Origin of the sequence: Flavobacterium sp., assembly GCF_044377315.1 — a bacterium.
Taxonomy (GTDB): domain Bacteria; phylum Bacteroidota; class Bacteroidia; order Flavobacteriales; family Flavobacteriaceae; genus Flavobacterium.
This window is the reverse complement of the sequence record NZ_JBILJG010000001.1, coordinates 57,672-115,342: the sequence shown is the minus strand read 5'-3', so window position 1 is coordinate 115,342 and position 57,671 is coordinate 57,672. Positions and strand designations below refer to the sequence as shown.

At 32.6% G+C, this 57,671-nt stretch carries 51 protein-coding genes, 1 tRNA gene and 1 pseudogene (2 of these 53 cut by a window edge); 28 read left to right on the top strand and 25 right to left on the bottom strand.

What is annotated here, in order from left to right:
• Window positions 1-443, bottom strand: partial view of a pantoate--beta-alanine ligase gene (gene panC / locus ACIQ66_RS00545; RefSeq protein ID WP_396210866.1) — the 5' portion only. The gene continues 406 nt to the left of window position 1, outside the view; 443 of the gene's 849 nt are visible here — the first part of the coding sequence; the start codon lies at window positions 441-443; its stop codon lies beyond the left edge, outside the window.
• Window positions 444-552: 109 nt separating this feature from the next.
• On the opposite strand from panC, the gene ACIQ66_RS00540 reads away from it, so the two are divergent.
• The 5 genes from ACIQ66_RS00540 to ACIQ66_RS00520 all read left to right on the top strand — a co-directional run bounded on the left by ACIQ66_RS00540 (window position 553) and on the right by ACIQ66_RS00520 (window position 9,282).
• Entirely contained in the window at window positions 553-1,359 is an 807-nt protein-coding gene (locus tag ACIQ66_RS00540) for a glycogen/starch synthase (protein ID WP_396210865.1), read from the top strand.
• A 21-nt stretch (window positions 1,360-1,380) separates the two neighbouring features.
• Window positions 1,381-2,973: a DUF4270 domain-containing protein gene (locus ACIQ66_RS00535; protein ID WP_396210864.1), complete on the top strand. Its 1,593-nt coding sequence runs from the start codon at window positions 1,381-1,383 to the stop codon at window positions 2,971-2,973.
• 12 nt (window positions 2,974-2,985) lie between these two features.
• Window positions 2,986-4,830: a glutamine--fructose-6-phosphate transaminase (isomerizing) gene (gene glmS, locus ACIQ66_RS00530; RefSeq protein WP_396210863.1), complete on the top strand. Its 1,845-nt coding sequence runs from the start codon at window positions 2,986-2,988 to the stop codon at window positions 4,828-4,830.
• A 301-nt stretch (window positions 4,831-5,131) separates the two neighbouring features.
• Window positions 5,132-7,801, top strand: coding sequence for a TonB-dependent receptor domain-containing protein (locus tag ACIQ66_RS00525; RefSeq protein WP_396210862.1), 2,670 nt, complete (start codon window positions 5,132-5,134; stop codon window positions 7,799-7,801).
• Between the two features lie 32 nt (window positions 7,802-7,833).
• Window positions 7,834-9,282, top strand: a complete 1,449-nt coding sequence (locus ACIQ66_RS00520) for a G-D-S-L family lipolytic protein (protein WP_396210861.1) — start codon at window positions 7,834-7,836, stop codon at window positions 9,280-9,282.
• 76 nt (window positions 9,283-9,358) lie between these two features.
• Here the strand turns inward: ACIQ66_RS00520 and ACIQ66_RS00515 are convergent, their stop codons facing one another.
• Both ACIQ66_RS00515 and ACIQ66_RS00510 read right to left on the bottom strand, forming a co-directional pair.
• Entirely contained in the window at window positions 9,359-10,123 is a 765-nt protein-coding gene (locus ACIQ66_RS00515; RefSeq protein ID WP_396210860.1) for an SIMPL domain-containing protein, read from the bottom strand.
• A gap of 53 nt (window positions 10,124-10,176) precedes the next feature.
• Window positions 10,177-10,626: a nucleoside deaminase gene (locus ACIQ66_RS00510; RefSeq protein ID WP_396210859.1), complete on the bottom strand. Its 450-nt coding sequence runs from the start codon at window positions 10,624-10,626 to the stop codon at window positions 10,177-10,179.
• A gap of 37 nt (window positions 10,627-10,663) precedes the next feature.
• Here ACIQ66_RS00510 and ACIQ66_RS00505 point away from each other — a divergent pair, with 37 nt between their 5' ends.
• From ACIQ66_RS00505 to ACIQ66_RS00490, 4 genes are all read left to right on the top strand, one after another.
• Window positions 10,664-12,448, top strand: a complete 1,785-nt coding sequence (locus ACIQ66_RS00505; protein ID WP_396210858.1) for a 1-deoxy-D-xylulose-5-phosphate synthase — start codon at window positions 10,664-10,666, stop codon at window positions 12,446-12,448.
• A complete protein-coding gene (locus ACIQ66_RS00500; RefSeq protein WP_396210857.1) occupies window positions 12,445-13,254 on the top strand; it encodes an SDR family NAD(P)-dependent oxidoreductase in 810 nt (269 codons plus the stop codon). The genes ACIQ66_RS00505 and ACIQ66_RS00500 overlap by 4 nt, the downstream gene beginning before the upstream one ends.
• On the top strand, window positions 13,251-13,493 hold the full coding sequence (locus ACIQ66_RS00495) for a hypothetical protein (protein WP_396210856.1): 243 nt from the start codon (window positions 13,251-13,253) through the stop codon (window positions 13,491-13,493). The genes ACIQ66_RS00500 and ACIQ66_RS00495 overlap by 4 nt, the downstream gene beginning before the upstream one ends.
• 221 nt (window positions 13,494-13,714) lie before the next feature.
• Window positions 13,715-15,088, top strand: a complete 1,374-nt coding sequence (locus tag ACIQ66_RS00490; RefSeq protein ID WP_396210855.1) for a PQQ-dependent sugar dehydrogenase — start codon at window positions 13,715-13,717, stop codon at window positions 15,086-15,088.
• Between the two features lie 71 nt (window positions 15,089-15,159).
• Here the strand turns inward: ACIQ66_RS00490 and ACIQ66_RS00485 are convergent, their stop codons facing one another.
• From ACIQ66_RS00485 to ACIQ66_RS00475, 3 genes are all read right to left on the bottom strand, one after another.
• A complete protein-coding gene (locus ACIQ66_RS00485) occupies window positions 15,160-16,197 on the bottom strand; it encodes an aldo/keto reductase (RefSeq protein ID WP_396210854.1) in 1,038 nt (345 codons plus the stop codon).
• Between the two features lie 104 nt (window positions 16,198-16,301).
• Window positions 16,302-17,051 (bottom strand): uroporphyrinogen-III synthase, encoded by a 750-nt coding sequence (locus ACIQ66_RS00480; RefSeq protein WP_396210853.1) that lies wholly within the window; start codon window positions 17,049-17,051, stop codon window positions 16,302-16,304.
• 16 nt (window positions 17,052-17,067) lie between these two features.
• The gene (locus ACIQ66_RS00475) at window positions 17,068-17,733 is read right to left on the bottom strand and encodes a DUF4271 domain-containing protein (RefSeq protein ID WP_396210852.1); all 666 of its coding nucleotides are present in this window, start codon (window positions 17,731-17,733) and stop codon (window positions 17,068-17,070) included.
• Window positions 17,734-17,883: 150 nt separating this feature from the next.
• Between ACIQ66_RS00475 and ACIQ66_RS00470 the strand changes: the two genes are divergently transcribed.
• Genes ACIQ66_RS00470 through ACIQ66_RS00460 form a run of 3 tightly spaced genes read left to right on the top strand, consistent with a single transcriptional unit; the run spans window position 17,884 to window position 20,343 of the window.
• Complete coding sequence (locus ACIQ66_RS00470; RefSeq protein ID WP_396210851.1) at window positions 17,884-18,609, top strand: polyprenol monophosphomannose synthase; 726 nt, start codon at window positions 17,884-17,886, stop codon at window positions 18,607-18,609.
• Between the two features lie 11 nt (window positions 18,610-18,620).
• The gene (locus ACIQ66_RS00465; RefSeq protein ID WP_396210850.1) at window positions 18,621-19,958 is read left to right on the top strand and encodes a dihydroorotase; all 1,338 of its coding nucleotides are present in this window, start codon (window positions 18,621-18,623) and stop codon (window positions 19,956-19,958) included.
• Window positions 19,959-19,968: 10 nt separating this feature from the next.
• Window positions 19,969-20,343, top strand: coding sequence for a DUF4296 domain-containing protein (locus ACIQ66_RS00460; RefSeq protein ID WP_396210849.1), 375 nt, complete (start codon window positions 19,969-19,971; stop codon window positions 20,341-20,343).
• Here the strand turns inward: ACIQ66_RS00460 and ACIQ66_RS00455 are convergent.
• From ACIQ66_RS00455 to ACIQ66_RS00425, 7 genes are all read right to left on the bottom strand, one after another.
• On the bottom strand, window positions 20,335-20,970 hold the full coding sequence (locus ACIQ66_RS00455) for an ATP-binding protein (protein WP_396210848.1): 636 nt from the start codon (window positions 20,968-20,970) through the stop codon (window positions 20,335-20,337). The genes ACIQ66_RS00460 and ACIQ66_RS00455 overlap by 9 nt on opposite strands.
• Window positions 20,930-21,454, bottom strand: coding sequence for an AAA family ATPase (locus ACIQ66_RS00450; RefSeq protein ID WP_396210847.1), 525 nt, complete (start codon window positions 21,452-21,454; stop codon window positions 20,930-20,932). Before ACIQ66_RS00450 ends, ACIQ66_RS00455 begins: the two co-directional genes overlap by 41 nt.
• Window positions 21,455-21,560: 106 nt before the next feature.
• A complete protein-coding gene (locus ACIQ66_RS00445; protein ID WP_396210846.1) occupies window positions 21,561-22,343 on the bottom strand; it encodes an enoyl-CoA hydratase/isomerase family protein in 783 nt (260 codons plus the stop codon).
• Between the two features lie 140 nt (window positions 22,344-22,483).
• Window positions 22,484-23,899 (bottom strand): sensor histidine kinase, encoded by a 1,416-nt coding sequence (locus tag ACIQ66_RS00440; protein WP_396210901.1) that lies wholly within the window; start codon window positions 23,897-23,899, stop codon window positions 22,484-22,486.
• Window positions 23,900-24,031: 132 nt separating this feature from the next.
• A complete protein-coding gene (locus tag ACIQ66_RS00435) occupies window positions 24,032-24,571 on the bottom strand; it encodes a CopD family protein (RefSeq protein ID WP_396210845.1) in 540 nt (179 codons plus the stop codon).
• 28 nt (window positions 24,572-24,599) lie between these two features.
• On the bottom strand, window positions 24,600-25,619 hold the full coding sequence (hemH, locus tag ACIQ66_RS00430) for a ferrochelatase (RefSeq protein ID WP_396210844.1): 1,020 nt from the start codon (window positions 25,617-25,619) through the stop codon (window positions 24,600-24,602).
• 97 nt (window positions 25,620-25,716) lie between these two features.
• Entirely contained in the window at window positions 25,717-26,589 is an 873-nt protein-coding gene (locus tag ACIQ66_RS00425; protein ID WP_396210843.1) for a helix-turn-helix transcriptional regulator, read from the bottom strand.
• A gap of 228 nt (window positions 26,590-26,817) precedes the next feature.
• Here ACIQ66_RS00425 and hemA point away from each other — a divergent pair, with 228 nt between their 5' ends.
• From hemA to ACIQ66_RS00380, 9 genes are all read left to right on the top strand, one after another.
• On the top strand, window positions 26,818-28,077 hold the full coding sequence (gene hemA / locus ACIQ66_RS00420; protein WP_396210842.1) for a glutamyl-tRNA reductase: 1,260 nt from the start codon (window positions 26,818-26,820) through the stop codon (window positions 28,075-28,077).
• Window positions 28,078-28,124: 47 nt separating this feature from the next.
• Window positions 28,125-29,051, top strand: coding sequence for a hydroxymethylbilane synthase (gene hemC, locus ACIQ66_RS00415; RefSeq protein ID WP_396210841.1), 927 nt, complete (start codon window positions 28,125-28,127; stop codon window positions 29,049-29,051).
• Window positions 29,052-29,100: 49 nt separating this feature from the next.
• Window positions 29,101-29,727, top strand: coding sequence for a hypothetical protein (locus tag ACIQ66_RS00410; protein ID WP_396210840.1), 627 nt, complete (start codon window positions 29,101-29,103; stop codon window positions 29,725-29,727).
• A complete protein-coding gene (locus ACIQ66_RS00405; protein WP_396210839.1) occupies window positions 29,727-30,398 on the top strand; it encodes a uroporphyrinogen-III synthase in 672 nt (223 codons plus the stop codon). The genes ACIQ66_RS00410 and ACIQ66_RS00405 overlap by 1 nt, the downstream gene beginning before the upstream one ends.
• Before the next feature lie 56 nt (window positions 30,399-30,454).
• Entirely contained in the window at window positions 30,455-31,480 is a 1,026-nt protein-coding gene (gene hemE / locus ACIQ66_RS00400; RefSeq protein WP_396210838.1) for a uroporphyrinogen decarboxylase, read from the top strand.
• 73 nt (window positions 31,481-31,553) lie between these two features.
• The gene (locus tag ACIQ66_RS00395; RefSeq protein ID WP_396210837.1) at window positions 31,554-32,396 is read left to right on the top strand and encodes a Bro-N domain-containing protein; all 843 of its coding nucleotides are present in this window, start codon (window positions 31,554-31,556) and stop codon (window positions 32,394-32,396) included.
• The gene (gene hemF, locus ACIQ66_RS00390; protein WP_396210836.1) at window positions 32,396-33,304 is read left to right on the top strand and encodes an oxygen-dependent coproporphyrinogen oxidase; all 909 of its coding nucleotides are present in this window, start codon (window positions 32,396-32,398) and stop codon (window positions 33,302-33,304) included. Before ACIQ66_RS00395 ends, hemF begins: the two co-directional genes overlap by 1 nt.
• A 118-nt stretch (window positions 33,305-33,422) precedes the next feature.
• Entirely contained in the window at window positions 33,423-34,418 is a 996-nt protein-coding gene (gene hemB / locus ACIQ66_RS00385; RefSeq protein ID WP_396210835.1) for a porphobilinogen synthase, read from the top strand.
• Between the two features lie 246 nt (window positions 34,419-34,664).
• Window positions 34,665-35,075: a c-type cytochrome gene (locus ACIQ66_RS00380; protein WP_396210834.1), complete on the top strand. Its 411-nt coding sequence runs from the start codon at window positions 34,665-34,667 to the stop codon at window positions 35,073-35,075.
• 67 nt (window positions 35,076-35,142) lie between these two features.
• Here the strand turns inward: ACIQ66_RS00380 and ACIQ66_RS00375 are convergent, their stop codons facing one another.
• The 3 genes from ACIQ66_RS00375 to serS all read right to left on the bottom strand — a co-directional run bounded on the left by ACIQ66_RS00375 (window position 35,143) and on the right by serS (window position 38,628).
• A complete protein-coding gene (locus ACIQ66_RS00375) occupies window positions 35,143-35,454 on the bottom strand; it encodes a DUF4286 family protein (protein ID WP_396210833.1) in 312 nt (103 codons plus the stop codon).
• 47 nt (window positions 35,455-35,501) lie between these two features.
• A complete protein-coding gene (locus ACIQ66_RS00370; RefSeq protein ID WP_396210832.1) occupies window positions 35,502-37,277 on the bottom strand; it encodes a tetratricopeptide repeat protein in 1,776 nt (591 codons plus the stop codon).
• 79 nt (window positions 37,278-37,356) lie between these two features.
• Window positions 37,357-38,628: a serine--tRNA ligase gene (gene serS, locus ACIQ66_RS00365; protein WP_396210831.1), complete on the bottom strand. Its 1,272-nt coding sequence runs from the start codon at window positions 38,626-38,628 to the stop codon at window positions 37,357-37,359.
• 177 nt (window positions 38,629-38,805) lie between these two features.
• Between serS and ACIQ66_RS00360 the strand changes: the two genes are divergently transcribed.
• From ACIQ66_RS00360 to ACIQ66_RS00350, 3 genes are all read left to right on the top strand, one after another.
• Window positions 38,806-40,740, top strand: coding sequence for a M1 family aminopeptidase (locus ACIQ66_RS00360; protein ID WP_396210830.1), 1,935 nt, complete (start codon window positions 38,806-38,808; stop codon window positions 40,738-40,740).
• A 79-nt stretch (window positions 40,741-40,819) separates the two neighbouring features.
• Entirely contained in the window at window positions 40,820-42,154 is a 1,335-nt protein-coding gene (gene rseP, locus ACIQ66_RS00355) for an RIP metalloprotease RseP (RefSeq protein WP_396210829.1), read from the top strand.
• A gap of 77 nt (window positions 42,155-42,231) precedes the next feature.
• Window positions 42,232-42,305 (top strand) — tRNA-Asn (locus tag ACIQ66_RS00350).
• A 53-nt stretch (window positions 42,306-42,358) separates the two neighbouring features.
• Here the strand turns inward: ACIQ66_RS00350 and ACIQ66_RS00345 are convergent.
• Together ACIQ66_RS00345 and ACIQ66_RS00340 are read right to left on the bottom strand one after the other, a co-directional pair.
• Complete coding sequence (locus ACIQ66_RS00345) at window positions 42,359-44,356, bottom strand: BspA family leucine-rich repeat surface protein (protein WP_396210828.1); 1,998 nt, start codon at window positions 44,354-44,356, stop codon at window positions 42,359-42,361.
• 176 nt (window positions 44,357-44,532) lie between these two features.
• On the bottom strand, window positions 44,533-44,895 hold the full coding sequence (locus tag ACIQ66_RS00340; RefSeq protein ID WP_396210827.1) for a MerR family transcriptional regulator: 363 nt from the start codon (window positions 44,893-44,895) through the stop codon (window positions 44,533-44,535).
• Window positions 44,896-45,002: 107 nt separating this feature from the next.
• Between ACIQ66_RS00340 and ACIQ66_RS00335 the strand changes: the two genes are divergently transcribed.
• The 3 genes and pseudogenes from ACIQ66_RS00335 to ACIQ66_RS00325 all read left to right on the top strand — a co-directional run bounded on the left by ACIQ66_RS00335 (window position 45,003) and on the right by ACIQ66_RS00325 (window position 47,064).
• Window positions 45,003-45,818, top strand: a complete 816-nt coding sequence (locus tag ACIQ66_RS00335; protein WP_396210826.1) for an SDR family oxidoreductase — start codon at window positions 45,003-45,005, stop codon at window positions 45,816-45,818.
• Between the two features lie 196 nt (window positions 45,819-46,014).
• Window positions 46,015-46,299 (top strand): annotated as a pseudogene (locus ACIQ66_RS00330) (methylated-DNA--[protein]-cysteine S-methyltransferase); the annotation flags it as partial.
• A 51-nt stretch (window positions 46,300-46,350) separates the two neighbouring features.
• Window positions 46,351-47,064 carry a 3'-5' exonuclease gene (locus ACIQ66_RS00325; RefSeq protein ID WP_396210825.1) on the top strand — a complete coding sequence of 238 codons (714 nt, stop codon included), beginning with the start codon at window positions 46,351-46,353 and terminating at the stop codon, window positions 47,062-47,064.
• Here ACIQ66_RS00325 and ACIQ66_RS00320 read toward each other — a convergent pair.
• From ACIQ66_RS00320 to ACIQ66_RS00295, 6 genes are all read right to left on the bottom strand, one after another.
• Entirely contained in the window at window positions 47,051-48,199 is a 1,149-nt protein-coding gene (locus tag ACIQ66_RS00320) for an aminotransferase class I/II-fold pyridoxal phosphate-dependent enzyme (protein WP_396210824.1), read from the bottom strand. The two genes, ACIQ66_RS00325 and ACIQ66_RS00320, sit on opposite strands and share 14 nt — an antisense overlap.
• 13 nt (window positions 48,200-48,212) lie before the next feature.
• Window positions 48,213-48,581 carry a DUF5615 family PIN-like protein gene (locus tag ACIQ66_RS00315; RefSeq protein ID WP_396210823.1) on the bottom strand — a complete coding sequence of 123 codons (369 nt, stop codon included), beginning with the start codon at window positions 48,579-48,581 and terminating at the stop codon, window positions 48,213-48,215.
• Window positions 48,581-48,808 (bottom strand): DUF433 domain-containing protein, encoded by a 228-nt coding sequence (locus ACIQ66_RS00310; protein WP_396210822.1) that lies wholly within the window; start codon window positions 48,806-48,808, stop codon window positions 48,581-48,583. Before ACIQ66_RS00310 ends, ACIQ66_RS00315 begins: the two co-directional genes overlap by 1 nt.
• A 56-nt stretch (window positions 48,809-48,864) precedes the next feature.
• A complete protein-coding gene (gene rpoN, locus ACIQ66_RS00305) occupies window positions 48,865-50,331 on the bottom strand; it encodes an RNA polymerase factor sigma-54 (RefSeq protein ID WP_396210821.1) in 1,467 nt (488 codons plus the stop codon).
• 90 nt (window positions 50,332-50,421) lie between these two features.
• A complete protein-coding gene (asnS, locus tag ACIQ66_RS00300) occupies window positions 50,422-51,855 on the bottom strand; it encodes an asparagine--tRNA ligase (protein WP_396210820.1) in 1,434 nt (477 codons plus the stop codon).
• Window positions 51,856-52,016: 161 nt separating this feature from the next.
• Window positions 52,017-54,437 carry an RND family transporter gene (locus ACIQ66_RS00295; protein ID WP_396210819.1) on the bottom strand — a complete coding sequence of 807 codons (2,421 nt, stop codon included), beginning with the start codon at window positions 54,435-54,437 and terminating at the stop codon, window positions 52,017-52,019.
• 177 nt (window positions 54,438-54,614) lie between these two features.
• On the opposite strand from ACIQ66_RS00295, the gene ACIQ66_RS00290 reads away from it, so the two are divergent.
• Window positions 54,615-56,885 carry a cation:proton antiporter gene (locus tag ACIQ66_RS00290; RefSeq protein WP_396210818.1) on the top strand — a complete coding sequence of 757 codons (2,271 nt, stop codon included), beginning with the start codon at window positions 54,615-54,617 and terminating at the stop codon, window positions 56,883-56,885.
• Here ACIQ66_RS00290 and ACIQ66_RS00285 read toward each other — a convergent pair.
• On the bottom strand, window positions 56,882-57,671 hold the final stretch of the coding sequence (locus tag ACIQ66_RS00285; RefSeq protein WP_396210817.1) for a DUF5686 family protein. It continues 1,688 nt past the right edge of the window; the window shows 790 of its 2,478 coding nt (coding positions 1,689-2,478); its start codon lies off the right edge, out of view; the stop codon is at window positions 56,882-56,884. The genes ACIQ66_RS00290 and ACIQ66_RS00285 overlap by 4 nt on opposite strands.

Below are 57,671 nucleotides of genomic sequence, written 5' to 3'. Positions count from 1 at the left end.
AAATAAGCTTTTTGAGGTTTTACAATTTCAAAAAGGCGTTTTACAATCGTTCCAACACCGTCAAAATGTCCTGGTCTAAACTTTCCTTCCATTTGATTTTCTAATCCGTCAAAATCAAAATTTTGTGAAACTGTATTTCCATTATATACATCTTCAACAGTTGGAGCATAAATAATTATTTCTTTAGAAAGTGCTTTTATTTTTTCAACATCTGAATTGAGTGTTCTTGGGTATTTTGCTAAATCTTCGGGGTTGTTAAACTGCGTAGGATTTACAAAAATACTAATAACTGTAATGCCATTATTATTCATAGATTCCTCTAACAATGAAAGATGACCTTTATGCAATGCTCCCATGGTTGGAACAAATCCAACAGAAGAATTTTCACTTGCAATTTCCTTTAAATGGCTAGATAAAGCCACTTGATTATTGAAAATAAACATCTATAATTTATTAAAATAAGATGCAAACTTAAGATTTTTAGTTACTATCTGCATAAATTTTTGTAATTTTGCATCACTTTATTGTCAATAATAAACGTAAAATTTAAATATGGAAGATAAGAGGATATTGTACGTGTCATCTGAAGTGGTTCCTTACCTTTCTGAAAATGAGGTTTCTACGATGTCTTATGATGTGCCAAAAATGATTAATGATCAAGGAGGACAAATAAGAATTTTCATGCCTAGATATGGAAATATTAATGAAAGAAGACATCAGTTACATGAAGTTATTCGCTTGTCGGGTATGAATTTGGTGGTAAATGACTTAGATATGCCTTTAATCATCAAGGTTGCTTCAATTCCGAGAGAGCGAATTCAAGTATATTTCATTGATAACGACGAATATTTTAAGAGAAAAGCTACTTTTACTGATGAAGAGGGTGTTTTATTTCCCGATAACGATGAGCGCGCTATATTTTTTGCAAAAGGTGTTGTAGAAACTGTAAAAAAACTAAATTGGGTTCCAGATATTATTCATGTACATGGATGGATGGCAGCTTTGCTTCCAGTTTACATGAAATATTTTTACAAAGACGAAGCTCTATTTGCAAATACAAAAATTGTTACTTCGGTTTACAAACAATCTTTTGATGGAAATTTAGATATAGAGTTGATGAATAAAGTTTCTTTTGACGGTATTCCGGCAGAAGCAATAAAAGACTTAGAAACGCCTAATTATGAAAACATTATAAAAGCTTCGATAGTACATTCGGATGCTGTTATTGTTGCATCAGAAGCTCTTTCGCCAAGTTTAACAAAATTTATAGAATCTTCAAAAAAACCTTTTTTACCTTTCGCTTCGAAAGATAAATTCGCTGAAGCATATACTGATTTTTACAAAAAAATGCTTCTTTAAAACTATTTTTTAAAATTATATATGAATAAGTTTCCTGTTTTTAAATCCCTATTAGTAGCTTTTGGTTTTATACTTGTTCTGTCTTGCGACAAAGATTTTAACGAGATAGGAGCAAACCTTGTTGGTGATGATAGTTTTATTTTTGAGAGAAGTGATGATTTTACAGTTAAATGCTTCAATCAATTTGATGAGGTGGTTCAAACAGATAATTTGCCAATAAATAGTCTAGGGGTTTATGAGCATGATTCATTTGGCACTTCAATATCAAGCTTTGTAACTCAATTAGAAATCCCTTCAACTAATGGCGTGTTAAATGCTCCAATGCCTACCGAAGCTATTATTGATGAAGTTATACTTTCGGTTCCATATTTTAGTAAGTTAAATAGTGGCTCAACCGATGCTTATACTCTCGATTCAATATCAGGAAATGGAAAAATAAAATTGAGTATTTACGAAACAACTAAATTTCTTGAATCACTGGAAGGAAATAGTATTGAAAACAAAAAATATTATTCTGATCAATTAAATGATTTTTCTTCATTAGTTGCAGGAAATATATTAAATGATTCACAGACCCTTTCTGAAAACTCCGAATTTATATTTAGTAACACTCAACAAACAGAGGTAGTGTTAGAACAAGTAACTAATAACAACGTAACTACTACAGCTGAAAAAACAAACGTTGTTTCGCCAAGAATGAAACTTAAATTAAATAAAAATCATTTTCAAAATAAACTTGTTGGTACTATACCTGCTTCAAAAATGATTTCAAATTCAGTTTTTAAAGAATATTTTAGAGGGTTATTATTTAAAGTTGAACAATTTGAAAACGAAAAATCGTTAGCTCAATTGGATTTTTCAAAAGGTAGAATAATTATATACTATAAATTACTTGAAACTGATGCTGTAAGAAAAATTTTTACTCTAAATTTAGCTGGAAATAGAGTGAATTTTTACAATAATTCATATACTGCAACCGGACTTCCAACAAGTTCTTCTCCTGTTGAAACAACCAATAATCTTTATTTAAAAGGAGGAGCAGGTTTTCATTCGTATATAGATCTATTCGGAACGGCAAATGCACACGGAGAAGTTGAAAGAATTGATGGTGTTAAAGCTAAACTAGATGAAATTAAAGCCAATAGATGGATAATTAACGAAGCAAATATAGTCTTTACAGCAACAGACAATAAAACACATAAAGAAAGGCCTAATAGATTATATCTTTTCGATGCAAAAAATAAAAGACCTCTAATTGATTATTTGACCGATCCTTCTGCGAGTGCTTCAAAACCTAAATATAATAAAATTACTCATAGCGGAATAAAGTACCTTGAAAATGGTTTAACAAAATATAAAATTAGAATTACCAATCATATAAAAAATATCGTTAATAAAGACTCAACTATTGTTAGGTTAGGGCTTGTAATCACCGAAGATATTAACAACGTAAGAAATCAATTTTTAAAAAACGTTGCTTCTGATAAATATTACAATCGCATTCCAACATCTTCGGTTATAAATCCATTAGGTACAATATTATACGGAAGTGATACAAGTATTGAAGAGTCTAAAAGAGTAAAACTTGAAATTTTTTATACAAAACCTAATTAATATACCTAAATTATGTGTGGAATTGTTGGATATATCGGTTACAGAGAAGCTTTCCCAATTGTAATAAAAGGTCTAAAAAGACTTGAATACAGAGGATATGATAGCGCAGGAATAATGCTTTATGATGGAAAAGATATGAAACTTGCCAAAACCAAAGGTAAAGTATCTGATCTTGAAGAAAAAGCTAAAGAAATTGACCAAAGTGGAACAATAGGAATGGGACATACTCGTTGGGCAACTCATGGGGTGCCAAATGATGTGAATTCGCACCCACATGTTTCAAATTCAGGTGAAATATCAATTATTCACAACGGAATTATTGAAAATTATGCGCCGCTTAAAAAAGAATTAGAAAAAAGAGGTTACACTTTCAAATCTGACACCGATACAGAAGTTCTTGTAAATTTAATAGAAGATGTTCAGAAAAAAGATAATTTAAAGCTTGGAAAAGCAGTACAAGTTGCCTTAAACCAAGTAGTTGGAGCTTATGCTATTTGTGTTTTTGACAAAAAGAAACCAAATGAAATTGTAGTTGCAAGATTAGGAAGTCCATTGGCAATTGGTGTTGGTGAAAATGAATACTTTATTGCATCAGATGCATCTCCTTTTATTGAATACACTTCAAATGCAATTTATTTAGAAGATGAAGAAATGGCAATTGTTAGACAAAACAAACCATTAAAAATTAGAAAAATAAAAGACGATTCACTTGTAGATCCATACGTTCAGGAACTTCAAATGAATTTAGAGCAAATAGAAAAAGGTGGTTATGATCACTTTATGCTTAAAGAAATTTACGAGCAACCAACCGTTATCAAAGATACTTATAGAGGAAGATTACTTGCAAATAAAGGAATTATCCAAATGGCAGGGATTGAAGATAATATTGAAAAGTTTCTTAATGCAGATAGAATATTAATTATTGCTTGCGGAACTTCATGGCATGCTGGTTTGGTAGCAGAATATACCATTGAAGAGTTTGCCAGAATTCCTGTTGAAGTTGAATATGCATCAGAATTTAGATATAGAAATCCTATAATTACTAGTAAAGATGTTGTAATTGCAATTTCACAATCAGGAGAAACTGCAGATACACTTGCCGCAATAAAATTAGCGAAAGAAAAAGGTGCTTTTGTTTTTGGAGTATGTAACGTGGTTGGTTCCTCAATTTCTCGTGAAACACATGCTGGTGCTTACACACACGCTGGTCCAGAAATTGGAGTTGCTTCAACAAAAGCATTTACAACACAAATTACAGTCTTAACAATGATTGCATTGCGTCTTGCTAAAGCAAAAGGAACACTTTCTAATTCAGATTTCCATAGATATTTACAAGAATTAGAAGCAATTCCAGAAAAGGTAGAAGAAACACTTTTAACAAACGATGTTGCTCTTGAAATTGCAAAAGTTTTTAAAGATGTACCAAACGCATTATACTTAGGTCGTGGATTTAATTTCCCTGTTGCACTTGAAGGCGCATTAAAGTTAAAAGAGATTTCATATATCCACGCAGAAGGTTATCCTGCGGCCGAAATGAAACATGGTCCCATAGCGCTTATAGATGAACACATGCCTGTTTTTGTTGTAGCTCCTAAACATGGGCATTATGACAAAGTGGTAAGTAACATTCAAGAAATTAAATCTAGAAGCGGAAAAATAATTGCTATAATTACTAAAGGTGATACCGAAGTAAAATCATTAGCAGATTACTCAATTGAAATTCCAGATACTGCAGAAGCATTGACTCCTTTACTAACAACAATTCCTTTGCAATTGTTATCTTACCATATCGCAGTTTTAAGAGGTTGTAATGTAGATCAACCTAGAAATTTAGCAAAGTCTGTTACGGTGGAATAAAAAAAATAGTACAAAATTCAATAAAGGCGGTTTTAATAAACCGCCTTTATTGTTTACATTCACGAAAACGATATAGTCGCAATTTTTGAAGATATTATAAATTTTTATAATTTTAATAGGCATGCATAATATTTATCTCAAATAAATTTAAAAAAATTCAAATTTAATGTAAAAGAAAGAAAATTTAGAATAAACAAAATACATCAAAATAAACTAATAAATATTAAATTTATTGAAGCTTTTTTTATTAATATCAAAAATATTTGTAATTTGGCACGATAAACTAACAAAACCCTAACTAATGAATTTAAAGTTATTTACCCTATCTTTTTTGTTTTGTGGAGTAATTTACGCACAAGAAGATCCTAAAAAAACGGAGTCTGAGCAACCAAAAGAGCTTGATGAAATAGTAATTTCAGCTTCAAGAACTCCCGAGAGAGTTAAAGAATCTCCTGTAACTATTGAAAGAATGTCTATTAGAGACATCAAAAAAACAGCATCACCAAGTTTTTATGATGGTTTAGAAAACCTAAAAGAAGTACACATGAACACTAGTAGTTTATCGTTTAAGTCGATAAACACTCGTGGTTTTGCAACTGTTGCCAATACTAGATTTATGCAGCTTGTTGATGGAATGGATAATTCATCTCCATTATTGAACTTCGTTTTAGGAAACTTAATTGGTATTTCTGAAATTGATGTTCAAAGCGTAGAATTGTTACCTGGCGCATCTTCTGCTTTATATGGAGCAAATGCTTTTAATGGTATTTTGTTTATGAATAGCAAGAGTCCATTTACAAGTCAAGGAATCACCGCATATGCAAAATATGGTAATACAAGCCAAAAAGCCGCAGGAAGCAATGATTTTTATGATTATGGTGTTCGTATAGCTCATGCTTTCTCACCAAAATTTGCTGCAAAAGCCAACTTCACTTTTATGAAAGGAACCGATTGGTATGCCACAAATTATGATGATAAAACGGTAGCAGGAAGAACTAGAAGTCATTATGGTTATAATGGAGTAAATACATACGGTGACGAAGCTTCAACTGTTTTACCTATTGGTGCAAATGAAGCTGTTTCTAGAACTGGTTATAATGAAACAGATTTGACAGATAATTTAGTAAAAAACACAAAAGTAGATTTTTCATTACACTACAAGCCTTGGGCTGGTGATACCGAATTAATCTGGCAAAGTAAATTTGGTAGTGGAAACACAGTTTACCAAGGTGCAAATAGATATTACCTTAATAATTTTACAATGCAACAGCATAAATTAGAATTAAAAGGAAAAAATTTCTTCATTAGAGGATACACTACTACCGAAGATGGCGGTCGTTCTTATGACATGACTTTTACAGCATTAAATATAAATAGACAAGCAAAATCAGACGCAAACTGGTTTAAAGATTACGCTACCGCATATACATTAGCCTCTACTATAGGTGGGGTACCAACTAGTGATGACGCTCATTCTATTGCAAGAAATTTTGCCGATTATAACGTTACAGCTGGATTGCCTTTAACGCCAAATGGTTTACCAAGATTTGAGCCTGGCTCACCACAATTTAAAGAAGCCTTTAAAAAAGTAACTGCAGATGCAGATGTTAGAACAGGTTCAAGATTACAAGATAATTCTAGAATTTGGCATTCTGATGCAAATTATAATTTTAAAGACATAGTAAAATTTGCTGAAATTCAAGTTGGTGGTTCTTATAGATTATACGAATTAAATTCAGGCGGTAGAATTTATACTGATGCTAATAGCCAAATTAATTATAATGAATATGGCGCATATACTCAAGTTCAAAAGAAACTATTAGACGATCGTTTAAAATTTACTGGATCTATGCGTTATGATAAAGCCCAAAATTTTGACGGAAATGTTTCTCCAAGAATATCGGCTGTTTACTCTGCAGGAACAAATAAAGATCATAATTTTAGAGCATCTTTTCAAACAGGATTTCGTAATCCAACAACTCAAGACCAGTATATTGGTTTTAACGTAGGTAATGCTGTGTTAATAGGTTCTGCGCCAGATAACTTAGATCGTTTTTCAGAAGTTTTAAATATAGCTCCGGGCGTTGGACAGATTTATGCAAGCGGAAATCCATTGGCGCCAGTTTCAAACGCTACCCTGACTGGTCAAAACGCCTACTTCAACTCGTATACTTCTGCTTCTGTAACTGAATTTGGAAAATTTGCAGCTGCAAATCCTGGAAATACACCCGGAGCAGCCGCTCTTTTAAGAAAAACAAATGTTGATTATGTGAAACCAGAAACTGTAAAAGCTATCGAATTAGGATATAGAGGATCAATAAAAGGATTTAATATAGACTTAAATGGTTACTATAATATTTATAATGACTTTATTGGTAATTTAACCGTAATTGCTCCATTATATGGAAAAGCAAGTGATAGTTTTGACTTTACTCAAGGTGCTACAGATGCAGTTCCTTATTTAAGCAATCCTGCCGTTCAATCACTTAATGCATTATCAACAGGAAACTTTAGAGCTTATCAATTATACACAAATACTGATATCGAGATAAATTCTTTTGGTTTTGGAGCAGGAATTTCTAAAAAAGTATATAAAGACTTTGAACTAAGTGGTAATTATAACTATGCAGAATTTGATTTTGATCAATCAAAAGACCCTAGCTTTGAAGCAGGATTTAACACTCCTAAACATAGAATAAAAGGTTCAATAAGTAATGATAAATTATTCCCAAATTTTGGATTTAACCTAAGTGCAAGATGGAATGATGAATATAAATGGGAATCAACTTTTGCTGATGGTATGATAGATGCTGCAACTGTAATTGATGCACAAATAAGCTATACCGTTTCAAAATTAAAATCCACTATAAAACTTGGTGCAACTAATCTTGGTGGAAGAGAATATATACAAGTTTTGGGAGCAGGTGCTATTGGTCAACAATATTTTGCTTCATGGACAATCAATCCTTAATTAATTTTAAAAAAATATAATATTTTATAAATATGATAAAAAATTTCAAATGGCTATTTTTGGTTGCAGCAACCTTTATAGCATGTGAGAGTGATGATAAAACAACAGCCGTAGTTGAAGAACCACTAACTGCAGGTAGTGCAAATTTTACTAAATTTGTCGCTTTGGGTAATTCACTTACAGCAGGATTTAGTGATAATGCACTATTTATCGAAGGGCAGAAAGGATCATACACAAACATACTAGCGCAACAATTTGCAAAAGTTGGAGGTGGGGAATTTAAAATTCCATTTATGGCGGATAATGTTGGAGGATTATTATTTGGCGGTGCAGCAAACCCTAGATTTGGACGAAGATTATATTTTAATGGAGCAGGACCAGTTCCTGTTTCTGGAACATCAACAACTGAAGTTTTTGCTCCAAATACTGGAGGTCCTTATAATAACATGGGTGTTCCAGGCGCTAAAAGCTATCATTTACTATTTGATGGATATGGAAATCCTGCAAACTTAGCTTTAGGGTTAGCAAACCCATATTTTGTTCGTTTTGCTTCAGCCCCAAACAAATCTATATTACAAGATGCAATGGCGCAAGAACCAACTTTTTTCTCTTTATGGATAGGTAATAATGATGTGTTAGGATATGCAACTGCAGGCGGAGTAACAACTGCTCAAGATCCAATTAATGGTGGAGACATAACACCCCCAAGTGGTGCGCCAGGCGTTGGTTTTGATGGTACATATGGGGCTTTAGTAACAACTTTAACATCTGGTGGTGCTAAAGGTGTTGTAGCAAATATTCCTTATGTTAGTTCAATTCCTTTTTTCACTACTGTAGCTTATAATGCTGCAACATTACCTCTTGCTAATGCAACTGCTTTAAATACAGCTTACAACGCTTATAATATTGGCATTGCCGGAGCTCCAATTTCTGCTGAAGAAAAAGCCAAAAGAACTATAACATTTGTTGAAGGTAAAAATGCTTTAGTTATTATAGATGAGGCATTATCTAATTTAGGGCCTACTGTTCCAAAAATGAGAATGGCAACTAGTAAAGATTTAATCCTCTTAAGTTCGGGTGGAGTTTCTGCTCAAGTACATATTGCTGCTGGAAATGGAATTACTTCTCCTCTTGCAGATAATTGGGTATTAACAGAAGCTGAAAATTTAGAAATTAAAACTGCAGTTGACGCATATAATGCAACTATTGAAACACTTGCCACTTCAAAAGGTTTAGCATTTTTTGATGCTAAAAAATTAATGTCTCAAGTAGCTACTACTGGTGTTTCTTCTAATGGTTACACTGTAAGATCGACGTATGTTACAGGTGGTGGTTTTTCAATGGACGGAGTACACCCTTCTCCTAGAGGATATGCTTTGATTGCTAATGCATTTATGGATGCCATAAACAAAAAATATGGTTCTAACTTGAAACCTGTAGATATTAGTAAATATAGAGTTCAGTTTCCTTCAAGTTTATAAGAAGCGTTTTATAACAAAATTAAAAACCGTCTAGTTATTATTACTAGACGGTTTTTTTAATAATTTTAAATTCTATTTATTCAAGCTCATATTCTAAACGAACAGTAATTCTAGCGGTTTTATTTTTGCTATAAGTGTCAAAATTTCCACCATAGCTATCATCTTCTGTTGAACCTTGACCTGTTATTTGAAAAACACCCATACTTGCGTTTTTAAGCTTTCCTAAATCGCCATCTGCAGTATTTACAATCTTATTAGCTCTTTCACTAGCATCTTTTGTCGCTTTTTCAATTAAACTCTGTTTCAAACTCGGCAAATCTGAATAAGTATATTGAATAGAATTTGAAGATAACTCAATACCAGAATTAATCAATTCAGAAGTTTTACTAGAAACAGCTTCAATTCGCTTCATCAAATCAGGGTTTTTCTTTGCAGAAAATGAAATGGTTTGAGTTGCCTCATATCCATCAAAAACTTGTTCATATTTGTTATTATAGGCATTCTCCCCATTTTCTATTCTTACTTCTCTAAAACGTTTGTTAAACTGAACTGCTCCAAAAGAAAATTCATTTGGATTAAATCCCTTTTTAACAAAAAACTCGGATACAATCTTTTGATCGGAAATCATCTTGTTATACGATTCTTTAATGTCAAAACTCTTCGTCGTAAAACTTCCTGACCAAAGAATTTCGTCAGAAACAAAATCTTTTGTACCTAAACCAATTACCGAAATCGAATCTAAATTCTCATTTCTGTTTTTAAAAGCCATTCCTAAAATAAAAGCTGTAATTATTACGGCTAATCCAATAATAATTGATGATTTAACTTTGTTGTCTTCCATAATTTTATTTGTTTTTATTTTAAATATAGCACAATAAATGTACCAATAAGGCATTAATTTTTATTTCTTTTTTCAGCAAAAAAACGTCTCATTAAATTGGCTGCTTCTTCAGCTAAAACTCCAGAAATAACGGTAGTTTTGGGATGTAACTGCGTTCCTAATTTTTGATAACCACGCTGGTCATCTCTTGCACCAAAAACAATTTTAGAAATCTGACTCCAATACAATGCACCAGCACACATTTGACAAGGTTCAAGCGTAACATACAAAGTACAGTTTTTAAGATATTTGCCACCTATAAAATTGGCTGCTGCTGTTATCGATTGCATTTCGGCATGAGCAGTTACATCATTGAGCATTTCGGTTAAGTTATGGCTTCGGGCAATCACTTTATTGTCGACTACAATAATGGCGCCAACGGGAATTTCACCCTTTTCAAAAGCGATTTCGGCTTCTTGCAAAGCTTTTTTCATAAAATACTCGTCGGTGAAAATGTTTTCCATTACACAAAAATAGGAATTCAATTTGTACATTTGCTACATGTCAGAAAATTTACTTCAACATATTGTTTCTCCAACCGATTTGCGAAAATTGGAAATTCCTCAATTACCTCAAGTAGCAAAGGAATTGCGCGATTTTATTATTGATGTTGTTTCCAAAAAAGAAGGTCATTTGGGTGCGAGTCTTGGCGTTGTTGAACTAACTATTGCACTTCATTATGTTTTTAATACTCCTGAAGATTTATTGGTTTGGGATGTTGGCCATCAAGCATACGGACATAAAATTTTAACCGAAAGAAAAGAAAAATTTCATACCAATCGTCAACTTGGTGGCATTTCTGGATTTCCAAAACGTAGCGAAAGTATTTATGATACTTTTGGCGTTGGACATTCTTCAACTTCGATTTCGGCGGCGTTAGGAATGGCGATTGCTTCGCAACTCAAAGGCGAAAACAAACATCATATTGCGGTAATTGGCGATGCTTCTATTGCAAGCGGAATGGCTTTTGAAGGATTGAATCATGCTGGTGTAACTGATGCCAATTTACTCGTGATTTTGAATGACAATGCTATCGGAATTGACCCAAGTGTTGGTGCTTTAAAGAATTATTTAACGTCGGTTAAAGAAGGAAAAAATCCGAAGCAGAACAACATGATTAAGTCTCTGAATTTCGATTATTCAGGTCCAATTGACGGTCATGATTTACTAAAATTGATTTCGGAATTAGAACGCCTCAAAAAGGTAAAAGGGCCAAAATTTCTTCATGTAATTACTACCAAAGGAAAAGGGTTGCAACTGGCAGAAGAAGACCAGGTAAAGTATCATGCACCTGGAAAATTTGATGCCAAAACAGGTGAAATCCATCCTAAATCGGAAGAAAATTTACCAATGAAATTTCAAGATGTTTTTGGGTTAACTTTGGTTGAATTGGCCGAAAAAAATCCAAAAATTATCGGCATTACACCCGCTATGCCTAGTGGAAGTTCGTTAAAGTTTATGATGGAAAAATTTCCCCAAAGAGCTTTTGATGTTGGAATTGCCGAACAACATGCGGTTACCTTAGCGGCTGGAATGGCAACGCAAGGAATGGTGGTTTTTTGCAATATTTACTCCACTTTTTTACAACGCGCTTACGACCAAGTAATTCATGATGTGGCTTTACAGAATTTACCCGTTATTTTCTGTTTAGACAGAGCTGGTTTGGTTGGTGAAGATGGAGCAACGCATCACGGCGTGTTTGATTTGGCTTTTTTAAGATGTATTCCTAACATGATTATTTATGCGCCAAAAGACGAAATTGATTTGCGAAATATTTTGTACACGGCTTCTTTGGGATTGAAACATCCTATTGCTATACGTTATCCGCGTGGTAGAGGAAAGATAGAAGATGGAAGATGGAAGATGGAAGAAAGCAAATTTTTGAATATTGAAATTGGAAAAGCGCATTTGTTGAAAAAGGGAACAAAAGTGGCGGTTTTATCTACTGGATTTATTGGGAATAATGTTAGTTTGGCTTTGGATAAAATGAAAAATCTTAATGTTATTGCGCATTATGATTTTGGATTTGTAAAGCCACTTGATACTGTTTTATTGGGTGAAATTTGTAAAACCTTTTCTACGATTATCACTATTGAAGATGGCGCTATAAAAGGCGGATTTGGCTCGGCGATAATTGAATTTGCTTCTGAAAATAATTTTAAAAACACTATCCAAACACTTGGTATTCCTGATGCTTTTATGGAACATGGAACGGTTGATGAATTGCAAAAGATTTGTAAAATTGATGTTGAAAGTTTGGTAGAAATTTTTGAAAAACAACTATGAAAATTAGTATTTTAGGTTGCGGTTGGTTGGGTTTTCCTTTGGCTAAATCATTAATAGAAAAAGGTTTTTTGGTTAGAGGTTCAACAACTTCTGAGGGTAAACTTTCTATTTTTTCAACTGTTGGGATTCTTCCTTATTTAATTTCTGTTAGTGAAAATGAAATTGTTGGCGACTTCAATGCTTTTTTAGAGAATTCTGAAATTTTAATTATTGATTTTCCACCGAAATTAAGAGGCGGTTTCTCAGAAAGTTTTGTTTCAAAAATTAAAAATCTTATTCCCTTGATTGAAAAATCAACTGTTAAGAAAGTCCTTTTTGTTAGTTCGACTTCGGTTTATGCAGATTCTAATTCTGAAATAACTGAAATAACTGAAAACACAAAACCTCAACCCGAAACCGAATCTGGCAAACAACTTTTAGAATCAGAAAGATTGCTGTTTTCTAACTCAAATTTTCAAACTACTGTTGTTCGATTTGGTGGACTTATTGGCGAAGATAGACATCCTATTAAAATGCTTTCCGGTAGGAAAAACATCGAAAATCCTGATGCTCCGATTAATCTTATTCATCAAAAAGATTGTATCGGAATTATTGAAGCTATTATTTCTAAAGGAATTTATGCTGAAATTTTCAATGCTGTTACTCCATTTCATCCTACAAGAAAAGAGTATTACACGCAAAAAGCAATGGAACTAAAGTTGCCGTTACCTGAATTTGAAACTTCAAAACCATCTGTTGGCAAATTGATTTTGAGTAAAAAAACAGAAAATATTTTAGGTTATCAATTTAAAGAAAATCAACTATGAGTTATAATGACATTGTGGGAACGATTGGTGTTGGGATTATTCTGATTGCCTATTTCATGAACATTTTTTCTTTTATAAAAAAGGACGGTGTTCTGTTTTATGTTATGAATATCATGGGTGCTTCAATTGCTTGCTATGCTTCTATTCTTATCAACTATTTACCTTTTATAATCCTAGAAGCCACTTGGGCAATGGTGAGTGTTTTTGGATTGGTTAAGGTTTTTAAAAAGAATGGTTAAATGATTTTATATTGTTTTCAGCTTGCGCGAGCTTCTAGCTTTTGACAACAATCAAATTCATCAATAAAATAGCATATTTTGTATAAAACAATTTTCAAAAAAAGTAATTCTATTTATTATTTTAGGACTGTGTCGTAAAATGTTAAAAACCTGATATTTAATAGTGTCAGGTTTTTTTATTTGAATAAAAAGAGTATTTTTACAAGACTAATCCAATACTTATGAAAAAAATAATCTACATTAATCTGCTATTATTATTGAATGTTTCAATAGCGCAAACACTTACAATTCAATCATTTGCAACGGGACTTTCTGGCGCGGTTGATATAGCACATCCGTCAGGAGACGAAAGACTCTTCGTTGTGCAACAAGCAGGTCAAATAAGAATTGTAAACACTAACGGAACTATAAATGCAACGCCGTTTATAAATCTCTCTTCTCTTGTAGTTTCTGGTGGTGAACAAGGGCTTTTAGGATTGGCTTTTCATCCAAATTATGCAACAAATGGGCTATTTTTTGTTAACTATACGCGTGCATCCGATGGAGCAACTGTTATTGCTAGATATAATGTAAGTGCTGGAAACCCAAATGTGGCTAATACGGCTGGAACTGTTTTGATGACCATAGCACAACCTTTTGCAAACCATAATGGTGGATGCATCCGTTTTGGCTCAGATGGATATTTATATATCGGAATGGGCGATGGCGGAAGTGGCGGCGATCCTGGAAACAGAGCTCAAAATATCACTAATAATTTAGGCAAAATGCTTCGCATTGATGTTGATAATCCTGTTGCACCACTCAATTACGGAATTCCACCAACAAATCCTTATGTTGGAATTACCGGCAACGATGAAATTTGGGCAACAGGCGTTAGAAATCCGTGGAAGTTTTCTTTTAATCGATTAAATGGCGATTTATGGATTGCCGATGTGGGTCAAGATGCTGCAGAAGAAATAAATAAAGTTTCAAGCCCTATTCCAGCAGGTTTAAATTTTGGATGGAGATGTTACGAAGGTAATGTGCCCTTCAATACTACTGGCTGTCCAGCTATTGGAACTTTGACAATGCCTTTTGCACAATATTCTCATTCTGATGGTTGCTCCATAACAGGCGGTTATCTTTATACAGGAAGTCTTTATCCAAACCTTCTAAACAAATACGTTTTTGCTGATTACTGTCGAAATAGATTAGGTATTGTAGACGAATCTGGAGTTATTAGTTACACATCAAATTTTACTGGTTCAAATAATTTTACAACTTTTGGAGAAGATAAAAACGGAGAATTATATGTGGCAAAAAGTAGCACTATTTACAAAATTGTTGATATATCCTTATCAAATTCCAATTTTGAAAAAGCTGGATATTCCATTTTCCCTAATCCTGCCAATGATGAATTCTTTATCAAAAAGTTAAATGGTTTTTCAACTTTAAAGGTAACTGTTTTTGATGTTTCAGGAAAAATGTTGCTTTCTCAATCTGTTGAAAATGAAAGTAATAAAATAGCAACATCTGTATTATCTTCTGGAATATATTTGCTAAAAATTGAAGATAAATCAGGGGCTTTTTATACTACTAAACTTGTAATTGAATAAATTATACTAATAAATACTACTATTTAACTCTGTCAAAGTTCAAAATTTTGACAGAGTTATTTTTTTAAAAATTAAGGAGCAGGATTAGGAATTAAAGCTTGAATTCTATCAATCTCGTTTAAAATTTCATCTGATAAAATCACTTCAAACGCATCAATATTTTCTTTTAATTGTTCGAGCGAAGTGGCGCCTATAATAGTTGAGGTTACAAACGATTGTTGGTGTACAAAAGCTTCTGCCAATTGAACCAAAGTCAATCCATTTGCTTCTGCTAATTCTTTATATAATTGAGTTGCTTTTGTTGTGTTTTCACCCGTATATCTCGTGAATTGAGGAAATTTTGCCATTCTAAAGGTTGGTTTAACTTCTCCCAAATATTTTCCAGATAAAACCCCAAATCCAAGCGGTGAATAAGCTAGTAATCCAACCTTTTCGCGCATGCAAATTTCTGATAAACCAACTTCAAAAAGTCTATTTAATAACGAATATGGATTTTGAATTGTAGCAATTCGTGGTAAATTATGTTTTTCACTTTCATGAAGAAAACGCATAACACCATAAGGATTTTCATTTGAAACACCAATATGTTTTATTTTTCCTTCTTTGATTAATTCTTCATAAACCGTAAGCACTTCAAAAAAATTGTCTTGCCAATTAGTATCAATTTTTGTTAATCCGCGTTGACCAAACATATTCATAACACGTTCTGGCCAATGCATTTGATACAAATCAATATAATCCGTTTGAAGATTTTTTAAACTTAAATTAACAGCTTCATGTATGTTTTTTTTAGAAAAATCAAGTGGTTTTCTTATGTAATCCATTCCACGATTCGGACCAGCAATTTTTGTAGCAATTACTAAATTTTCTCTTTGCGAACTCACTTTTTTTAGCCAAGTCCCAATATGTCTTTCAGTACTTCCAAAAATATGTTTGTTTCCACCTATGGGATACATTTCGGCTGTATCAATAAAATTTATGCCACGTTCAAAAGCATAATCTAACTGAGAATGTGCTTCGGTTTCTGAATTTTGATTACCAAAAGTCATTGTGCCAAGGCAAATTTTGCTAATTTTTATATTGGTATTTGGTAGAAAAGTATAATTCATGCGTAGCTAATTTTCTATTGCAAAAATAGCTTTTTGAGATGATTACACATAAAAAAAGTCCGTTTAAAATAACTTTAAACGGACTTTTAACATATGTTGATTCCTTATTTTCCTTTATTGGCTTCCGAAACATATTTTTCTAATGCCATTGTCATAGAAGGTGTTTCTGGTGTTGGAGCGAGAATATCAATTCTCAACCCATGTTCAAGCGCTTCTTTTTGAGTTGTACTTCCAAAAACGGCAATTCTCGTATCGTTTTGTTTAAAATCAGGGAAATTTTTGAACAATGATTTTATTCCAGTTGGACTGAAAAACGCTAAAACATCATAGTAAACATCTGCTAAATCAGACAAATCACTCATTACAGTTTTGTAAAAAGTTCCGGGTGTCCAATCTACTTTCAAATTGTTTAATGTTTGCGGAATATCAGCATTTAATTGGTCTGAAGATGGTAAAAGATATTTTTCTTCTTTATATTTTTTGAACAACGTTGACATATCTACAAAGTCTTTTTGACCTACATAAATTTTACGTTTTCTATACACCACATATTTTTGAAGATAAAATGCAATAGCTTCCGACTGGCAAAAATATTTTAATCCTTCGGGTACTTTATAACGCATTTCTTCCGCCACTCTAAAAAAGTGATCTACAGAATTCTTGCTCGTTAAAATTATAGCGGTATAATTATTTAAATCTATCTTTTGAAGTCTGACGTCTTTAACATTTACGCCCTCAACATGTATAAAAGGTCTAAAATCAACTTTTACTTTATGCTTATTTTGCAAATCAAAGTAGGGAGAATTTTCTACTTTAGGCTCTGGTTGCGAAACCAAAATTGTTTTGACTTTCATATATTACTTTTTGTAACTAACTTTTTGTAAACCAATGGAACATGAAATAGTAGGGTGCAATTTCAAGTGCGCAAAGATACAAAATAAAATAAAACAACTTACGAAATAGTAAATTTTGATAATTTTTTAAAGAAATAAAATAATTTATAAAATTTAGTATCAAAAAAATACCAATTATTAAAAAAATTAGAGTTTTTGATGTGTATTTGCTATAAAATAAAATAATATCAAGAGGCAAAATTAGTAATCCAATGTATGTTCTGTAGTTGACTTTCTGTAAATTATATTGCTCAACGAACTCTTCAATGTTAAATGATGTCGCTATAATTTTTTCTATCAAATATTTAGAAAGCACAAAAACCAATAAAAAAGTAATGATTTGAATAAACACAATCCAATCATTTTTAGACACATAGCCTAAGTTATGTAATACAAGTTGAATGAAAAATGCCAACGAAATCATATTAATAATAAACATTATTACAGTAAAGGCACTCATCAAATTATTGGTATCTCGATAAATTTTATTGTATTTATCCGAAAATAGCAGTTTCATAAAATCATAAAAACGATTTCCATAAGCTGATTTCGTAATTGCAACCATTGTTAGAGCAATCACGAAAAGAATCGTTGCCCAGTCTTTGTTTTCAATTACTCTTGGATGAAAAACAGTTTCAATCATAACGGTGTAAAATTACTAATTTTTATTGTTTATCAATCAATTTCAAATTTCAAATTGAATAAAAATTGCTCTCAACATTCGATTATTATAATTTTATTATGAATCAACAATAATAAAAAGTTTATTTTTGTCTCAAATTTCTATTTCAAAATGAGCGATTGCATTGTCATAATTCCAACTTACAACGAGATTGAAAACATTGAAAGTATTGTTAGAGCAACACTTACCTTGCATAAGGATTTTCATGTGTTGATCATTGATGATAATTCGCCAGATCATACTGCCCAAAAAGTGCAGGAATTACTACAAGAGTTTCAAGGCAAACTTTTTCTTGAAAAAAGGGCAAAAAAAGCGGGTTTAGGAACCGCATATGTACATGGTTTTAAATGGGCTTTAAAACATAAGTACCAGTATATTTTTGAAATGGACGCTGATTTTTCCCACAACCCCAATGATTTAGAAAAATTATACAATGCGTGCCATCTAGGGGATGCTGATTTAGCCATTGGTTCAAGGTATGTAACAGGTGTAAATGTTGTTAACTGGCCATTAAGCAGAGTTTTGATGTCCTATTTTGCATCGGTTTATGTAAAAATGATTACAGGAATGAAAATTCACGACGCCACTGCAGGATTTGTTTGCTACAAAAGAATTGTTCTAGAAAGTATAAATCTCGATAAAATAAAGTTTATAGGTTATGCTTTTCAAATAGAAATGAAATACCGAACATTTGCCAAAAGTTTTCAAATAGTTGAGGTCCCCATTATTTTTACAGATAGAACCAAAGGCCAATCTAAAATGAGCAGTGCTATTTTTAAAGAAGCAGTTTTAGGTGTTATTTCGTTGCGAATTAGAAAGTTTTTTAACCGATTATAAACGTTAAAAAAATGAATAAGATAGTAATAAAAAATGCCAAGATAGTTAACGAAGGAACTATTTTTGAAGGTGATGTTTTAATTGAAAATGAAATTATTACTGAAATTGCCTACCAAATAAGTCCTAAGCCAGGAGTAGAAATTATTGATGCCGAAGGAAATTATCTTATTCCAGGCGCTATTGATGATCAAGTACATTTTAGAGAGCCAGGATTGACACACAAAGCCGATATCGCTTCAGAATCTCGTGCGGCTGTTGCTGGAGGGATTACTTCATTTATTGAGCAACCTAACACTGTTCCAAATGCGGTTACGCAAGAACTTCTTGAGGAAAAATACCAAATTGCAGCCGAAAAATCATATGCCAATTATTCGTTTATGATGGGTGCTACCAACAATAATTTGGAAGAAGTTTTAAAAACCAATCCCAAAAATGTTGCTGGAATCAAAATATTTTTAGGTTCTTCAACCGGAAATATGTTGGTTGATAATGAAGCCGTTTTAGAAAAAATATTCTTAAGTACACCAATGCTTATTGCCGTTCATTGTGAAGATGAAACGACTATAAAAAACAATTTAGAATTATATAATAAGCAATACGGAGAAGATATTCCGGTTGATGTTCATCATTTGATAAGAAGTGAAGAAGCATGTTATTTATCTTCGTCAAGAGCTATTGCTTTGGCTAAAAAAACGGGAGCAAGATTACATGTGTTTCATCTTTCGACAGCAAAAGAAATGGAGTTGTTTACTAATAAAATTCCGCTTGAAGAGAAGAAAATTACTGCTGAAGTTTGTATACATCATCTTTGGTTTACTAATGAAGATTATGCAACAAGAGGCAATTATATCAAATGGAATCCAGCAGTAAAAACCGAAAATGATAGAAATGCACTTTGGGAAGCATTACTCGATGATAGAATTGACGTTATTGCCACCGACCACGCACCACATACAATTAAAGAAAAACAACAATCATATTTAAAAGCACCTTCTGGAGGACCATTAGTGCAACATGCTATTGTGGCTATGTTTGAGAATTACCATAAAGGCAAAATTTCAATTGAAAAAATCGTTGAAAAAATGGCCCATAATCCTGCAAAAATCTTTAAAATTGAAAAGAGAGGCTTTATAAAAGTAGGTTTTTATGCCGATTTGGTGATTGTAAATGCTAATTCGCCGTGGAGTGTAAAGAAAGAAAATATTTTGGCTAAATGTGGTTGGTCACCATTTGAAGGAATCAATTTTAAATCAAGAATTACGCATACTTTTGTAAATGGAAATTTGGTTTATTTTAACGCTAAAGTAAAAGATATTCGTTGCGGAAAACGTTTACTTTTTGATAGATAATAATTTTAATATGAAAAAAGTTTTAGTTTTTTTGAGTTTTATTCTATTGGCAAGTTGTTCAAATTCGACTGTTTCTAAACCAAAAAATTTGATTGACGAAGATAAAATGGTCGAAATTTTTTACGATTTAGCTTTGCTAGAAGCAGTGCGAACACAAATTCCGCAAGAAAAACAGCATTACAAAGGTTTACCAAACAAATATATTTTCAAGAAATATAAAATCGATAGTCTTCAATTTGTAAATAGCAATCAATATTATGCTTCTGATGTTTCTAACTACAAAAAAATGTATGAACTAGTAAAAGAAAAATTAGTAGCTGATACTGAAAAATTGAATCCAGTTCAGAATAAAGACACCAAAAAATCTCCTGAAGAATTAGAGTAAATAATCCCAAAAATTCTCTTTATGGATTACTTGAGTTGTTTTTGGATGGTAGTTAGCTGTAAATGATTTTGAAAATTTAACCTTCACATTTGGATTGTATTTTATTTCAAAAGCTTCAATTTCAGTGTTTTTTATTTCTAAATAATCGATTTTTGCTTGTTGTGTATTTCTCCAAAAAAACGATTCTTTAAATTGATTTTCATAAGACAGTTTTTTCAATCGTTCGCTAATTATAAAATTTTCCCAGAGCGAACCAACATCGTCTCTTAGCTCAATGGGATTAAAATTTTTGACAATTCGATTTCGTAAACCATTGTCCCAAAAATAGACTTTTCGACTTTTTTTAATTTCGTTATCTTGATTTTTGCTAAAGGCTTTTAAGCTGAAAACAATGAAATTTTTTTCGAGAATATCGATGTATTTTTCAACCGTTAATCTATTTATTCCTAATTCGTTGGCAAGTGAAGTTGTGCTTATTTCTAAACCGACTCTGAAAGCCAACATTTGAACCAAACGTTGTAATGTAGATGATTTTTTTATTCCTTCTAAGTTCAAAATGTCTTTGTACAAGAAGCCATCAACCAAATCATTGAGTATTTTTTCTTCCTTTCCAGGGGTTTGTAACAACTTCAGGATAATAGCCAAAAACCAATCGATGCGGAATCAAACGAGTTTCTTTTACAAAATTAGTGTGAGTTACCATTTCTTTATAGTTCAAAGGGAAAAGTTGTAATTCTTCTTTTCTATCAACCATGCTTTCCTTGGTTTTATCGGCAAGTTCAAAAGCACTGCTGCCCGAAGCAATTATTTGAATATCAGGAAAATTATCGACCATTCGTTTAATCAATAATCCGATGTTGTGAATCATTTGCGCTTCGTCAATTACGAGTATTTTGTTGTCGCCAACTATAGCTTTTAGCCTATCACTAGTGATGTTTTCAAGTAAAAGTTGCGTATCGGGTTCGTCACCATTCAACCATAAAAAAGAATAATTATAGCAAGTAGAAAGTATTAAAGACGTTTTCCCAACCTGACGTGCGCCAAATACAAGTATGGCCTTTCCTTTAAAAAGATAAGAATCAATTTCGGTTTGCTGAATTCTTGCTATCATTTTAAAATGCAAATACATAATAATTTGATATTACAATATCAAAAAAATATAATAATTTGATATTTGAAAGTATTGTTTAATCAAAAACTAACTGCTAAACACTGAATTAATTCCCTTTAAAATCTGCTTTTCTTTTTTCTAAAAAAGCAGTTGTTCCTTCCTTGAAATCTTCTGTTCCGAAGCATTTTCCAAAGTTTCTTATTTCGGTTTGGTAGCCATCAACACCATCTTTGAAGTTAGCGTTTATTGCGTTTATTGCCTTTCCAATTGCGACTGGAGAATTTCTCATAATTTTGTTAGCAATACCTTTTGTAAATTCTAAAAGTTCATTTTGTGGCACAACATGATTTACTAATCCGTATGATTTTGCAGTTTCGGCATCAATCATTCCGGCGGTCATAATCATTTCCATTGCGCGGCCTTTTCCAACTAGTTGAGGTAAACGCTGCGTTCCGCCATAACCTGGAATTACACCCAAAGAAACTTCTGGCAAACCCATTTTGGCATTGTCGGAGGCAACTCTGAAATGACATGCCATTGCCAATTCTAATCCGCCACCTAACGCAAAACCGTTTACGGCTGCTATTACAGGTGTTTTTAGTTTTTCGACAAAATCAAATAATAATTCTTGCCCTTTTGCTGCAAGATGTGCGCCTTCTTCGATAGAAAAATTGGCAAACTCTGAAATATCGGCACCAGCAACAAATGCTTTTTCGCCTTCACCAGTGATGATGATGACTCTAATTTCTGGATTAGCATCTAAATTCTCCAAACCATCATGAAGTTCTTGAATAGTTGCCACATTTAATGCATTAAGTTTTGATGGACGATTGATAGTAATTTGTCCAATTCCGTTTTCGGATGTAATAAGTATGTTTTCGAAGTTCATATTTTGTTGTAATAAGTTTATCTTTTAGCCCCGATTGTAGTGGAAATCCTTTTTCTTTTTTCTTTAAAAAGAAAAAGATTGCAACGAAAAGCGGGAAAATGGTTAACTAAAAATGCCCGAGCCATTCGCTCTACAATTTTTTATTTTTCAATTATAGGAAGCGAAACCGTGAACGTTGTTCCTTTTCCGTATTTGGTTTCAAATGTAATAGTTCCTTTGTAATTTTCGATAATGTTTTTGATAATTCCTAAACCAAGTCCCATTCCGCTGGTTTTGGTAGTGAATTTTGGCTCAAAAATATATTCGACATTTTCGGTTTCTATACCAATTCCGTTGTCTTTTACGGTTATATTTACGTTGTTTTCAAACTGTTTTACGGCAACAATAATCGATTTTTCCACTTGCTCTTCTGGAATGGCTTGAATGGCGTTTTTGACCAAATTGGTGATAATTCTAACCAACTGCGTTCTGTCCATTTTGGTGATAATTTCGGATGAATCGCTTTCAAATACAAGGTAGTCTTCGTTGAAAATATCTAATGAAAACTCAACAACCTCAACAACATTTAGCGTTTCATTTTGTTGTGCTGGCATAGAAGCAAAGTTAGAAAATGCCGAAGCTACCGAACTCATAGTATCGATTTGTTGAATCAAAGTTTTGGAATAATCGTCTAATTTTTGTTTTAAATTTGGATCATTTCCATCAAATTTTCTTTGAAAACTTTGCACGGTCAATCTCATTGGCGTTAGCGGATTTTTGATTTCGTGAGCCACTTGTTTTGCCATTTCGCGCCATGCTTGTTCACGTTCAGATTGCGCCAGCATAGAAGCACTTTCTTCTAGTTTGTCAACCATGTCATTGTACGCTTTTATCAATGAATTAATTTCTCGACTATTGGCTTCAATTACGATTTTTTCGTTTTTTTGATTCAAGCTAGTTTCATTGATCTTGTCAGAAATAGTTTTTAGAGACTTGGTTATATACGAAGCTAAAAAGTAAGCTAATGCAAAGGCAATCAATAACATAAATGCATAAACTTGACTCAAACGAATTAAGAACTCTTGTATTTCATCTTCATAAAAACTATCGTCTTCTACATAAGGTAAGTTCAAAATTCCAAGTGGTTTGAACTTATTATCTTTAATTTGACTATACGAAGAACGATTTTTTAATCCGTCAACATTTTTAATATCGACATATCTTTTTTCGATAGAAGATTGCACCAAACGAATGATATAGTTGGGAATTGGTGGCGAAACATCATCGACCGAAAAAGAAGCTTTTGAAGATTTTAGTAACTTACCATTTAGACTGTAAATATTGATTTCGAGGTTGTGAATATCGGCCAGTTCGTGAATTTTATCTTTGAAAATTAAAGGTAAATTATGTTCTGTCAAAGGATAAGTTGTCGTAACTAAAACGTAGTTAATATGTTCTTTGATAGCGTATTCTTTACGTTCTAATCGGTCTTGATGGTATCTTCTTGCTTCATTTTTAAACTGAATCACCGAAATAGAAGCCATCAAAATGGAAGCAATCAAAATCAATACAATCATCGATAGGAAAATCCTAATTCGAAGTGATAGCATTGACATTTTGAAGTTTTTAAACATATTTTTTACCACAAAGACACTAAGAAGACACGAAGTTCACAAGGTTTTAGTGTGCTTTGTGAAAGCTTTGTGAACTTAGTGGTTAGATTTTTCTCTTATTCTTTTATAAAATTTGAATCCGAGCATAATTATTATCGAAAATAAAAAGATTCCGATTACGCCATAAATCCAATTAAAAGCATTTTTTAAAATTACTAAAAAAACAACAGCAAATAAAATAATTGTGGCACCTTCATTCCAAAGGCGCATAAAATTGGAAGTATAATTGAATTTGTCGTTTTGCAATTGCCTATAAATTTGATGACATTTTAGATGGTACAAAAACAACGCCAAAACAAATCCGAGTTTCACGTGCATCCATGGCATTTGTAACCAAGCAGGCATCAAAATTAGTAACCAAACCGCAAATAATGTTGCCAAAACCGCACTTGGCCAAGTAATGATGTACCATAGTCGGTAAGTCATAATTTTGTATTGGTTTAATAAAATTTCTCTTTCTGGCGAAGGTTTTTTGTTGGCTTCAATTTGATAAACAAACAAGCGAACAATATAAAATAATCCTGCAAACCAAGTGATTACAAAAATTAAGTGAAGTGATTTTATGTATTCGTACATTTTAAAGCTATTTACTAATCACTATTTACTAATTACTACGTTTAAAATCCTCAATCCAATTTGCCACAACACCACACCATTCATCTTCATCATTCATACATGGAATTGCCATAAACTCTTCGCCACCATGGTGTAAAAATTGTTCATTAGCTTCCATTGCGATTTCTTCTAAAGTTTCTAAACAATCGGCTACGAATGCTGGTGTTACAACCGCTAATTTTTTAATTCCTTGTTCTGGCATTTTGTTAATTTCAACATCTGTGTAAGGCGTTAACCATTTGTCACCGGCTAATCGAGATTGAAAAGTTTGACTGTATTTTCCTTCGGGAATTCCTAACAATTTTACTACTTGTTTTGTGGTTTCATAACATTGATGACTGTAACAAAATTCGTGAGCTGGCGAAGGCGTATTGCAACACGTTCTGTCCATTTTACAATGCGATTTGGTTACATCTGTTTTACGAATATGACGTTTTGGAATTCCGTGATACGAAAATAATAAATGGTCGTAATCAAATCCTTTCAAATGTTTTTTGATTGAATTGGCTAATGCCTGAATATAATCGGGTTTGTTGTAAAAAGCTGGAACTTTTGTCAATTTCATTTCCGGAAATTTTGTTGCCACTAATTCGTCTGCCAAAACCCAAATAGTTGTGGTTGAAGCCATTGCGTTTTGTGGATACAATGCCAAAAGCATAACATCAGTAACGCCTTTATCTTTCAATTCTTGCAACCCTTTTTCAATTGTCATCGTTCCATAACGCATCGCTAAAGCCACAGGAATATCAACTACTTTTTGAACTTTCTGGTGCATTCTTTTAGAAATTACTATTAAAGGCGAACCTTCATCTGTCCATATTCGAGCATAAGCTTCTGCCGATTTTTTTGGTCTTGTTTGTAAAATGATACCTCGAACTAATAAGGCACGCAATAAAAACGGAACGTCAATTACGTATTTATCCATTAAAAATTCATCTAAATACGGCTTAACATCTTTAGCTGTTGGACTTTCTGGCGAACCTAAATTTACTAATAATACTCCTTTCATTGTTGCAATTTTTTTTGTAAAAGTAACTAATCTACTTTTTTAAGATTTTATGTTTATGTTTTTTTTATCGATTGTTTGATATACGAAATTTATTGGGCTATGTATTCGGATTTATAGACATCAAATATTTTTTGGGCGTTGTGGCAAATTTTTTCTTGAAAGCAGCAATAAAATGACTTCCGGTGCTGTATCCAATTTTTAACCCAACTTCGTTTACATTATAGGAACCGCTGTCTAATAATTGTCTTGCATAATCCATTTTGTAATCAAATAGAAATCCGTAAACTGTATCGCCATAAATTTGTTTAAACCCCATTTTTAGTCTTTTCAAACTCAACCCAACTTGTTCTGCTAATTCTTCTAAACCTGGCGGTTCTGACATCTTTTGAATGATAATTTCTTTGGCTTTTTTGATTTTTAAAACATTTTCTTCATCTATCAAAAACGGACATTGTTCAGCATTTGGATCTTCCGAGCGATTGAAATACAAACTTAATAATTCGTATCCTTTACCTTTATAGTATAAATTTTTTATGGATGGATTCAAATTATAATGAAACAATTGACTTAAAACAATCGCCATTGACGGACTGATGTCAGTTTCTTTATAATATTTTTTATCCTTATTGTCTGTGCTCAAAAACGGAATATGTTCGGCTTCTGAAGAAAATAAGCCGTGAAATTTTTGGATAGATATAATCACTGAAATTATCCACGAATTTGGTGAAATTTTCAAATTTAATGGCAATTCTTTTTGCGGATTGTAGAATAAAAGTGCTTTTTCTTCTCTCAAATCTAAAGCATAATTTCCATCATTAAAGACAAATTTTGCTTTTCCTTTAATGCCAAAATGAAATTGAATAAGACCTTGGTTTACATGTCTTTTCACGTTAAAACTCTCATTTTCATCATTTTGAAAACGAATTAATGTAAAATCATTTTCAATTTTTATTTCCTCTTGTGAACCCATAGCGATATTTTTTCGTATCTGATGTTGGAATCTTGTCTTTTTATTATTTAGAATTAATCTACATAATTTAGTTTAAAAGACTTGATTTTATTGCAAATTTATAATAAATAACGCTAAAAAGTCAAATAACGCTTAAAAAAACGCATAGCGACACAAAAAGTACTTTGAGCGTTACTTTTATAAATAGTATAGTAATATTTTTGTTGAACTTTTAGGTAAAGTAAAAATATGGAAAATTTTAACATGTCGAAACACACCACTTTTTATGTATTGGGCTTAAGCTACAAAAAAGCTGATGCAGCAATAAGAGGGAAATTCAGTTTAGATGCTAAAGCCAAAGCAACTTTACTAATACAAGCTGAAGCCGAAGGAATTGATTCTTTAATAGTTTCTTCTACATGTAATCGAACTGAAATTTATGGTTTTGCACAACATCCGTATCAATTAATAAAACTTTTATGCGCTAACAGTCAAGGTTCTGTAGAAGAATTTCAAGAAGTTGCTTATATTTATAAAAATCAAGAAGCAGTCAATCATATGTTTCGCGTTGGAACAGGTTTAGATAGTCAGATTCTTGGTGATTTTGAAATTATTAGTCAAATAAAAACTGCATTTAATGAAAGTAAATCTAACGGAATGGTTAATTCATTTCTAGAAAGATTGGTTAATTCGGTTATTCAAGCGAGTAAAAAAATTAAAACACAAACTGAAATTTCTTCAGGGGCAACTTCTGTTTCTTTTGCATCGGTGCAATACATTTTCAAAAATGTTGAAGATATTGCCAATAAAAACATTTTACTTTTTGGAACAGGAAAAATTGGAAGAAATACTTGTGAAAACCTTGTAAAACATACCAAACACGAGCAAATTACTTTAATAAATCGTACCAAATATAAAGCAGAAAAACTAGCTCAAAAATTAAATGTTATTGTAAAAGATTATGCCGATTTACAATTGGAATTACAAAAAGCAGATGTGGTTGTAGTGGCAACGGGCGCCCAAAATCCTACAATTGACAAAGCAATTTTGAATCTTAAAAAACCAATGTTGATTTTAGATTTATCTATTCCAAAGAATGTAAACGAAAATGTAAAAGATATTGAAGGCGTTACTTTAATTCATATGGATCATTTGTCGCAAATGACTGATGAAACTTTGGAAAACAGAAAACTACATATTCCTCAAGCCGAAGCAATTATAGAGGAAATCAAAGAAGAATTTATAGCTTGGACCAAAAATAGAAAGTTTGCGCCGACTATTCATGCTCTAAAAGAAAAATTAAATTCTATCAAAGACGGCGAGTTAAATTTTCAACGTAAAAAATTAGCTAATTTTGACGAAGAACAAGCCGAATTAATCAGTAATAGAATCATTCAAAAAATCACGAATCATTTTGTTAATCATTTAAAAGATGGCGACTCAATGGAAGAAGGAATTGAATGGATTGAAAAAGTCTTTCAACTAGAACAAGAGAAAATATTTAATTAAAAAACTTTGCGTCTCTGCGTCTTTGCGAGAAATTAATCAACAATATAGTGTCTGAAAAAACAATACGTATAGGAACTCGTGACAGTGAATTAGCACTTTGGCAAGCAAACACCGTTCAAAAACAACTCAACGATTTAGGTTACAAAACCAAAATTATAGCCGTAAAATCGCAAGGAGATATCATTCTCGATAAACCGCTTTACGAACTCGGAATCACTGGGATTTTTACCAAAACATTAGACATTGCAATGATAAACGGTCAAGTGGATATTGCCGTGCATTCGATGAAAGATGTTCCAACTGCTTTACCAATTGGAATTGTGCAAGCAGCCGTTTTAGAAAGAGCTAACATTTTAGATATATTAGTTCACAAAGGAAATACCGATTTTCTTGAAACCGAAGCTACTATCGCAACAGGAAGCCTACGTCGTCAAGCACAATGGTGGAATAAATATCCAAATCACAAAGTTGTTGACTTACGCGGAAATGTAAATACTAGAATGCAAAAACTAAAAGAAAATGAGTGGAACGGAGCTGTTTTTGCGGCAGCAGGTTTAGAAAGAATCAACTTAAAACCAGAGAATTACATCAATCTCGATTGGATGATTCCAGCGCCAGCACAAGGGGCTATGGTTGTGGTTGCTATGGCAAACGACAATTTTACATTAGACGCTCTTTCGCAACTAAATCATATTGAAACTGAGATTTGCACCTATATTGAAAGACAATTTCTAAAAGCATTAGAAGGTGGATGTACAGCGCCAATCGGAGCAATTGCAAACTATAATGAAAAGGAAGACACTATAGATTTCAAAGGAGTTTTACTGTCTATCGACGGAAAACAAAAACTAGAAATCGAGAAAGGAGTAGATATTTCAGAATGGAAAAAACTAGGTTTCAATGCAGCACAAGAAATTTTAAATAATGGAGGTAGCGAATTGATGACTGAAATAAAGAAACAATTGAAGAAATAGAGTGTTTATTTATGATAAATTCAATTTATAAAAAAAGCATTATATTTGTATGGATATAAATTTCATAAAAGATGAACTACAACATATCATTCAAGGAAAGAGCCAAAATAGCCAAAAAACTCTTATCCAAACAATCGCCAGTTACCTTGGAGCAAGCCAAACAGCAAGCTCAATGGTTAAAATCGATAAGTACTTCAAACAAGAAGAAACAAAGAGCATAATTGAATTTTGCAATCAAAATAAACTTTGGGCTAATAATAAAGTAAATTTTGATTTATTTGTATCTGAAGGTGCTGAACAAAAAGTTTATATTAAAAATGAAAAAACCGTATATAAACTTAACGATTCAATTTACTATTCTTCGTGGCAGGATTATTTCAAAAATTTATTGCTAAATAATTATTTTTTTCCTGAAACCTCATACACATTAGTTGGTTTTTGTAGAATTGAAGAAGCTCTTTATGCATTGGTTGAACAACCTTTTGTAAAAGCAAATCAACCAACTGATTTATTTAAAGTTAAAGAGTTTATGATTGCTAACGGTTTTGAAAACACTAGAAATCACGATTATTTTCATCCTGATTTAGGGATTATTCTCGAAGATTTACATGACGAAAATGTACTAACACAAGATGGTATTTTATATTTTATTGACACCGTTTTTTATAGTAAATAATGACAAAACAAATCAACATAGTATCCACCAAAATGCTTTTACCAAATCAAAAGCAATATTTATTCGACGCCAATATTCATCTGATAGAAGAGGATTTCATTGAAACTAAGATCAAGAATTTTGAACTTTCTAAAGTAAATGATAATCTAATTTTCACAAGCCAGAATGCCATTCAAAGTATTTTACAACATCCAAAATGCAACGAACTAAAAAGCAAAAATGTCTTTTCTGTAGGAATGAAAACCAAAGATTTATTAACTGAAAACGGATTTAATGTTATCGCATACACTGGTTACGCATCCGATTTAGCTGAAATAATTTCATTGATTTACAGTAAAGAAAGTTACACCTTTTTCAGCGGAAATTTACGTAGAGATGTATTACCAAACACCTTAAAAGAAAACGGAATAGTAATCAACGAAATTGAAGTTTATGAAACCAACATCACTTCAAAAAAAATTAAAGAAAAGATAGACGGAATACTATTTTTCAGTCCATCAGCGGTTGAAAGTTATTTAAAACTGAATACCATAAAAGATGAAATTTGCTTTAGCATCGGCGAAACCACAGCAGAAGCATTGGAAAACAAAAAAACAAAGAATATCATAATTGCAGTTAAACCAACAGTTGAAAATGTAATTATAGAAGTTATAGAACACTATAAAAATTAGTTTAAGTTTCAAAGGCAACAACTTTTAAACTTTTAAACTCATAAACTTTTAAACTAATGATTAAAAACGACCTATTTTTAAGAGCTTTAAACAATGAAACTGTTGAACGTCCACCAGTTTGGATGATGCGTCAAGCTGGAAGATATTTACCGGAATTTAGAGCTTTGCGTGACAAATACGATTTTTTTACACGTTGCGAAACACCTGAATTAGCAGCAGAAATCACCGTTCAACCTATTAGAATTGTAAAACCAGATGCAGCTATTTTATTTTCAGATATTTTAGTTGTGCCACGTGCAATGGGAATTCATGTAGAATTGAAGGACAATTTGGGACCCATTATTCCAAATCCAATTCGCACTATGAAACAAGTAAATCAAGTAATTGTTCCAGATGTAAACGAAACTTTAGGTTACGTTTTTGATGCCATCAAATTAACCAAACAAATGTTGAATGATGAGGTTCCGCTTATTGGTTTTGCAGGTTCGCCTTGGACTATTTTTTGCTATTGTGTGGAAGGAAAAGGTTCCAAAAGCTTTGATACGGCAAAAGGTTTTTGCTTTTCAAATCCAATTGCAGCACATACATTATTGCAAAAAATCACCGATACAACTATTCTATATTTAAAAGAAAAGGTAAAATCAGGAGTAAATGCAGTTCAGATTTTCGATTCTTGGGGCGGAATGTTATCGCCAGTAGATTATCAAGAATTCTCTTGGAAATACATCAACCAAATAGTTGAAGCTTTGGCTGAAGAAACTAAAGTTATTGTTTTCGGAAAAGGTTGTTGGTTTGCATTGAATGAAATGGCACAATCTAAAGCATCAGCACTTGGTGTAGATTGGACTTGTTCAGCAAGAAATGCGCGTTATTTAACAGGCGGAAAAATCACATTACAAGGAAATTTCGATCCATCAAGATTGTTATCACCAATTCCAACCATCAAAAAAATGGTGCACGAAATGATAGACGAATTCGGAAAAGACAATTATATAGTAAATCTTGGTCACGGTATTTTACCAAATATTCCTGTAGATCATGCGAAAGCATTTGTGGAAGCGGTGAAAGAATACAATAAATAAGCTAACAGCCTTCAGCTAATAGCTTTTAAAATGAAAAACAAATTTCTACACCTACATAAAAACCTTCTAACCCATGACCAAAGAAACCGCCATAAAACTATTTGAACAAAAGCAAGTTCGTTCCTTTTGGAATGAAGATGAAGAGAAATGGTATTTTTCAATTGTTGATGTTATTCAAGTTCTTACTGAGCAAGCGGAATATCAAACGGCTAGAAAATATTGGAATAAACTTAAAGAAAGACTAGTAGCCGAAGGAAATCAAACGGTGTCAAATTGTCACCAGTTGAAAATGGAAGCCGCTGATGGTAAAATGCGATTAACCGATGTTGCTGATACCGAACAATTATTTCGATTAATACAATCTGTTCCGTCCAAAAAAGCAGAACCTTTTAAACTTTGGTTGGCTCAAGTTGGTAGAGAAAGAATTGACGAAATTGAAGATCCAGAATTAGGTTTTGATAGACTTATGGAAACCTATCTTAAAAAAGGATATTCCAAAGAATGGGTAAATCAACGATTAAAAAGTATTGAAGTAAGAAAAGAACTTACCGATGAGTGGGATAATCGAGGTGTGAAAAAAGGACAAGAATATGCCATTTTAACTGATGAAATCACTAAAGCTTGGAGTGGCTTATCGGTTAAACAATATAAAAATCACAAAGGATTAAAAAAAGAAAACTTGCGTGATAATATGAGCAATCTTGAATTGGTTTTAAATATGTTAGCAGAAGCAACAACTACTGAAATTAGTAAAGAAAAGAAGCCAAAAACTTTTTCAGAAAACAAAAAAATTGCCAAACAAGGCGGCACCATTGCAGGAAATACCCGAAAACAAATAGAAGAAAAAACAGGTAAAAAAGTAGTGAATAAACTAAAGGCTTCGGATTTTTTAAATAGCAAAAAAGAATTAGAATAATGAAAGATAAATTCCTAACATATATCCAAATTCTCCAAAACCAAATCACTTCCAAACTAGAAGAAGTGGAAGGTGTTGCCAAATTCCGTGAAGACATTTGGGAACGACCAGAAGGCGGTGGCGGAAGAACACGTGTTATAGAAAACGGAAACGTAATCGAAAAAGGCGGTGTAAATATTTCAGCAGTTCACGGAAAATTACCTGATTCGATGCAAAAATTATTCAACGTTGGCGAAGCCGATTTTTTTGCTTGTGGTTTGAGTTTGGTAATTCATCCAAAAAACCCGATGGCGCCAACAGTTCACGCAAATTGGCGTTATTTTGAAATGTATAACGAAAATGGTGAAATTATAAATTCGTGGTTTGGTGGCGGACAAGATTTAACACCTTATTATTTATTTGAAGAAGATGCGATTCATTTTCATCAAACCTGTAAAACCGCTTGCGACAAACATAATCCCGAATTTTATCCAAAATACAAAAAACAATGCGATGCTTATTTTTGGAACGCACACAGAAATGAAGCTCGAGGCCTAGGCGGATTATTCTTCGATTATTGCAAAGAAACGGATGAAATAAAAATGGAAGATTGGTACAATTTTGTAACCGAAGTCGGAAACAGTTTCCTTCAAGCCTACGTTCCAATTTTAGAAAAAAGAAAAGAGTTACCTTATACACAAGAACAACGAACTTGGCAAGAAATCCGCCGTGGTCGTTATGTAGAATTCAATTTGGTACACGACAAGGGCACGTTATTCGGATTAAAAACCAATGGAAGAATTGAAAGTATTTTGATGAGTTTACCACCAAATGTACAATGGGTTTACGACCATCATCCAGAAGTTGGCGGCGAAGAAGAAAAATTAATTAAAGTATTAGAAAATCCTATTGATTGGATAGCCCCCTAACCCCCGAAGGGGGAACGCCAAGCAAACTGATATTTTGTCTATAAATAAAATTATGTATTAACTTAAAACCTATTGACCCCTAATAGGAATTCCCCCTTTGGGGGTTAGGGGGCTGATTATGTTCCCATTACAAAGAGGCAGAAGATTACGCGTTAACGAATCCATTCGTTCATTAATTCGCGAAACAACATTAAGTCCATCCGATTTTATGTTTCCAATGTTCATTGCAGAAGGCGAAAACGTAAAAATTGAAATTCCTTCAATGGTAGGTATTTACCGTCGTTCAATAGATTTGACTGTTGAAGAAGTAAAAGAACTTTTTGCTTTAGGAATTCGTGCCGTAAACATATACGTAAAGGTAGACGAATCTCTAAAAGACAACACCGGAAAAGAAGCTTGGAATCCTAATGGATTGATGCAAAGAGCCATCAAATCAATCAAATTGGCTTGTCCAGAAATGATTGTGATGCCAGATGTTGCCTTAGATCCATACTCAATTTACGGTCATGATGGAATTATCGAAAACGGTGATGTTGCAAATGATGCTACAAACGACGCCTTAGTAAAAATGGCGGTTTCGCACGCCCAAGCAGGAGCCGATTTTGTTGCGCCAAGCGATATGATGGACGGGCGTGTTTTTCGTTTGCGCCAAGGTTTAGACGCTGCAGGATTTCCAAATGTGGGCATTATGAGCTATTCTGCTAAATATGCTTCAGCATTTTACGGGCCATTTCGTGATGCTTTAGATAGTGCACCAAAAGAAGCCGATGTCGAAGTGCCAAAAGACAAAAAAACCTACCAAATGGATTACGCCAACCGCATCGAAGCCATCAAAGAAGCCTTAATGGATGTTGAAGAAGGCGCCGATATGGTTATGGTAAAACCAGGAATTGCCTATCTTGATATCGTTCGAGAAGTCAAGAATGCTGTTAATGTTCCCGTTACCGTTTTTCACGTTTCGGGCGAATACGCAATGATTAAAGCCGCTTCCGAAAGAGGCTGGCTTGACCATGACAAAATCATGATGGAACAATTAATGTGCATCAAGCGTGCAGGAGCGAGTTTAATTTCGACTTATTTTGCCAAAGAAGCAGCAATTATTTTAAATAAATAGGAGCGAACCTGCCTGCCGTTAGGCAGGTGGCTCGGGCTTTATCAGTAATGGTAATATGCCTGTCGGCAGACAAGTTCCCGCTTTTCTCTCCAATAACTCTGTCAAATTTCAAAACTTTGACAGAGTTGATTTCCGTTTCAATCGGGGCTAAATAGCATTTGTATTGATTTTTTTGTTATCTGATAAAATCATATATTGTGCAAACTTTCGAGATTACCTTTGGTCATGTTTTAATAAAAATTTAAAATGAAAACAATTCTAAAATCACTAATATTACTAACAGTAATAACTATAGTAAGTTGTGGCAAAAACAAAAAAGAAGACAAATTTGGCAATCCTACTTCTAACCAAAAAGCAACTGCAGAAGCAATAGAATTTCCTTTAGCCGAAAAAGGAAAAGAAATCTTTGAAGGTAAAGGAACTTGTGTTACTTGTCATAAACTAGACATTAAAGTAGTTGGACCAAGTATTCAAGATATTGCCAAAATTTACAAAGAAAAAAATGCAAGTATCGCCACATTTCTAAAAGGTAACGAGCAACCAATTATTGACTCAACTCAATTTGAGGTTATGAAAGCCAATTTTGCAATAACAAAAGCAATGACCAACGAAGAACGTCAATCATTAGAACAATATATCCTTAGCGAAGGAAAATAATTTTTCATATTTCTATTTTGTGAATCACAAAGTTAGAATGAGTTTTTCTTTTTGGCTTTGTGGTTTTTTAATGTTCGCTAACCAATTCTAGTTCGGTTCTGAAAGCTAGTATTTTATCGCCAAAAAGTTTTGCCCCTTCTTCACGAAGTCTTGGTGCATCTTCATCATAATAACGTTGTAAAGTTTCTTTGCTATCGGTTGTGTATTGAATGGCATATGTCAAGCCACCCATTTCTTCTTCAACCAGAACTTTTACCATTCTAGCTGATGAAAATTTGCCAGTTGCAATAACCTCATTTATATGTTTGTTTTGCATCCAATCAAGCCATTGGTCATGTGCACTTTCGTGAATATTTACAGTTACATTATAATAAATCATACTCTTGAATTTTTTTTCTATTGAAAACACCCAGCTGTTAGATAGGTTTACAAAGTTGCATCTCCACGAAGCTGTCGGTATTTTTTTCTTGCTTCTACATAATAAATACTGTCTTCGTGTTCTATAATAACTTTTTCATAAAGCGACTTTGCTTTTTCTATATTACCTTGATTATTGTATATTTCTGCAGAAAAATACAAAGCTTCATCGGTATAAATTTCGTCTTTATGTTTGTTGATTATTTCTTGATATTGAGCTAAAGCGGTTATTAAATCTCCATTTTTTTCATACATTTTACCCAAGCGCAACAACGTAATTGCTTTTATTTCATCTGCTTTTTCAAGTTTTAAAACCTCTAAAAAGGTTGTTAATGCTTCTTGTCTTTTGTTTTGATATAAAAGATAATCAGCTCGTGCAAATTTTTTCAAAGCCGTTTGAGTTGAATCGGCAATTGTATTGTCATTTATCAGCAAGAAATATTCCAAAGCATCATTAGCAATCAGTTGTGTCGAAGCCGATTTTAGTTCTTTAAATTGTTTTGAAGCCCATTCAAAATCGGTTTTAAAATAACTAGTTTTAGCCGCTTTCAAACTTGCTTCATGACCAACAATATCATTCTTTAAATCTTCTTCTATTTGAGAATAATATATTAAGGCTTGATTAAATTTTTCCTCAAAAAGCAGAATGTCAGCTAGTTCCATTTTAACATCTGCCTTCTGGTAATTGGTAATAGGCATTTCCAAAGCATTTTTCAGAATGGTTTTGGCTGTTTCAGGATTTTTTAAATTAAAAGCTAAAAAATGAGCTTGAAGAATTTGTAGCGACAATGTGTATGGACTAATTTCATATTCTTTCAAAAGTGCAATCAACTCATTTTCGATAACAGGATAGTCTTTTTCTGGAGCTGATTTTATTTTCATTTGCATCAAATAGGCGTTCGATTGAACTAACAAATCCAAATCTTTGGTATTTTCTAATACAAAAGTCAAAATCTCTTTAGCTGTTTCGTCTTCGTTTTCTTCAATGGCTAATTGACCAAGATTTACGATATTTCCAAATGACTCAGGATTACGTTTGTAAATAGCTTTTTCTTGAATAAAAGCTTTTCCATATTCTTTTTGATTTACAAAAAACCAACTTAAATAGTGATTCCACAAAATATTTTGATCTTTTTGCGAACGAAGTAACAGGTTTTTTCTAAGTGCATCATTAAAATTAGCATCAGCATCTTCCATCATAAAACGCGATAACTGATTTTGAATCATAATAGAATTTTGAGGATTGGTAGCAGCTTCGTCCAAAAAGGCAGTAATCATCATATCGGTATTTCCCAATTGACCATAAAGCAATGCCATTTGGAAATTGAAATTGAATTTTGGTTCTTTTTCTAAAGCCAATTGATACGATTGAAGCGCATATTTAATCAAAGATTTTTTTTCAAAAACTTGGGCAATGCTATAAACTTCGTTTGCGTTTTTTCGTATCCTATTCAATGCTTCTTCGTAGTAACTTTTGGCTTTAGCATCGTCTTTTTTCAATTGAAAATTATATCCTAATTCTATAAAAAGTGAAGCTTGTTTGTATTTGGTAAAACGTTCTTGAATGGCTTTTTCGGCAACATCATATTGTTGAAGTTGTTGCTGGCAATCAACTGTTTTTTGAAAATAATGACTGTTTGAAGGACTCATTTTCAATAAATCTTGATAGGAAAGTAACGCTTTTTCAAATTCGCCTCGGTCAAAATAATTTTGAGCCAACTGTTCGTTTTGAGCAAAAACAGTTAGTGAAAAAAGAAAAAGAACAACAGAGACAATTTTTTTCATTCCAAAATTTAAAACAATAATGTACTAAAGTAACACAATTTGTGCCAAAATAGTACATTAATACAAAAGTTTAACTTTATTAGTTAATGATGTCAAATCCGCAATATGGGCGAAGCACCTCAGGAATTACGATTCCGTTAGTTGTTTGGTAATTTTCTAAAATTCCAGCCAAAACTCTTGGTAATGCTAGTGAACTTCCATTTAACGTGTGTGCTAATTGGTTTTTTCCATCTGCATCTTTGTAGCGCAATTTTAAACGATTAGCTTGGAACGTTTCAAAGTTAGAAACAGAACTAATTTCTAACCAACGTTCTTGCGCAGTAGAATATACTTCAAAATCGTATGTTAATGCCGAAGCAAATCCCATGTCGCCGCCACAAAGGCGTAATATTCTATAAGGTAATTTTAGTTCGTCCAAAATGGTTTTTACATGCTCCACCATTTCGTCTAAAGCTTTGTATGAATTATCTGGATGTTCAACACGTACAATTTCTACTTTATCAAACTGGTGTAAACGATTCAAACCTCTAACATGAGCGCCATAAGAACCAGCTTCTCTTCGGAAACATGGAGTGTAACCAGTACATTTTATTGGCAAATCATTCGGATTCAAAATCACATCTCTAAAAATATTAGTAACAGGAACTTCCGCAGTTGGAATTAAATATAAATCATCGGTTGCGTCATGGTACATTTGACCTTCTTTGTCAGGCAATTGTCCAGTTCCGTAGGCAGATGCTTCGTTAACTAAGTGTGGCACTTGGTATTCTAAATAACCTGCATCAGTATTTTTATCTAAAAAATAACTAATTAAGGCACGTTGTAATCTTGCGCCTTTACCTTTGTAAACAGGAAAACCAGCCCCTGTTATTTTTACACCCAATTCAAAATCAATAATATCGTATTTTTTTACTAATTCCCAATGAGGCATTGCGCCTTCATGTAGAACCGGAAATTCACCAGCTTGAAAAACATTCAAATTATCTTCAGGTGTTTTTCCTTCAGGAACGATTTCGGCTGGAAGATTTGGTATCGTATAAAGTTTTTCAGTTAATTCTTTGGCAAGTTCATCTGTTTTGTCGGCTAATTCTTTACTTTTTTCTTTTTGTAGAAGAACTTTTTGTTTCAAAATTTCGGCTTTTTGCTTTTCGCCGTTTTTCATCAAATCGCCAATTTCTTTAGACAATTTATTAGTTTCGGATAAAATAGTGTCCATTTCTACTTGAGTTGCTCTACGTTTTTCGTCTAGCTGCACTACTTCATCAACAATAGATTCGGCATTTATATTTCGTTTTGCCAAAGCGTTAATCACTTTTTTCTGATTTTCTCTAATAAATGCTATCTGTAACATGATTTTTAATTTTATAAGAATGCAAATTTAGGAAAATCATTCGTAAAAAAAGCATCAAAAACCGAAAACAAAAAAGAGTCAAACAACCCTTAAAAAAAACAGCAATATTTCACTTTGACAGTTAGTTATCAAATAATTCGAATAGTATTCTTTACATTTGATAAAAATTTACATAAAATGAAAAAACAGTACCTACTATTTTTGGCTTTGACTTATGCTTTTTCTTTTGCACAATCGGATGATGCCTACAAAGAAATTGAAGAAATTGCTAATATTGAAAAGAAGTCAGCCTCTAAAATCATGAATTTTGTTGCCAACCCCAACACCGCAAATTATGATTTGACTTATCATAAATTAGAATTTACTGTTGATCCATCAAATTATTATATTGCTGGAAAAGTAACTTCAACATTTACAGCTTTAGAAAATATGAGTATTATCATATTTGATTTGTCGAGTGAATTAACAGCGCTTTCTGTCAAAAAGAACAATGTAAATTTGACATTTTTTCAAAACACTAATAATGAATTGATAATCACTTTACCATCAGTTCAAGCAACTGGAACTTCGGCTACAGTTGAAATCACTTATCAAGGAGCACCTCCATCTACTGGTTTTGGCTCATTTGAGGTAACAACTCATGCAGGTCAGCCAGTTATGTGGACCTTATCAGAACCATTTGGCGCAATGGAATGGTGGCCATGTAAACAAGATTTGAGTGATAAAATAAATTCAATTGATGTCTTTATTACTTCACCAACAGCATTAGTTGCAGTGGCGAATGGTATGCAACAAGCTAAGGTAAATAATGGTGATGGTACTTCAACAACTCATTTTCAACATAATTATCCTATTCCAGCCTATTTGATAGCAATTGCTGTTACAAACTATTCTATCTACAACCAACAAGCTGGTTTAGGAACACCTGAAAGCCCATATTTTCCGATAGTAAATTATTTATACCCTGAACAAGCAGCCTCAAGTCAAGCCAATTTAGCTGTAACACCAGCTATCATGAATTTTTTTGAATCTACTTTTGAACCATATCCTTATAGAAATGAAAAATATGGTCACGCCCAATTTGGTTGGGGTGGAGGAATGGAACATACAACAGTTTCTTTTATGGGAAGTTTTGATAGAGGATTAATAGCACATGAGTTAGCGCATCAATGGTTTGGAGACAAAATAACATGCGGAACTTGGAAAGATATTTGGTTGAACGAGGGTTTTGCTACGTATTTGGCTTCGATGGTTATTGAAAATTTTGATGGTGAAACGGCTTTTATAAGTGATAAGAACAGTAAAATTACTAGTATTACTTCGCAAAGTGGTGGTGCTGTTTATTTGACTAATTCGGAAGCAACCAATGTAAATAGAATTTTTAGTAGCCGACTTTCCTACAATAAAGGAGCGATGGTTTTGAATATGTTGCGTTTAAAATTAGGAACTACCAACTTTATACAAGCATTAAAAAGTTATCTTAGCGATGTTGATTTAGCTTTCAATTATGCAGTTACACCAGATTTAAAAGAACATTTAGAAACAGTTTCTGGATTAGATTTAACAGAATTTTTTAACGACTGGGTTTATGGTCAAGGTTATCCAATATATGCTATTCAAGCTGGTAATAGTTCACCCGGAATGGCAACAATTATTGTTAATCAAACACAATCTCACTCTTCTGTAAGTTATTTTGAAGGACAAGTTCCAGTGAGACTTACTGGTACTGGTGGACAACAACAAGATTATATCTTGAATAATACTGTTAATGGGGAAAACTTTCAAGTTAGCGTACCTTTTAATGTAACAGGAGTTGTTTTTAATCCTAAGAAAGATATTATTTCTAAGAATAGTACAGCTGTTCTTGCTAACGATACATTTGAACTTGATAGTAAAGTTAGTATTTATCCTAATCCTGTTACAACTGAACTAAATATTCAAATTCCTTCAAATATTAGTTTAGAAGCAGTTGTTATTTATAATGCTTTAGGTCAAAATGTATTTGAAAGCAAGGCAACATTTGTTGACATAAACTCATTATCAGCCGGAGTTTATTCTCTCAAAATTATAACTTCTGAAGGTTCGGTTCTTAAAAAATTCATAAAAAAATAATCTCGGCACATAAATTGTAAAAAAGTAAGGCGAAAACCTTACTTTTGCTTTTTTTAGCAATAACCTATTCAAAAATTAAATGATACAATTAGCACAAATATTATTCATATTATCGGTTTTAGTAATACTTCACGAGTTTGGTCACTATGCGGCGGCCAAGATGTTTAAAGTTAGAGTAGAAAAGTTTTACCTTTTTATGGATGTTGGTTTTTCAATTATCAAAAAGAAAATAGGAGAAACTGAATGGGGAATTGGATGGTTGCCTTTAGGAGGGTACGTAAAACTTTCGGGAATGATAGACGAAAGTATGGACACCGAACAACTAAAACAAGAACCACAACCTTGGGAATTTCGTTCTAAACCAGCTTGGCAACGACTTATAATAATGTTAGGTGGAATTATTGTAAATATTCTATTGGCATTGTTAATTTTTACAACATTATACTCAACAGTTGGTCAAAAATATATTTCTACAGAAGTAGTTCAAAAAAACGGATTGGCTTTTGGAGAAGTTGGAAAAAGCGTAGGATTTAGAAATGGGGATAAGATTGTAGCAGTTGATGGAAACCCAGTAAATGTAAAATTCAACCGACTAACTATTGATGTCCTTTTAAGCAACAAAATTACACTTGAGCGTGATGGTAAAAAAGTTGACATGTCACTTACCGATGAAAACATTGGAAAAATTTTGGGTATGGAAGGCAAAAGTTTTATGTCACCAAGAACAACTTTTTCGGTTGATTCAATTTCTGCTGATTCAGAAGCTAAAAAAGCAGGTTTGCTTAAAGGGGACAAAATTGTAGCAGTTGATGGAATAAAAGTGCGCTATTTTGATGAATTAAATTCATTATTAAATAATAGAGCGAACGATAGCATTGAACTTAAAATTGATAGAAATTCGACAGAAGTTGTTGTAAAAACAAAATTGAATAAAGACAGCAAAATTGGTTTTATGCCAAAAATAGCTTTAATTGACGAGGAATTTGAAGTAGTAAACAAACTATCCTTAGGCGAATCTGTTTCAGCAGCAGCTAAAGAATCATGGCAGTTATTGGTTTATAACGTAAAGCAGTTTAAGTTAATTTTAAAACCCAAAACAGGCGCCTATAAACAAGTAAAAAGCCCTATCGGAATAGCACGTATGTTGCCAGAAACATGGGATTGGGAATTTGTATGGGGATTCACAGCCTTATTTTCAATTGCATTGGCGTTTATGAACCTGCTTCCAATACCAGGATTAGATGGTGGGCATGCTTTATTTACAATTGCCGAAATGGTAACAGGAAAAACTTTGAGCGAAAAAGCAATGGGTTATGTACAGACGGGTGGAATGATTTTCTTGCTGAGTTTGATGGCATTAACCTTTGGAAAAGATATTTACCAATGGGTTGCAGAAACTTTATTGGCAAAATAATTTAAAAAAAATCAAAAAATATTTGCAAAAAGCAAAAAACGCACTATATTTGCACCGCTTTAAAAGGCAATACGCCTTCCTCCTTAGCTCAGTTGGTTAGAGCATCTGACTGTTAATCAGAGGGTCCTTGGTTCGAGCCCAAGAGGGGGAGCAAAAGTCCAGCAGAAATGTTGGACTTTTTATTTTTAATAAAATTTCTAGTGTTTATTCTTTAATAAACTTACTAGCGGTTCTATCTGATACCTTTAAATAATAAATACCTTCCGATAATTGTTCAACATTTATGGTTGTTTCAATTTCATTTAGTTTTCCATTTAAAACAACTCTTCCTAGATTATCAATTATTGTATAAGGTTGATTAACGATACTAGGTTCAACCTTTATATTTAACACACTTAAAGCAGGATTAGGATATAGTTGTAAACTACTTGTATCAAAGACTTCCGTGGCTAAATCACTACAATTAATTGCTAACCCTAAATCTGTTATAGTCCAATTGTAAGTATTAAGTATAGAAGTTCTTGCTGCATAGCCATTACAATAATAAGAATTGCCTCCTGAAAAAACAACATTTGGTTCTAAAGGATTCTCATTTGGTGCTATTGTTGCCCAACCTATTAGTAGCGCATCATAATTATTTATAGAAAGTTGTGCTCCTGCAAACATAGATGACATATTAGTTACATTACCAACATTCCATGATCCAATAGGTTGGTCAAATGAGGAAGGCCCAAAAAACATAGGATCATTAAAAAACATAGAATCCATATCGATAACACTACTCACATTCCAAGAGTCAATAGGCTGGTTAAAGGCGGAAGCGTTACTAAACATATTAGACATATAGATCACACTACTCACATTCCAGGAACCAATAGGTTGGTTAAAGACAATAGCTTGCCTAAACATATAACCCATAGCAATCACATTGCTAACATTCCAAGAACCAATAGGTTGGTTAAAGATATTAGCTTGATCAAACATACCACCCATATTAGTCACATTGCTAACATTCCAAGGCCCAATAGGTTGGTTAAAGGAAATAGCGTGTGAAAACATAGAAGACATATTAGTCACATTGCTAACATTCCAAGCCCCAATGTTTTGGTTAAAGGAAGCAGCGTTTTCAAACATAGAAAGCATAGTATTCACATTGCTAACATTCCAAGCCCCAATATTTTGATTAAAGGTATTAGCTTGAAAAAACATACCAGCCATAGTAGTCACATTGCCAACATTCCAAGAACCAATATTTTGGTTAAAGGAAATAGCGCCTGCAAACATACCACTCATATCAGTCACATTGCTAACATCCCAAGAACCAATATTTTGGTTAAAGGCGGGAGCGTTACTAAACATACTACCCATATCAGTTACATTACTAACATTCCAAGCTCCAATATTTTGGTTAAAGATAATAGCTTGACTAAACATACCATTCATATTGTACACATTGCTAACATTCCAAGCCCCAATATTTTGGTTAAAGGAAGTAGCTTGACTAAACATACCACTCATATTAAGCACATTGCTAACATTCCAAGCCCCAATAGGTTGGTTATAGGAAGTAGCGCCTGAAAACATACCATTCATACTGTTCACATTGCTAACATTCCAAGAACCAATATTTTGGTTAAAGGAATTAGCGCCTGAAAACATAACATTCATACTGTTCACATTGCTAACATTCCAAGAACCAATATTTTGGTTAAAGGAAGTAGCTTGACTAAACATACCAGCCATAATAGTCACATTGCTGACATTCCAGGAACTAATAGGTTGGTTAAAGGAAGTAGCGGTGTAAAACATAAAATTCATATCGGTTACATTACTCACGTCCCAAGACCCAATTGGTTGGTTGAAAGTTACTGCTTGATAAAATAAATTAGTTGTATTAGTTACAAGAGTCGTTACAATATTATCAAATGGAATTGGTGTTGTACTGCCTGGAGGTGTAAAATAACTTATGCCTGAAGGAATATTATTAGCATAATTAGTAATATTACTGGTCGTTGAATTATCTACAATGGCAAACCATTCTATCCCTGTCCCTCTTGGGTTTGCTTGAATAAAGTAGGAGGGTGACGGAACTGATGTGCCAGTCCATTTAATGGTAATTAAGTTAGTATCTAATACAACTTGTGCATTGATAGTTTGAACGGCTAAAAATACTGAAATAATTAGGAGTGTAATTTTTTTCATAATTATTTTGTTTAATTTATTTAATTGTAAATATATTAAAAATAAAATAAAAATTGTCTATGTCCTTGATTTTATTATAATTGAGTAAGTAATCATAGCGTCAAAATTGTAACTTTCTCCAATAGGGGGAGCAAATGAAAACCCGATACGAAAGTGTCGGTTTTTTTTGTTTAGTGTTAGCATAAATCGTTCAGGACATCTTTCTTGAACTCTTCTATTTGGTCTTTCATTTGTTTTATTTCCTTCAACTTCTGTTCAAGCGATAGTAATTTTTCCTCAAGAATATTTAATTTTTCCTCTTTGCTAAATCTATTTTTGTACCAAGCATCTATGAGTTGCCCAATTTCTCTTATTGTAAAACCAACAGATTTAGCATCGCTAATAAATTCTAATTTTTCAATTGTTTCTTCATCATAGTGAAAATAATTATTTGTTTTGATAGACTCATCGCGCTTTCCTTCAATCAATCCTGACTTCTCATAGAAGCGAATCGTGTGGGCAGAAATCCCTGTTTTCTTAGCTATTTCATTTATTAACATAATGCAAATATAAAAAATATTAAAAAAATAACAACTATAGACTATACTCTAATGTTGTAGGTTTGATTTTATACTACTAAGTTTGCACTAAATTAAAACATAATCATATGAAAAAGACAATTTTAATTACAGGATCTTCAAGTGGAATTGGGAAATCAACCGTTATTGAATTTGCAAAAAATGGATGGAATGTAATTGCTACGCAAAGAAATACTGAAAAGGAATCTGACTTTAAGACCTTTAATAATGTCAAACTTTATCCTTTAGATGTTACTAACCTTGATAGTATCACTAAAGTATTTCAAAAAGTAAAAGAAGAATTTGGAACTATTGATGTCGTTGTAAACAATGCGGGGTATGGAGTAGATGGCGCTTTTGAAGCTATGTCTGACGAGGTTATTGAAGACCAATTTAACACCAATGTATTTGGATTAATGCGTGTGACAAGAGAGGCAATAAAAGTGATGCGCCCATCTGGTGGTGGAACAATTATCCAAATTTCAAGTATGGGTGGAAAAATAACGTTTCCATTATATAGCATTTATCATGCAACAAAATTTGCAGTTGAAGGCTTTACAGAGTCGATACATTATGAATTAGCACAATTCAACATTAAATTAAAACTTATTGAACCTGGTCCAATTGCAACTGATTTTTATGGAAGAAGCAGAAAATTCATTAAGCCTGATTACACAAGTGATTATGATGTATTTATTTCAAAATTTAATGTTGCTGCGGAAAAAGTTATCAAAGATGCAGAAGGACCTGAAGTGGTTGCTAAAACAATTTTTATAGCCGCAACAGATAATAGTAATAAGATGCGATATGCTATTGGAAAACCCGGTCCGTTACTATTAAAACTTAGAAAATTACTTTCGGATAAATTATATTTTTTAATGGTTAGAAAAAGTTATAATATCTAATATGCTTTTCTGATGGCTATTGAAAATATCTAAACACTTGTTTTTATGATAGTTATTAAGGAAGTCATAGCATCAAAATTGTAACTTTCTCCAATAGGGGGAGCAAATGAAAACCTGATACGAATGAACATGCCCCAAAAAGTTAGACACTATTTGGGGCATTTTTATGAGAAAAAAAGGAGTTTTACATCAGAATTTAAATCCTAAAGGAACCGAATTTCAGCAGAAAGTTTGGCAAGAGTTAGCACAAATCCCTTGTGGCAAAACGATATCTTATCTAGATTTATCTAAAAAATTAGGTGATGTAAAAGCTATTAGAGCAGTAGCGTCAGCCAATGGTAAAAACCCAATTTGGATAGTAGTTCCGTGTCATCGTGTTATTGGTTCAGATGGTTCTTTAACCGGATATGCGGGTGGTTTATGGCGCAAAAAATGGCTGCTTGAACATGAAAATCTTACAAATCAGCAAAGTTTATTTTGATTTCTCAAAATCATTTTCTAATTTTCACATTCACTAATTATCTAATTGATTATGATAGAGAAAATCCGCTTAGACAACATTCTATTTTTAGACATTGAAACCGTTCCGCTAGAAGAAAATTTTAATCTGTTAGATGATGAAATGAAACTTTTGTGGGAAACCAAAACGCAATACCAACGCAAAGAGGATTATACGCCAGAAGCATTTTATGACAGGGCTGGAATTTGGGCAGAATTTGGAAAAATTGTCTGTATTTCGGTTGGGTATTTTGTGACTAAAGGTGATATTAGAAACTTTAGAGTAACCTCTTTTTTTGGTGATGAAAAGAAAATCCTGTTAGATTTTACTAATCTGCTCAACAATCATTTTAATCTTACCCAACATGTTTTGTGTGGTCATAACGCTAAGGAATTCGATATTCCGTTTATAGCACGAAGAATGATTATCAACCAAATTGCAATTCCGAATAAGTTGAATCTTTTTGGCAAAAAACCATGGGAAATTCCGCATCTTGACACATTAGAATTATGGAAATTTGGAGATTATAAACACTTTACATCATTAAAATTACTAACCAAAATTCTAGGGATTCCATCATCAAAAGGCGATATTGACGGCAGTCAGGTTGGTCATGTTTATTATGTAGAAAAAGACATTGACAGAATTGTGACGTATTGCGAAAAAGATGTTATTGCAGTGGCACAAGTTTTCTTGCGTTTAAGAAGAGAAGATTTGTTGGTAGAAGACGAAATTATGCATGTATAACTTCCGAAAGCAATTCTAAAACCCGTTGAATTTCTTGTTCAGTATTGTAACTGTGAATACAAAAACGCAATCGTTCTTGACCTTCAGGAACGGTTGGCGAAAGAATAGCTTTTGCATCAAAACCTTTTTTTTGCAAGTAAGTGGCGATAGTTTTCACCTTTTCATTTCCGGGAATAATAGCCGATTGAATACTCGATTTATTTCTAACAAAAAGAGGTTTCAGATTGAGCAATGTTTTTTGTTGATTAAAAAAAAGAATGTTTTTACGTAATTTTTGGATGGTTTCTGCTTCTTTTTCCAATTGTTGGTAGGCTACTAAAATGGTGGCGACAGAATGTGGCGAAAGTCCAGTAGTATAGATAAAACTTTTAGCAAAATTGACCAAATAGTTGTTCAATTCTTTACTTCCTAAAACTGCTGCGCCATGACAGCCTAATCCTTTTCCGAAGGTCATAATTCGGGCAAAAATCTCATTTTGAAAACCCGATTCCTGAATTAATCCGCAACCATTTTTGCCAAAAACTCCTAGAGCATGTGCTTCATCAATAATCAGTAAACAGTTGTTTTTTTGCGAAATAGCAACCAGTTTTTCAATATCTGGAGAATCTCCATCCATAGAGAAAACGCTTTCGGTTACTATGTAAATTTCATTTTCGGTGGATTTATTTTTTTGAATAAGAATTTCTAAATCATTCAAGTCGTTATGCTCAAATTTGTATGATTTTGCAAAACTCATTTTGATGCCATCACGAATGGAAGCATGAACGTATTCATCAAACAAAATCACATCATTTCGTTGCGGAACAGCGCTAAAAAATCCAACATTAGCATCGTAACCTGAATTGAAAATTAAGGCACTTTCAGCTTGGTGAAATTGAGCGATTAAGGTTTCGGTTTCTTGATAAATAGCGTGATTTCCAGTAAGTAGGCGTGAACCACTTGCACCATTGACTTTCAAATTAGTATCAATCAAATATTGATGCGCTTGATTGAAAATAGTTTCATTTTTAGCAAAACCTAAGTAATCATTTGATGAAAAATCAACCCAATTATTGGACAACGGCAATCTTCTCAAAGAATTAGTTTGCTCGCGTAGTTTTAGTTTTGAAACCAATGATTTTGGAAAGTGAGTCAAATTTTTGTTGATTTTAAACAATTTGCAATGCCGAAAAGGTGCTGTTTTCAGAATCAATTTCGATAATGAAATTTTTATTCTGATTTAGCTTTTCAATTTTATCTAAATTAGAATCGATTATGGAAATCAAATTAGAATTTGAAATGTTTCCTAAATTGATTTTGACTAATTTTTTTGGTGTATTGTTTAGAAAATAACTATCTCGAAAATCAGCATCTTTGGTAATCAAGATTAAGTCGGTCGCATCTGTATATTTTGCAATTTCTTTATCTTTAGTAAACCATTTATCTAAAATCGAGTTTACATGAATACAATCGTAATTTTTTGAATTTAAAAATTTTACAATTTTTATTGAAATATGAACATCGCAAAGAAATTTCATTAGTTGATGTTTTCCAAAGGTTGTCCAGAAAGATATAATCTAGCAAATTTTAAACATGCTAAAATATCTTCTTTTTCAAGTTCAGGATGGTCTTCAATTATTTCATCAAAAGTCATTCCCGAACCTAAAAGATCTAGTATCATTTCGACAGACCAACGCATGCCTCTTATTGCAGGCTTGCCGTGAACAATTTCGGGATTCATTGTAATTCGGTCTAATAAATTCATTTTCGATAAAAATTTAAAATCAAAGTTACAATTTTTAATTTAAAAAGAATAAAAAATTATATTTTCTTTCTCATTCGCGCCACCGGAATATCTAGTTGTTCGCGGTATTTTGCAATAGTTCGTCTAGCAATTGGATACCCTTTTTCTTTCAAGATTTCGGCTAACTGATCATCTGGAAGTGGTTTACTTTTATCTTCTTCTTCAATTGTATTTTGAAGAATTTTTTTGATTTCAAGTGTTGAAACATCTTCACCTTGGTTGTTTTTCATGGCTTCAGAGAAAAATTCTTTTATCAATTTGGTTCCGTAAGGGGTGTCAACATATTTGCTATTGGCAACACGCGAAACGGTAGAAATATCAAGACCAACCATATCGGCAATGTCTTTTAGAATCATAGGTTTCATGCTAGTTTCTTCGCCATCTAAGAAATAATCATTTTGAAAATGCATAATGGCATTCATGGTTACATAAAGCGTTTCTTGGCGTTGTTTGATAGCATCAATAAACCATTTGGCAGAATCTAATTTTTGCTTGATAAACTGCACAGCGTCTTTTTGCGAATGCGATTTGTCTTTAGAATTCTTATAGGTTTGCATCATTTCCTGATAATCTTTAGAAACGTGTAACGATGGAGCATTACGACCATTGAGTGTTAATTCGAGTTTGTCATCTATAATTCTGATGGCAAAATCGGGAATTATATTTTCAGTTATTTTATTGTTTCCAGTAAACGAACCACCTGGTTTTGGATTTAATTTTTCAATTTCTTCAATAGCTTTTTTTAATTGTTCTTGAGAACATCCATATTTTTGAAGTAATTTATCATAATGTTTTTTGGTAAAAGCATCAAACTGATTTTCGATAATATCAATAGCTAATTCGACATATTCAGTTGGTGTTTTGTGCTTCAATTGTAACAAAAGACATTCTTGTAAATCTCTCGCGCCAACTCCAGAAGGTTCTAATTCGTGAATGATATGCAGCACTTTGCTAACTGTTTTTTCATCGGTATAAATACCTTGCGTAAAAGCCATATCATCAACAATATCTTGAATGCTTCTGCGGATATAACCCATATCATCAATACTTCCAACTAAAAATTCAGCAATATCACGTTGGTCATCAGTTAAAATAAAAGTATTCAACTGATTGATTAAATCTTGATGAAAACTTACTGGTGCCGACAATGGCGATTCTCTATCATCGTCGTCATCACTATAATTGTTAGTTTGGGTTTTATAATCGGGTGTTTCGTCGTTGCTCAGATACTCGTCAATATTGATTTCATTGGCATCAATATTGTCGCTTCCTTCATAGTCATCGTATTCGTCATTGTTATCAAACTCGTCTTTTTCAAAAACTTCTTCTTCATCTTTACCCGATTCCAATGCCGGATTTTCATTCATCTCTTCCAATAAACGTTGCTCAAAAGCTTGAGTAGGCAATTGTATCAACTTCATTAACTGAATTTGTTGAGGTGATAGTTTTTGAGATAATTTGAATTGTAAGTTCTGTCTTAACATTTTTAGTATGGTTTAAAGGCTTAAGGCTTAAGGGTTTAAATTTGTTGTGATTAAACAACTTTAAACAATTTTAAACAACATTAAACTTTTTTAAAACTCTGCGTTTTGTGGTGTTCTTGGAAAAGGAATTACGTCTCTAATATTGGTCATTCCTGTTACAAAAAGCACTAATCTTTCAAAACCTAATCCGAAACCTGAGTGCACTGCAGAACCGAATCTTCTAGTGTCTAAATACCACCAAAGTTCTTCTTCGTCAATTTCTAAAGCTTTCATTTTTTCAACTAAAACATCGTAGCGTTCTTCTCTTTGCGAACCACCAACGATTTCTCCAATTCCTGGGAACAAAATATCCATTGCACGAACAGTTTTTCCGTCTTCGTTTAATCGCATGTAAAATGCTTTGATGTTAGCAGGGTAATCAAACAATATTACGGGGCATTTGAAGTGTTTTTCAACCAAATATCTTTCATGTTCTGATTGTAAATCGGCACCCCATTCATTGATGATATAATTGAATTTTTTCTTTTTATTTGGAGTTGAATCTCTAAGAATATCAATAGCTTCTGTATAAGAAACACGTTTGAAATTATTTTCTAAAACGAAATTCAATTTTTCTAACAAAGCCATTTCGCTGCGTTCTGCTTGCGGTTTTGATTTTTCTTCTTCCAACAAACGACCTTCCAAAAACTTCAAATCGTCTTGGCATTTATCCATTGTATATTTAATTACATATTGGATAAAATCTTCAGCCAAATCCATATTATTATTCAAGTCATTGAAAGCCACTTCTGGTTCAATCATCCAAAACTCAGCTAAGTGACGTGAAGTGTTTGAGTTTTCAGCTCTAAATGTTGGCCCAAACGTATAAACTTGTCCTAAAGCCATGGCAAAAGTTTCCGCTTCTAATTGTCCAGAAACGGTAAGATTGGTTTCTTTTCCGAAAAAATCTTCCTTGTAATTTATCTTTCCGTCTTCGGTTCTTGGTGTGTTGTCAAATGGTAAAGCCGTAACTTTAAACATTTCTCCAGCACCTTCAGCATCAGAACCTGTTATGATTGGTGTATTTACATATACAAAACCTTTTTCTTGAAAATAAGTATGAACCGCATGAGCCAAAACAGAACGAACTCTCATAATGGCACCAAAAGCATTGGTTCTAACTCTTAAATGCGCATTTTCACGAAGAAATTCTAAAGAATGTTTCTTTGGTTGCATCGGAAATTTCTCAGCATCTGAATCGCCCAAAATTTCTAATTTAGAAACTTGAATTTCGTATTTCTGACCTGCACCTTTGCTTTCAACTAATTCTCCGATAACAGAAACGGCAGCACCAGTTGTAATTCTTTTTAAAATTTCTTCGGGTGTGTTTTCAAAATCTACAACACATTGAATATTATTGATTGTCGAACCATCGTTCAACGCTATAAATTGATTGTTTCTAAAAGTTCTAACCCAACCTTTTGCATTTACTTCATAATTCGCTTTTGAGCTGCTTAATAAGTCTTTGACTTTTGTATGTTTCATTTTAAATATTAGATATTAAATTTTAAATGTTAGATATAAATCTAATTGCAAATATAAATTATTCTACTGATTTAGCCCAGATAGAAGTGGCATCCTTTTAATTTTTTTCCTTTAAAAAAATTAAAAGATAGAACGGATAGCTGGATTAGCTTCTAAAAAAACTATTTATTTTTATTTTCTAAATCATCCAATTCTTCGTCGGTACGTTCTAAAATGTCTATTTTAGGCTCCTTAAATTCTTGCTCATTTGCCAATGTTTTATTCAATGTTAATACTAATGATGGCAGCAAAACTAGGTTTGATAACATTCCGAAAAACAATGTCAAAGCAACTAAACCACCCAAAGCAACCGTTCCGCCGAAGCTTGATAGCATGAAAACGGAGAATCCAAAAAATAATATGATTGAAGTATAGAACATACTAATTCCGGCATCCTCGAAAGTGGCAAAGACCGATTTTTTTATTTTCCAATCGTTTCTAGAAAGTTCCAAACGGTATTGTGCTAAGAAACGTAAGGTATCGTCAACCGACATCCCGAAGGCAATTCCGAACACTAAAATTGTTGAAGGTTTTAGGGGAATTCCTAAAAAGCCCATTAAACCTGCGGTCATTAGCAATGGTAGTAAATTTGGAATGATAGAAACCAGCACCATTTTGAAAGAACGAAACATAATGGCAACCAAACCAGCTGTTATCAAAAAAGCAAATAGCAATGAAGATAAGAGATTGTCTAATAAATATTTAGTTCCTTTTTGAAAAACAGAAGCTTTTCCAGTTATGATAACATTATAGCGTTCGGCCGGAAATAATTTAGAGGCTTTTTCGCGAATTCTGGTTTCAATTGCTTCCATTTTTTCGCCATTTTCATCTTTAATAAAAGTGGTAATTCGAGCATATTGACCAGTTGAATCTACATAGCTTTTCATTAAATTATCTTTGGCGTTTTTAGCACCATTTTTAGCATACGACAAAATAAAAGATTGCTCTTGAGAAGTTGGCAATTGGTAATAATCAGGATTTCCGTTATAGTAAGCTTGTTTAGAATACTTAACCAAATTTACAATAGATAACGGTTTAGAAAGTTCTGGAATTTCCATGATGGTTTCTTCCAATTCTTCCATTCTTTTTAGGTTGGATAATTTCATGACACCTTGTTTTCTTTTGGTATCTATCATTATTTCTAACGGCATTACACCATCAAATTCTTTTTCAAAAAAGCGAATATCTTCAAAAAAAGCTGTCTTTTTGGGCATGTCTTCGATTATGCTTCCCGATATTCTTATTTCGTATATGCCAATGATTCCAAAAACCATAAGAATGACTGCGGTAATGTAAACGCTAACACGATTGTATTTTACGGTGCGAACAATCCAGCTCATAAAAGAAGTTAGATATTCTCTTTCTAAATGTCCTAAATGTCTTGGAATAGGGGCAGGAATATAACTGAAGAATATTGGAACTACCAGTAAACAAAGAACATAAATTGCAATAATATTAATAGAAGTAACAACACCAAACTGGGTTAACAAAACATTGTTTGTTGCAATAAAAGTTGCAAAACCAAGTGCTGTTGTAAGATTGGTCATTAAGGTTGCCGTTCCTGTTTTGGTAATTACACGTTGTAATGCTTTGACTTTATTAGCATGTTTTTGATATTCCTGATGGTATTTATTGATAAGAAAAATACAATTCGGAATTCCAATAACAATTACCAAAGTCGGGACTAAAGCTGTTAAAACGGTGATTTCATAACCTAATAATCCGATGATTCCGAAAGACCACATTACGCCAATAATTACAATAATCAATGATACTAGTGTTGCTCTAAATGATCTAAAGAAAAAGAAAAAGAGTAATGAAGTGATTAGCAATGCTGTGCCAATAAACAAGCCAATTTCATCAATAATGGTTTTGGCGTTAAGCGTTCTAATATAAGGCATTCCAGAAACATGAAGTTGCATGTTGTTTTCTTCATTAAACTTTTCTATTTCAGGAATAAATTTATATAAAACATATTCTTTTCTGGCTTTTGTATTTACAATTTTCTTCTCTAAATAAATGGCAGAACGAACAGCTCCCGATTTTTTATTGAACAATAAACCTTCATAAAAAGGTAATTTGTTGAATAATTCTGATTTAACTTCTTTTAAATAATTCTCATTTTGAATCTTTTTGCCGTCAACAAGTGGTGATAATTCAAAAGTTTGAAGCGAATCATTTTTGGTAAGTTTTTGTAAATTAGTAACCGAAATTACAAGTGTAACTTCTTTGTTTGATTGAATTTTGTGCATTAATTTGCTCCAATTTTGAAAAACTTTTGGAGTAAATAATCGTTTGTCTTTGGTTGCAATAACTATAAGATTGCCTTCTTCGCCAAAGTTTTCTAGAAAATGATTGTAATCAACATTTACTTTGTCGTCAGCAGGAATAAGATTGGCTTCTGTTTGAGTGAACTTTATATTTTCCCATTGCAGTGCCATTAAAATTGTCAATAGGACAACTACAACTAAAATAAAAATTCTGTTTCTAAGAATAATTCTTGCAATCAATTCCCAAAACCCAATACCTAACAACTTTTTCATAGTAACATAAAACGGAGTGCAAAGGTAATCAAAACCACTCAAAACCAAAGGACTTAACTAAATCTTTTGAATCAAATTTTTATCAAAATTGTAAATAATAATTTTATATTCATTTATCAAATAATGATGAAGTTTTTCTCATATTTGTATCAACTTTTAAAAAGTAGAATTAGTAAGATGGGAAAATTTAAGAATAGCATTTTTTATATAAGTGTAACAGGTGGATTCATTGCTTTAATGTATTGGATTGTTTCTAAAGGAAAAGCCTTGGAAGTTGGCAGAAATATTATTACACCTACTTCAAATGACACAATGTTCAATCAATTTTTAAGTTCTTTACAACATAATTTACAACATCCACTAGCCATATTATTGTTGCAAATTATTACGATTATTATTGTTGCACGCTTTTTTGGTTGGATTTTTAGAAAAATTGGGCAGCCAACTGTTATTGGAGAAATTATTGCCGGAATTTTTCTTGGACCATCTTTAGTTGGAATGTATTTTCCAGAGTATTCTGCTTTGCTTTTTCCTGTTGAATCATTGGGTAATTTACAGTTTTTAAGCCAAATAGGTTTAATTTTGTTCATGTTTGTTATTGGAATGGAGTTGGATTTGAAAGTCTTAAAAAACAAAGCGAATGATGCAGTTGTTATTAGTCACGCTAGTATTGTAATTCCTTTTGCGCTTGGTATCGGACTTTCTTATTTTGTTTACCATCAATTTGCGCCGGCTGGAGTTGAGTTTTTATCGTTTAGTTTGTTTATGGGAATTGCAATGAGTATAACTGCTTTTCCTGTTTTGGCAAGAATTGTACAAGAACGCGGCATTCACAAAACCAAACTTGGAACCATAGTAATTACTTGCGCCGCTGCCGATGATATAACAGCATGGTGTATTCTTGCTGCTGTAATTGCTATTGTAAAAGCGGGAAGTTTTGTGAGTTCGTTATACATAATAATGCTAGCTGCTGGTTATGTTGTAATGATGTTGTTTTTGGTAAAACCTTTCTTGAAAAAAGTGGGAGATTTATATTCGTCAAGCGAAAACTTGAGCAAACCTGTTGTTGCCATTTTCTTGTTGACATTGATAATTTCATCCTATATGACAGAAGTTATCGGAATTCACGCTTTGTTTGGTGCTTTTATGACTGGCGCAATTATGCCAGATATTACTAAGTTTAGAAATGTTTTTATAGAAAAAGTTGAAGATGTAGCCGTAATTTTATTACTTCCATTATTTTTTGTATTTACAGGTTTGCGAACAGAAATTGGTTTAATTAATGATGCTTATTTGTGGAAAGTTACTGCCGGAATTATTCTTGTGGCCGTTGTTGGAAAATTTATAGGAAGCGCTTTGGCAGCTCGATTTATAGGTCAAAATTGGCGTGATAGTTTGACTATTGGAGCTCTTATGAATACCCGTGGTTTGATGGAATTAGTCGTGCTAAACATTGGTTACGAGCTAGGTGTTTTATCTCCACAAATTTTTACCATGATGGTTATTATGGCTTTGGTAACAACATTTATGACTGGTCCAGCTTTAGATATTATCAATTATGTATTTAAATCGAAAGATTTGATTTTGCCAACAGATGTTGTGTCAACTAAATTCAAAATTTTAATTCCTTTTGGAAATAACGAAAAAGGAAAATCATTACTTCGATTGGCAAATAGTTTTGTTAAAAACCAAAAAGAAAATACTAATATTACCTTACTTCATTTATCATTAAGCGATGAAATGCACGCTTACAATCTTGATGAATATGAAAAAGATGTTTTTGCTCCAATTGTAAGAGAATCTAAAGCATTGAATCAAAAGATAACTACAGTTTTCAAGGCAACTGTTGATATTGAAACCGATATAGCCGATATAGCCTCACGTGGCGAATATGATTTGGTATTGGTTGGTTTAGGAAAATCTATTTTTGAAGGGTCGTTGTTAGGCAAAGTACTCGGATTTACCACAAGAATTATCAATCCAGATAGACTTTTAGATAAATTTACCGGAAAAGAAGGCTTGTTTGAAAATTCTCCTTTTGACGATAGAACACGTTTGATTATTTCTAAAAGTAAAAATCCATTAGGAATTTTGATAGAAAAAAATTTAAAGAAAGTTGAAGAGGTATTTATTCCAATTTTAAGTACAGATGATATATTTTTGATTGATTATGCACAAAAACTGATTAATAACAATGATACTAAAGTTACAGTTATTGATATTAACAACTTGATTGTTAATAATTTTGTCATGGAAAATTCGGTTTATGCATTGCTGAAAAAATATCCAAATAATTTCTCTGTTCTTGAAGAAAAAGGAATGAATTCGAGCTTTTTTGCAAAGCAAGATTTAATGATGGTTGGTTTAGAGAGCTGGAAAAACCTTGTTGACTCGCAACATTCTTGGTTGAGTAAAGTTCCGTCAACATTGATTATCAAACATAATTAGAATCCCAAATTCAAAGTATAAGAAATTTTTAAGGCTAAGTTATCTTCAAGTTTTGGCAAACCATTAGGACCATATCTAAAGAAAAATGTCAGTCCTAATCCTTTGTATATTGAGTTGGCTTCCACACCACTTTCTATATATCCTTTTTCCAATGTTTTATAAGCAAAACCAATATGTCTTTCGGGATATTCAAGACTTCCAATTGCCATTCGGGTTACAACCGAAATCAAAGGATTAATTCTGTTAGCTAGGCTAATTTTGTTAAAAGTATGGCGAACTTGAAAAGACGAATACCTGCTAGAGAAAAATTCGTTAAAAAACATCGTTTCAAAACTGTTTTTGCCTGCAAATGTTATTCTTTTTAGCAATGAATCTCTGTTTAGATTATTTGGGGCGACACTATATAAATTTGTCAAAGGCACTTCGCCAAAAGCAAAACCACCTTGCAAAATAAAAGAAGTTGTATGACCTGTTAGATGCGGAATTTCGTGTGCAACCCTAAAATCAATTTTAGAAAAATCAAAATCACTGCCTAATAATGAAGAAATTGATTTGGTATATTGTAGCGATAATTTGGGATATTTTTTTTCAATTTCGAGTCTGCCAGTTGGCGTTTGCATATAGGTACTAAACGGATTATACTGTAATGAAAACTGAAAAGTAGTCAAATTATAGTTGGTATAAAAATTGTCATTTAACTTAAAAGTATAATCAAAAAGAGGTTGAATTTCACTTCTAGAAAAACTAAAATAAGTTTCGGTTTTGGCAAAATATTTACTTTCAATA

Bases quoted from the DNA above. Each gene is read 5' to 3' on its own strand.
- ACIQ66_RS00335 (WP_396210826.1), top strand. From the start codon at position 45,003: ATGAAAAAGACAATTTTAATTACAGGATCTTCAAGTGGAATTGGGAAA.
- ACIQ66_RS00460 (WP_396210849.1), top strand. From the start codon at position 19,969: ATGAAAAAAGTTTTAGTTTTTTTGAGTTTTATTCTATTGGCAAGTTGT.
- ACIQ66_RS00510 (WP_396210859.1), bottom strand. From the start codon at position 10,626: ATGGAAAACATTTTCACCGACGAGTATTTTATGAAAAAAGCTTTGCAA.
- ACIQ66_RS00490 (WP_396210855.1), top strand. From the start codon at position 13,715: ATGAAAAAAATAATCTACATTAATCTGCTATTATTATTGAATGTTTCA.
- ACIQ66_RS00360 (WP_396210830.1), top strand. From the start codon at position 38,806: ATGAAAAAACAGTACCTACTATTTTTGGCTTTGACTTATGCTTTTTCT.
- ACIQ66_RS00445 (WP_396210846.1), bottom strand. From the start codon at position 22,343: ATGAACTTCGAAAACATACTTATTACATCCGAAAACGGAATTGGACAA.
- ACIQ66_RS00500 (WP_396210857.1), top strand. From the start codon at position 12,445: ATGAAAATTAGTATTTTAGGTTGCGGTTGGTTGGGTTTTCCTTTGGCT.
- ACIQ66_RS00475 (WP_396210852.1), bottom strand. From the start codon at position 17,733: ATGATTGAAACTGTTTTTCATCCAAGAGTAATTGAAAACAAAGACTGG.
- ACIQ66_RS00465 (WP_396210850.1), top strand. From the start codon at position 18,621: ATGAATAAGATAGTAATAAAAAATGCCAAGATAGTTAACGAAGGAACT.
- ACIQ66_RS00485 (WP_396210854.1), bottom strand. From the start codon at position 16,197: ATGAATTATACTTTTCTACCAAATACCAATATAAAAATTAGCAAAATT.
- rpoN (WP_396210821.1), bottom strand. From the start codon at position 50,331: ATGTTAAGACAGAACTTACAATTCAAATTATCTCAAAAACTATCACCT.
- hemB (WP_396210835.1), top strand. From the start codon at position 33,423: ATGTTCCCATTACAAAGAGGCAGAAGATTACGCGTTAACGAATCCATT.
- ACIQ66_RS00480 (WP_396210853.1), bottom strand. From the start codon at position 17,051: ATGAAAGTCAAAACAATTTTGGTTTCGCAACCAGAGCCTAAAGTAGAA.
- ACIQ66_RS00425 (WP_396210843.1), bottom strand. From the start codon at position 26,589: ATGGGTTCACAAGAGGAAATAAAAATTGAAAATGATTTTACATTAATT.
- ACIQ66_RS00520 (WP_396210861.1), top strand. From the start codon at position 7,834: ATGATAAAAAATTTCAAATGGCTATTTTTGGTTGCAGCAACCTTTATA.
- serS (WP_396210831.1), bottom strand. From the start codon at position 38,628: ATGTTACAGATAGCATTTATTAGAGAAAATCAGAAAAAAGTGATTAAC.
- ACIQ66_RS00515 (WP_396210860.1), bottom strand. From the start codon at position 10,123: ATGGAAGACAACAAAGTTAAATCATCAATTATTATTGGATTAGCCGTA.
- hemH (WP_396210844.1), bottom strand. From the start codon at position 25,619: ATGAAAGGAGTATTATTAGTAAATTTAGGTTCGCCAGAAAGTCCAACA.
- hemF (WP_396210836.1), top strand. From the start codon at position 32,396: ATGAAAGATAAATTCCTAACATATATCCAAATTCTCCAAAACCAAATC.
- ACIQ66_RS00325 (WP_396210825.1), top strand. From the start codon at position 46,351: ATGATAGAGAAAATCCGCTTAGACAACATTCTATTTTTAGACATTGAA.
- ACIQ66_RS00315 (WP_396210823.1), bottom strand. From the start codon at position 48,581: ATGAAATTTCTTTGCGATGTTCATATTTCAATAAAAATTGTAAAATTT.
- ACIQ66_RS00540 (WP_396210865.1), top strand. From the start codon at position 553: ATGGAAGATAAGAGGATATTGTACGTGTCATCTGAAGTGGTTCCTTAC.
- ACIQ66_RS00345 (WP_396210828.1), bottom strand. From the start codon at position 44,356: ATGAAAAAAATTACACTCCTAATTATTTCAGTATTTTTAGCCGTTCAA.
- ACIQ66_RS00375 (WP_396210833.1), bottom strand. From the start codon at position 35,454: ATGATTTATTATAATGTAACTGTAAATATTCACGAAAGTGCACATGAC.
- ACIQ66_RS00450 (WP_396210847.1), bottom strand. From the start codon at position 21,454: ATGATAGCAAGAATTCAGCAAACCGAAATTGATTCTTATCTTTTTAAA.
- ACIQ66_RS00290 (WP_396210818.1), top strand. From the start codon at position 54,615: ATGGGAAAATTTAAGAATAGCATTTTTTATATAAGTGTAACAGGTGGA.
- ACIQ66_RS00395 (WP_396210837.1), top strand. From the start codon at position 31,554: ATGACCAAAGAAACCGCCATAAAACTATTTGAACAAAAGCAAGTTCGT.
- ACIQ66_RS00440 (WP_396210901.1), bottom strand. From the start codon at position 23,899: ATGATTGTATTGATTTTGATTGCTTCCATTTTGATGGCTTCTATTTCG.
- ACIQ66_RS00295 (WP_396210819.1), bottom strand. From the start codon at position 54,437: ATGAAAAAGTTGTTAGGTATTGGGTTTTGGGAATTGATTGCAAGAATT.
- ACIQ66_RS00535 (WP_396210864.1), top strand. From the start codon at position 1,381: ATGAATAAGTTTCCTGTTTTTAAATCCCTATTAGTAGCTTTTGGTTTT.
- ACIQ66_RS00370 (WP_396210832.1), bottom strand. From the start codon at position 37,277: ATGAAAAAAATTGTCTCTGTTGTTCTTTTTCTTTTTTCACTAACTGTT.
- ACIQ66_RS00310 (WP_396210822.1), bottom strand. From the start codon at position 48,808: ATGAATTTATTAGACCGAATTACAATGAATCCCGAAATTGTTCACGGC.
- ACIQ66_RS00525 (WP_396210862.1), top strand. From the start codon at position 5,132: ATGAATTTAAAGTTATTTACCCTATCTTTTTTGTTTTGTGGAGTAATT.
- ACIQ66_RS00380 (WP_396210834.1), top strand. From the start codon at position 34,665: ATGAAAACAATTCTAAAATCACTAATATTACTAACAGTAATAACTATA.
- ACIQ66_RS00495 (WP_396210856.1), top strand. From the start codon at position 13,251: ATGAGTTATAATGACATTGTGGGAACGATTGGTGTTGGGATTATTCTG.
- hemE (WP_396210838.1), top strand. From the start codon at position 30,455: ATGATTAAAAACGACCTATTTTTAAGAGCTTTAAACAATGAAACTGTT.
- ACIQ66_RS00405 (WP_396210839.1), top strand. From the start codon at position 29,727: ATGACAAAACAAATCAACATAGTATCCACCAAAATGCTTTTACCAAAT.
- rseP (WP_396210829.1), top strand. From the start codon at position 40,820: ATGATACAATTAGCACAAATATTATTCATATTATCGGTTTTAGTAATA.
- glmS (WP_396210863.1), top strand. From the start codon at position 2,986: ATGTGTGGAATTGTTGGATATATCGGTTACAGAGAAGCTTTCCCAATT.
- ACIQ66_RS00435 (WP_396210845.1), bottom strand. From the start codon at position 24,571: ATGTACGAATACATAAAATCACTTCACTTAATTTTTGTAATCACTTGG.
- asnS (WP_396210820.1), bottom strand. From the start codon at position 51,855: ATGAAACATACAAAAGTCAAAGACTTATTAAGCAGCTCAAAAGCGAAT.
- ACIQ66_RS00340 (WP_396210827.1), bottom strand. From the start codon at position 44,895: ATGTTAATAAATGAAATAGCTAAGAAAACAGGGATTTCTGCCCACACG.
- hemA (WP_396210842.1), top strand. From the start codon at position 26,818: ATGGAAAATTTTAACATGTCGAAACACACCACTTTTTATGTATTGGGC.
- ACIQ66_RS00470 (WP_396210851.1), top strand. From the start codon at position 17,884: ATGAGCGATTGCATTGTCATAATTCCAACTTACAACGAGATTGAAAAC.
- ACIQ66_RS00410 (WP_396210840.1), top strand. From the start codon at position 29,101: ATGGATATAAATTTCATAAAAGATGAACTACAACATATCATTCAAGGA.
- ACIQ66_RS00505 (WP_396210858.1), top strand. From the start codon at position 10,664: ATGTCAGAAAATTTACTTCAACATATTGTTTCTCCAACCGATTTGCGA.